This is a genomic window from Dickeya fangzhongdai, from assembly GCF_002812485.1.
Taxonomy (GTDB): domain Bacteria; phylum Pseudomonadota; class Gammaproteobacteria; order Enterobacterales; family Enterobacteriaceae; genus Dickeya; species Dickeya fangzhongdai.
Genome location: NZ_CP025003.1, coordinates 977,645 through 1,035,315, shown reverse-complemented (window position 1 = coordinate 1,035,315; position 57,671 = coordinate 977,645). Strand labels below are relative to the sequence as shown.

Genomic DNA, 57,671 nt, shown 5'->3' with positions numbered 1-57,671 from the left:
TCGCCGGCAGCAACATCAGTTGGGCCGACGATGCCGCCCCCGGTCAACAGGATGGCGTCACCCTCGGCCTTGCCGCCCACAATGCGCCGCGCTACAGCGGCTCGGATGAACGCCGTTGGGATATGCTGCCGGTGATTCAGGCTCGTCAGGGCGCCTTCTTTTTCGACACCGCCAAAGGCGCGGGTTATGACCTGCAGTTCGGCCAGTTCTATCTTGAACACACGCTGGGTTATTCCATCGGTCGCACCGACAAGAAATCCTCTTTCCGCTCCGGCTCCGACAAACTGCGCGGCATGGGCGACATTGACGGCGTGTTGAACACCGCCGTGGCGCTGGGCTGGCAATTTACCGACCAGTTGTCGGTGGAAGCGAAGGCGATTCTGCCGCTGACCGACAGCCAGGGCGTGCAATACCAGACATCGCTGACCAGCATTCTGTTCCAGGACAAATCGGACACGCTGGGCGCTCAGGGCACGTTGCTGTTCGGCGACGCCCGCTATAACAACCTGTTTTACGGCGTCAACCAGCAGCAGAGCCAGAACTCCGGCTATCGCGTCTATCAAGCTGGAAGCGGTCTGTACGGTCAGTCCGTCTCGCTGTTCTGGACCCATCAGTTTGATCCGCACTGGGCCGCCACGCTCAGCGGCAGCTATACCCGCCTGAACGATAAAGCTTCGAACAGCCCCATCGTGTTTCGCGCCGATCAGGGCGAGGGGACGTTTGCCGTCACCTATACGTTCTAATCCAGTTCCTGTCGTCGCCGGTATCCGTGCGTGCAACGCTCCGGCGGCGATAGGCTATTGTGTTCTCTTCTTCTCACCGCCTTCGCACCTCCGCTTACCCGAAATGGCCGCCGCCGATGACCGGCGCGCAGAAACCGACGACACTCTTCCCCAGACATTGACACTCACGCCAGGTTTAATAATTTATCGATTGATTTCTTAATGCATATATAAATAATTGTAACAATGGTCAGGGACATTAATTAAAAAATAATGAAAAAGCTAAAAAAGCTAAACGGAACGACAACAAGATAAGAAAAGCCGGCCGGAAAATTGAAAACCGAAAACCCACTGAAATAGAATGTCGCCGCTGTATCTGAGCGCGATTCAGACGGCACCTCCCTATTACATAAAAATGGTATTAACATCATGAAAACAATACTCATCACCGGAGCAACAGGCTTCCTGGGCGGTGCTGTGATGGAAAAAGCGCTACAGGACGAGCGAATTGAAAATTTGTTTATGTTGGTCAGAGCCGAAAATAAACAGGACGGACTTAAACGAATCCTAAATAACTTGCGTAAATTTGATATTTCGGAATCATCATTATCTCGGTTGACGGAAGACAATATTATTGTCGGCGACTTGGCTGAACCTGAATCTTTTCTTCAACATCCGGCGCTGGACGGCGTCACCCATGTTATCAACAGCGCGGCAATCGCCTCATTTGGCAACAATCCGCTGATCTGGAAAGTGAACGTGGAAGGCACGCTGGCCTTTGCCAGACGTATGAGCCAGGTTAAATCGCTGCAAAAATTCATTCAGATCGGCACCGCGATGTCCTGCGTACCGGATCAGGACGAAGTGGTGGAGGAATCCGACCTGCTGGATACGGAAAAATCGCACATCGTCGAATACACCCTATCCAAAGCCACCATCGAAAACCTGATGCGTGAGCACTGCCCGGCCATGCCGCTGCTGATTGTGCGCCCGTCGATCATCGTCGGCCATTCCCGTCTGGGCTGTAAGCCGTCCAGCAGCATCTACTGGGTGTTTGAGATGGCGATGAAGCTGCAGAGATTCATGTGCTCGCTTGACGATAAAATCGATGTTATCCCGGTGGACTTCTGCGCCGAAGCTATCCTGATGCTGCTGCACGCCGAGCAGGCGGTCGACGATATCTACCATATTTCCGCCGGCGAAGCCTCCAGCGTGAGTTTCAGCGAAGTGGACCTAGCGATGGCGCAGGCGGCGTCGCGCCCGCCGATGGGTGAGGCCTACCGTCAGGTGAGTTACCACGACCTGATTAAACTGCGCAGCAGCTTCAGCGAGCTGTACGGCCCCTGCAACGAACGCCTGATGCTGCGCGCCATGCGTCTGTACGGCTCGTTCGCCCAGTTGAATGTCAAGTTCAGCAACCGCAAGCTGTTGCAACTGGGTATGAAAACTCCGCCGCGCTTTACCGAATATGTAGGCAAGTGCGTTGAAACCACTCGTCAATTCAGCGTACCTGAACTGATGACGGTGGATTTTAAATAACATCGTTCACCATTTTGCCCCGTTATCACTACCGTAGATAGCACCACCGAAGATAGCGGGGCAAACAAACATGATGTCGAACCCTATCCTTACGTTTTACTGCCCATCACCGGTTTTATTGTCGGTTAATAAAGAAATGCCCTCCCGATAATAATTGGCACTGCGCCGATTCATCATATAAAAACATCGTTAATATAAAAAACAAATCAGCGTAACGAACGATGTTAACCAAAAAAGTTTCAATTATTTAATTTTAAAATAGATAACACGCTGCTTATAAAGCAGTTATTAAAAAAATCCGCAAAACAGAAATAACGTTTCAATGCATTCTCTTTTTAGAAAAAAATAAAAAAATGCCCCGCAATTTGCAGGGCGTCAATCGATATTATCAGGCGGCGTTATTTCATGCATCGCCGATAGGCTGGCGTGAGCCGGGGCAAACCAGCTGCCGGCTCTTGATATGGTACATCTCCAGATTGGGCCGCAGGAAAAACGCCATTTCCCACGGGTTCTTATTGATGAACGCGTGGCGGACATCTTCAAACAGCGGCGTTGCCGGGTCGATCAGGTAAGCATCGCCTTCAATCAGGGTGTAGTTCCATTCGATGGAACGTTCAAAGGTGTAGTGCGAACGCTCATCCATGGCGAAAAAACAGTGCGGGTTACGTTTGAGCAGTTTGGATTTAAACGTTTCCGGGAAGGTAATCAGGAAAATATCGTCTTCCACCGAGGAGAGGAACGCCAGCACCGTGGTGTGCGGCTGCTCTTCCGCCATCGTCACTAATACGCCGACCTTATTGGTAAAGTCTTTGCGTTCGGTATCCGGCAGCGCGGCCATCGGGGTAAACGGCACCGGTCGTTCCGGCCGGAGATCGGTCGGGAACACATAGCCCGGCTCGCGAACATCCACCACCGGCGTAAAACCATGCAATAGCTGGCACTCGCGCGGCGCCAGAATCACCCAGTCGTCATCCACGCCGACCACCCGCCCCTTGTATGAGGCGCGGTACACCGAAATATTGGCGTCAAACTCATCGACGCCGGTGCGATTGTCGAGATGCACCGTCGCCAGATCCCCCACCGCCAGATCATGCCCTTTGGGGAAAAACACCCGCAGGCTGTTGTCGGCGCGTGGATAAACACCACAGATATGAATTACCACATTTCCTTGTTGGTAACAGGCCAGCACCCCCAGCACCTGTTTGCCAAGATACGTCGTCAGACTCATGTTGCAGCACCTTGTTTATTATTCTCGTTACCGGATACGTCAGGCTGTGTGTAAAACCGCCACTGGCGTCGGCCGGCCGGATTTCGCCCGTCCGCCGCGCCTGCCGTTTCCACCCTATGCGAGTGGAAGATTGACTGTCAAGGCGTTTGCGGCCGTTGTCTCCGCATCGATAGATATGTGAATTTAACTCACATATTCGTGATTTTTTCGTCAGAGATATTCACCCATCACACAGGTATGCTCGCCTCAGAAAAACCAATCCACACAGCGAGGTCACCAGTGAGTTATATCCTGATTCTTCTTCTCGGCCTGTTCGCCGGCAGCGTCAGCGGCATCGTCGGCACCGGCGGCTCCATCATTCTGCTGCCCGCACTGGCGTGGGCGTTCGGCCCGCAGGCGGCGGTACCGATCATGGCGATCGCCGCCACCATGAGCAACATTTCCAAAGTTATCCTGTGGCGCAATGCCATCAACCTGCGAGCGCTGGGCTGCTACTGTCTGCCCGGCATCCCGGCGTCGATAATCGGCGCCAGCCTGCTGTGGGCAATGCCGGTGCGCCTATCCAGCCTGTGCATCGGTCTGTTTTTCCTGCTGCTGATCCCACTGCGCCATCTGGCCCGGCAACGCGCCTTCAGCCTGAACGATAGCCAGTTGGCGGTGGCGGGCGGCGTGGTCGGCTTCCTCACCGGCGTGGTGTTTTCCACCGGTCCGCTGACGTTGCCGCTGTTTGCCGGTTACGGCCTGTTGAAAGGCGCATTGCTGGCGACCGAATCAGCCGCGTCGCTGGTGATATACCTGACCAAAGCCTCCACCTTCGGCGTGGTCGGCGCGCTGCCGCTGTCGGTGTTGTGGGCCGGGCTGATGGTCGGGCTGACGCAGGTTGCCGGAGTGTACATCGGCAAGCGTTTCGTACTGCGCCTGTCCGACACCCTGTTCAACCGGCTGGTGGACGGCATGATGCTGATCGCCGGTCTGTCGCTGCTGTGGGAAACGCTGCCTGCGCACTAACGCGACGACGATGGTAATAACGGCAATGACAGAAAATAATCAAGGTATTCGCGGTACTCATCGCCCAGCGGCGGCAATGCCTGAAGATCAAAGAAACGCACATCCCGCGATTCGGTTTTATCCACCACGATATCGCCCTGCCAGCTATGAGAAACATACAGGGCGGTAATCACATAGATTTGATCCTGATTAGGCAAAGTAAAAAAGTGATCGGGACCGGAGAACACCTTCAGAAAATCAAGCGCGTGCAGTTGCAGCCCGGTTTCTTCACGCACTTCCCGAATTGCCGCCTCTTCCAGCGACTCGCCCAGTTCCAGCAGACCGCCGGGCAATCCCCAGACGCCCTCCAGCCGATGCTGCAGCAACACCTGTCGGCGCGCATTAAGCATAATCACGTTAGACCCGGCCAGCAGCAGCGGGCGATGCCCGATCAACTGACGCATTTCCTGCACATAATTCATAGTTACCGCCTCCTTAATTCAGTCATTTCGCCCCACGGTAACGCTGATGCATGACAGTTATGTGAGCCAGACCTCAGCGTGGTCAGGCATCAGTGCCAGTCAGACACCGTCCGGTTTCGCCGTTTCTTCCAGCAGCCAGTGCTCAAAACGGTAATGCAGCCGGGTTTTCGCCAGCCCGGCCGGCGTCAGCAAATAGTAGGTACGCTCGGCGATGCGCAGATCCGGCAAGGGCGCCGCCAGCCGGCCTAGCGCCACATCGCGCGCCAGTAGCGGCAGCGGCCCCGGCCCGACGCCCAACCCGTCAATCAACGCGGCATACGTGACGTAGAAGTGATCAAAACGCAGCCAGTTGAGCGTGCCGGGATCGACCATCCCGCCCAGATCGAACAACTGCGGCCAGAAGCCAGGGCGGGTTTCGGTGTCGAGCAGCGTGTGGTTCGCCACCGCCGCCAGAGTGGCTATCGGCTGATGGGCCAGCAGCGACGGCGCGGCCAGCAAGGTGTAATGCTCCTGCATGAACGGCAGCGCACTAAAACGATCGCTGTTGAACACGCCAAGACGAATCACCAGATCAAAGCCACTGGTCATCGCCAGTTGCTGGGTGGTCGCGGTGTGAATCTGAATCAGCGTGCCGGGATTGGCCTGATAAAACGCCGGCAACCGCGGCGCCAGCCAGCGCATGGTGAAGGTGGCGGGCGCGCTGATGCGCAGCACCTGAGTGGCTTCGCCCCGCCCGTAACGGCGGGCAGCTTCGTCCATCACCGCCAGCACGTCGTTCATCTCCTTGGCGAACGCCTGCGCATGCAGCGTCGGCACCATGCACTGACCGGCGCGCACAAACAGCGTCTGTCCCAGCCAGCTTTCCAGAATACGAATCTGGCGGCTGATGGCGCCGTGGGTGACATTCAGTTCTTCGGCGGCGGCGGTATAACTGCCCGCCCGGCAGGCGGCCAGAAAAGCCCGCAACGCCGGCAGAGGAGGAAGTCGGTGCATGGTTCATCGTCTCCGTGGGTCGCTCACAGCACGACTGTATCACAGGGCGGCAGCGCCGCAGTTGCCCGATATAACACATATCCGATTGGCATAAGGGCCAACTGGTCTGTCCCGAAGCGGACTTGTATGATGGCAAATAAATAACAGGCTATCTATCTGGAATGCTATGACAATCAGGCGCTATCCACACCTGGCCCACTGGGGCGCATTCACCGCGGTCGTCGAAGACGGCCGGCTTATCCGCTGCGAGCCGTTTGCGGGCGATCCGGATCCGTCGCCGATGCTCGACTCCATCGTGCCGCTGGTTTATTCCGACAAGCGTATCCGCAAACCGGCGGTGCGCCGTTCCTGGCTGGAGAAACACGAAAACAGCGACCGCACGCTGCGCGGCAAGGAACCGTTCGTCGAGGTGGAGTGGGATCACGCGCTGGATCTGGTGGCGGAAGAAAACCGCCGCGTGCGCGACCGCTACGGCGCCGACGGCCTGTTCGCCGGCTCGTACGGCTGGTCGTCCGCCGGGCGTTTTCATCATGCCCGCTCGCAGGTGCGGCGTTTCTATTTCTCCGGCGGCGGCGCGGTGGACCAGACCGGCAACTACAGCTGGGGCGCGGCGCAATTCTTCCTGCCGTATGTGATCGGCACCTTCCATCCGCTGACCGGCAAAGTCACCGAGTGGCGCAGCGTGGCGGATCACTGCGAACTGTTCCTCGCTTTCGGCGGGCTGGCGCTGAAAAATGCGCAAGTGGCCTCCGGCGGCGCCGGGCATCACACGCTGAAACCGGCGCTGGAAAAACTGGTGGCGCGCGGCATCCCGGTGATCAACATCAGCCCGATGCGCGACGACTGCCCGGCGTTCGTCAACGCCGAGTGGATCCCGATTCGCCCCAATACCGACGTGGCGCTGATGCTGGCGCTGGGCTACCAGATCCAGCGGCTGGGCGCGGAGGATCACGATTTTCTCGATCGCCACTGCGTCGGTTACCCGCAGTTGCGCGACTACCTAAACGGCCGTACCGACGGCATCGCCAAGACCCCGGCCTGGGCCAGCGCCATCACCGGCATCCCGGCGGCGCGCATCGAAAAGCTGGCTCAGCAACTGATCGGCGTGCGCAGCTTTATTACCTGTTCCTATTCGGTGCAACGCGCACATCGCGGCGAGCAACCCTACTGGATGATGATCGCCCTTGCGTCGATGCTCGGCCAGGTCGGGCTGCCGGGCGGTGGTTTTTCCTTCGGCCACGGATCGATGAACAGCGTCGGCAATGAACGCATGACGTCGCCCGCCCCCGCTTCGCCGTCGGTCCCCAATCCCGGTCAGTCGATACCGGTGGCGCGCATCGCCGACATGCTGCTGCACCCCGGCGAACCGTACACCTTCTGCGGCGAAAACCGCACCTATCCCGATATCCACCTGATTCACTGGGCGGGCGGCAACCCGTTCCACCATCACCAGCAGCTCAACCGGCTGGTGGAGGGCTGGCGGCGGCCGGATACCGTCATCGTGCAGGACATCGTCTGGACCGCGGCGGCGCAGATGGCGGATATCGTGCTGCCCGCCACCACATCGCTGGAAAGAAACGATGTGGGCGGCTCTTCGCGTGACCGGTTTGTGTTCGCCATGCATCAGGCGGTCGCGCCGCAGCATCAGGCTCGTAACGACTACGATATCTTCAGTGAACTGGCCCAGCGCCTGGGTTACGGCGACGCATTCACCCACGGCGGCCGTACCGAGCGGCAGTGGCTGGAATCGATGTACCTCGCCTGCCGGGAGCGTCAGGGGGCGGCGGGCGAGCCGTGGCCCGATTTTGACCGTTTCTGGCAACAGGGATATGTCGACGTTCCGATGGACGACCAGCCGTTCGTGTTTTTCGAAGAATTCCGCCGCGACCCGGCGCGTCATCCGCTGAACACGCCCAGCGGCAGGATCGAGCTATTCAGCAGCACTATCGCCGACTATCGCTACCCGGATTTCGCTCCCCATCCGCAATGGCAACCGCCGGTGGAATGGCTGGGCGCGACGGAGACGCAGCGCTGGCCGCTGCATTTTATCTCCATCCAGCCGGCCGATCGGCTGCACAGCCAACTCGGCTGCACGCCGCAGGTGGCCGCCAACAAAACCGCCGGTCACGAAACGCTGTACATGCATTCGCAAGACGCGACCGCGCGCGGCATCCGCCACGGCGACCGGGTGGAAGTACGCAACGAGCGCGGGCGCATTTACGCCGGGGTGGACGTGACTGACGGCGTCACGCCGGGCGTGGTGGTCATGGCGACCGGCGCCTGGTTTGATCCGGGCTTCGGGCAGGCGCAATGGCACCCGGTGGAGCAATCCGGCAACGCCAACGTGCTGACCCGCGACATGGGCACCTCGCCGCTGACGCAGGGCCCCAACGCCATGAGCTGTCTGGTGGACGTGCTCGCCCTCTGACTTCTCCGCGCCTGACGGGCGAAAAAAAACGCCCCCGGCGGTCGGCCGGGGGCGTCGTTCACATCAGCAACGTAGGCTGTTATCAATGCTTATGGTGAGATTTAATGCTTATCATGAGCCTTGTCGGCGCCGTGATGAGTATGATGTTCGTGGCGGGACAGCCAGTCCAGATAGCCCATCACAAAAGCGGACAGCACGAAAGTCAGGTGGATGATCACATACCACATCAGTTTGTTGTCCGGTACGTTCTTGGCATCCATAAACACCCGCAGCAGGTGGATGGATGAAATCGCCACGATCGATGCCGCCACTTTATTTTTCAGCGAGCTGGCGTCCATTTTGCCCAGCCAGTTCAGCTTCTCCTTGTGCTCGGCGATATCCAGCGCCGACACAAAGTTTTCATAGCCGGAAAACATCACCATCACCAGCAACCCACCCACCAGCGTCATGTCCACCAGCGACAGCAAGGTCAAAATCAGGTCAGATTCGGCAATAGTAAAAATGTTCGGCAATACATGCCAGATCTCTTCAAAGAACTTGATGGCCAACGCCAGTAATCCCAGCGACAGCCCCAGATAAACCGGAGCCAACAGCCACCGTGCAGCGTACATCGTATTTTCCAGAAAACGTTCCATAGCGCCCATCAGGTACAGGTTTGAGAGAAATGCATAATAGCGAAAAACCGCATCGGGGTGTTATTCAATTGTTTATCAATATAGTGTGTTGATTTTTAAAAAAATTAACTCAGTTTCACCGAATTATGCCGTCAATAGCCCGAGTGCGACCCCGCCGCATCAGAAATCGACAAATATGATCCCGATCGCGCCGATCTTCACGCCGCTGCCACCTTCGGCCCGGAGATGACCATCCGACAAAGGAGCGGCGTTCACCGCCGCGCTAGGCTGTGTCCAGCAGGACACCCTATCAACACGACGATGACAACGGACGGCACACATGAATAAACCTCTGCAGATATGGCGTACCCCGCTACTGGCGCTGGCACTCGTGCTGCCGCTGACGGCGACGGGCGCGGTGAAACTGACGCTCGACGGCATGAACAGCACGCTGGATAACGGGCTGCTGAAAGTCCGCTTTGGCGCGGACGGCAGCGCCAAAGAAGTGTGGAAAGGCGGCACCAACCTGATTTCCCGTCTCTCCGGCGCGGCGCGCGATCCGGATAAAAACCGCAGCTTTTACCTCGACTACTACTCCGGCGGCGTCAACGAATTCGTGCCGGAACGGCTGGAGGTCATCAAACAGACGCCGGATCAGGTGCACCTGGCCTACATCGACGACCAGAACGGCAAACTGCGGCTGGAATATCACCTGATCATGACCAGCGGCGTCAGCGGCCTTTACAGCTATGTGGTGGCCGCCAACACCGGCTCAGCGCCGGTGACGGTCAGCGAGCTGCGTAACGTTTACCGTTTTGACGCCACCCGGCTGAACGCGCTGTTCAACAGCATCCAGCGCGGTACGCCGTTGCTGTACGATGAACTGGAACAGTTGCCGAAGGTGCAGGATGAAACCTGGCGACTGCCGGACGGCAGCGTCTACTCTAAATACGATTTCGCCGGTTATCAGCGTGAAAGCCGCTACTGGGGCGTGATGGGCAACGGTTACGGCGCCTGGATGGTGCCCGCCAGCGGCGAATATTACTCGGGCGACGCGCTGAAGCAGGAACTGCTGGTGCATCAGGACGCGATTATCCTGAACTATCTTACCGGCTCGCATTTCGGCACCCCGGATATGGTGGCGCAGCCGGGTTTTGCAAAACTCTACGGTCCGTGGTTGCTGTACATCAATCAGGGTAGCGATCGGGAACTGGTGGCGGACGTCAGCCGCCGGGCCGAACATGAACGCGCCAGTTGGCCTTACCGCTGGCTGGACGATGCCCGCTATCCGCGCCAGCGCACTACCGTCAGCGGTCGCCTGCGCACCGATGCGCCTCACGCCACGGTGGTGCTGAGCAGCAGCACGGAAAACTTCGACATTCAGACCACCGGTTACCTGTTCACCGCCCGTACCAATCGGGACGGCCGTTTCAGCCTGCGCAATGTGCCGCCGGGCGAATACCGTCTGTCGGCCTACGCCGATGGCGGCACGCAAATCGGCCTGCTGGCGCAGCAGACCGTGAAGGTGGAAGGCAAGAAAACCCGGCTCGGTCAAATTGACGCCGCGCGTCCCGCGCCGCTGGCGTGGGCTATCGGTCAGGCCGACCGCCGGGCCGACGAGTTCCGCTTCGGCGATCGCCCGCGCCTTTATCGCTGGCAAACCGAGGTGCCGGCCAACCTGACCTTCGAGATCGGCAAAAGCCGTGAACGCAAGGACTGGTACTACGCCCAGACCCAGCCCGGCAGTTGGCACATTCTGTTCAACACCCGCGCGCCCGAGCAGCCTTACACCCTGAATATCGCCATCGCCGCCGCCAGCAACAGCGGAATGACTACGCCGGCCAGTTCGCCGCAGCTGGCGGTGAAACTCAACGGTCAGTTGCTGACGACGCTGAAGTACGACAACGACAAGGCCATTTATAGGGGCGCGATGCAAAGCGGCCGCTACCATGAAGCGCACATACCGCTGCCCGCGGGCGCGCTGCAGCCGGGCGGCAACCGCATCACGCTGGAGCTGCTGGGCGGCATGGTAATGTACGACGCCATCACGCTGACGGAAACGCCACAATAATCGCCCAACGATAATCACGCCTCGTTCCGCGCCGGCATCAGGTCGGCGCGGAATTTCCCGTTGTTCTTTATGCCGATATACCGAATGCCGCTATTCATACCAAGAGCGGAGTGCCGAATCGGGCTGGTCGGGTTATGCGGTGGTCATCAAGGGGGAGAAATAGCCAGCGCCATTGTCGGGCGGCAGTTGGATAAAGCCGGTTACAACCCACTACAGCCAGCGAGGTGACCGGAAGTACGATTGATTTGGCTGGAGGCTAACGGCCTCAGAAACGCCAACGCTGCGTCAAAGCGCAGCGTCGTCGGCGTGTGTCATCGATAATGACGCTCCCTTATTTTCTCACCTCTCTGCTAAGCGTCCGTTCTGGGTTCCCTGGTGTCGGATAGATGGCAGTCTGCGTCAGCGACGTCAGAAACAACCAATTAGTTTGTTAACTATATCTTATGTTTATAGTAAATTATCTGTATCACTCAGATTAATTAATTTTTCTAAACGTTATAGCAATAAAAACAGTCAAGTCAACAGATTAATGGACATTTTATGATCTTTAGTGTCTATTTTTAATGGCGCCATTACAACAACCACCAATTAATTGAATAAGTTCACACTATCCTGCCCGTTTTTTCCGTCCTAAATGCCCGCTACGCGCCGTGGTTGCCGATTTTTTTCTTTTCGGCGGGATAGGTGAACGTAAGGCTTTATCGTAAGATGAACCTGTCTGAGAACTGACCTGAGAAGGGATGACCATGAAAACAACGAATGCTCAGCGCAAAACTAATATCATTAAGAATATTGAATATCTGATGCGTACCCGAGGCGAAACCAAAGCCTCTTTTTCTAACCGTACCGGGGTAACGCGTACCACTATCTACAAAATTCTTGAAGGTAGGGTAAACAAGGTTCAGCAATCCACCATCAATCGCATTTCCGATTTCTTCGGCGTGTCCTGTGAGGAAATCGAAGATTACGATCTGGAAAAGGTCGAGCGCCTGAACAATACCGTTTCTTTTGAAGGCAACAAAAACCCGGCGGCGATTCCCATCATTCCGCAGTCGCAACTGTTGTTGGCACGGCAGCACAAGATTGGTCAGTTATCGGTTCAGTATCCGTTGACCTATTTCTTCGGAGAAGAAGCCAACATGGTGGCGGTACAGATCGAGTCGCCGATTGGCGACGCCTTCTCCCCCGGCGCGCTGCTCATCATCCGACGGCCGCCTGCGCTGGTGCCGAATACGCCGATACTCTGTCACTCTCCTGCTACGGGATTTTTTGTCGACATCCCGGATTCGCCGGACATGGCGGACAGAAAACGCCCCGAGGACTCAGTCCTGCTGGGATATATCATAGAGGAAAGGATATAAATGGATGCAAACAGGAAATTCAAGCTGCTGGGGTTCAACCACAGCGGCGAATTATCAGCTAATATCATGGTGTTATCGACCGGCAAGATGATCCACATGGATCTCAAGGAACTGGTCGACAGTGAAATCTCCGATGATCTGAGCCGGCACGAACTCAACGCTCTGTACAAAAAACTCTATTCCGGCAAAGACATCACTACCGCCTACGACATCAGCGACAGAAACGAACGATCCTGGCTGGCGTACCTCATCATTACCGCCGCGCTTTGCGTCATCTATATTTTTTCCACCGTCAGCGGCGTCAAACCGATCTTCATTCCGGCGCTGAATCTGGTGGTACCGCCTGCCGTTTTCGTCTACCCGCTGACCTTTATTCTGGTGGATATCCTGAATGAATTTTATGGGCTGCGGCTGGCGCGCCGCACCATCCTCATCGCATTTTTCTTCCATCTGGCGTTTGTGCTCGGGCTGTGGGTCACCAGCCTGATCCCCGGCCTGCCGGAATGGGAATACGGCAAGACCTACAGCGGCATTGTGGAAAGCATGATGGCGGTGCTGGTGGCCTCATCGCTGGCCTACCTGATCTCCGAAAACATCAACGCCTGGGTGCTGCACAAAATCAAGATCCTGACCAAGTCCCGCTACCTGTTTATACGCGTGATCACCAGCACGGTCACCGCCTCCGCCGTCGACAGTGTGATTTTCTGCACCATCGCGTTTTATAATGTGCTGAGTTTTGACGTGATCCGCACCATGATCCTGTCGCAATTTCTGATCAAAGTGGTCTATGCGGTGTTGGGCGTCGGCCCTATTTACGGTACCCGCAGGCTGTTCAGAAAATACATTCATGCCGTACCCGTACCAGCAAGGAACTGAGCGATATGCATATTACAGAAAACGATAGCATTACCCATCTGGGGGTGCGCTCCAGCTACCCGGACAAATACGACCCGGCGCTGCTGGAAGCGCTGCCGCGCGCTCGTGGGCGCGATCTGGTCGGTCTGACCGGGCCGGACCTGCCGTTTGACGGCTACGATCTGTGGACCGCCTTCGAGCTGTCGTGGCTCAATCACAAGGGAAAGCCGCTGGTGGGCATCGCCGAATTCATCATCCCGGCCAGTTCGGAAAACCTGATCGAATCCAAATCGTTCAAGCTGTACCTTAACAGCTTCAACCAGACCCGCTTTCGCGACATCGGCGAAGTGCATGCCACCTTGATCAAGGATCTGTCCGCCGCCGCCAACGGCGACGTCAAGGTCACTCTGTATCCGGGCCTGACCGGCTATCCGGCGCAGATCGATACCCTGCCCGGCATCAACATTGACGAGCTGGATATCGAAGTGAACGATTACGGCTTCAACCCGGATTATCTGCAGCACGCGGTGCGCGACAACGCGCCTCTGGTTGCGGAAACCCTGTGCTCCAACCTGTTGAAATCCAACTGTCTGGTCACCTACCAGCCGGACTGGGGCAGCGTGGTGATCAAGTACGAAGGCCGGCAAATCGACCGGGAAGCGCTGCTGCGTTACCTGATCTCGTTCCGCCAGCACAACGAATTCCACGAACAGTGCGTCGAGCGTATCTTCAATGACCTCAAACGCTACTGCCGGCCGGAAAAACTGACCGTGTTCGCCCGCTATACCCGCCGCGGCGGCCTGGACATCAACCCGTTCCGCAGCGATTTCGAAACCGAAGCCGCTACCGGCCGCCTGGTGCGCCAATAGTCCCTTTCGCCTCCCCGTCGGGGAGGCGCTAGCGGTTTTCCGCTTCCCCTTGCAGCAGTTGCTGTTTCAGCCAGGCGATAAACGCCGAAATGCGCGCCGGCACATGCCGACGCTGCTGGTAGACCGCGTAAATGTCCGCTTCCGGCATGATGTAGTCCGGCAACAGCGCCACTAATTCACCACTGGCCAGCCAGGGGCGCACATCCCACAGCGAACGCAGGATAATGCCGTGCCCGTCCAGCGCGTAGCGCATGATCACCTCGCCGTCGTTGGCGGAAAGATTGCCGAAAGCGCGATGGGTAAACTCGCGGCCATCGCGGTAGAAACGCCATAGGCCGTAATCACTCTCATACTGACGCAACACCAGACAGTTGTGCCCGGCCAGATCCGCCACCGTCTGCGGCGTACCGTAGCGCGTCAAATACGCCGGCGCTGCGCACAGCATGCGCGGATTTTCCATCAACCGATGCGCCACCAGCCGCGAGTCCGGCGGCGCGCCGAAGCGAATATCGATATCCACGCCGGCGTCCAGCATGTTGAGCGGTTGACTGGTGAGCTGTAGCTGCACTTCCAGCTCGCCGTGCTGGCGGGCGAAAGCGGAAATCAGCGGCGCGATATGGCGACGGCCGAAACCGAACGACGCGTTGACGGTCAACCGCCCGCGCAGCGTGAGCTGGTTGCGGCGTACCTGACTTTCCAGTTCCTCGATTTCATGCAGAATCGGCAACGCGCCGTCGGCGTACAACTGCCCCTCCGGCGTCAAATCCAGCCGCCGGGTGGTACGCCTGATCAACTGAACTCCCAGCCGTTGCTCCAACTGCGTCAAGCGTTTGCTGACGGCCGGCAGCGACAGCCCGCTCTCGCGCGCCACCGCCGTCAGGCTGCCGAGCGCGGCGATGCGGCTGAAGAACAGCAAATCGTCGATTGCACTCATTCATTCTTCTCTTTTATTCAACAATGCCTTTACCGGAAGCGAAATTGTTTACATCGAACAGAGTAAATACACTCTCTGTTACCCAAGTGCAATCGATCAGAAAAACCGTTCAGGAGTTGCCATGTCTCAACCGCGTTACCGCATTGCCGTCATCCCCGGCGACGGCATCGGCAAAGAAGTGATGCCGGAAGGGGTACGGGTGATCGCCCGCGCCGCCGAACTGTTTGATATCCAGCTGGAGTGGGAATGGTTTGATTTCGCCAGCGCCGATTACTACCGCCAGCACGGCAAGATGATGCCGGATAACTGGTTCTCACTGCTGAAGGGCTTCGACGCGATTTACTTCGGCGCGGTCGGCTGGCCGGACGTCGTGCCGGATCACGTGTCGCTGTGGCAATCGCTGCTGCTGTTCCGCCGTGAATTCGACCAATACGTCAACCTGCGCCCCTGCCGCCTGATGCCGGGAGTGAAAGCGCCGCTGGCCGGGCGTCAACCCGGTGATATCGACTTCTACATCGTGCGCGAAAACACCGAAGGCGAGTATTCCAGCGTGGGCGGCGCCATGTTCGCCGGCACCGAGCGCGAAGTGGTGATTCAGGAAACGGTGATGACCCGCGTCGGCGTCGATCGCATCCTTAAGTTCGCCTACGAGCTGGCGATGAAACGCCCGAAAAAGCATCTGACCTCAGCCACCAAATCCAACGGCATCGCCATCACCATGCCGTACTGGGACAGCCGCGTCGCCGAAATGGGCACGCGCTATCCGGAGGTAAAGGTGGACAAATATCACATCGATATTCTTACCGCCAACTTCGTGCTGCACCCGGACTGGTTTGACGTGGTAGTCGCCAGCAACCTGTTCGGCGATATTCTGTCCGACCTCGGCCCGGCCTGTACCGGTACCATCGGCATCGCGCCGTCGGCCAACATCAATCCGGATCGCACCTTCCCCAGTCTGTTTGAACCGGTACACGGCTCAGCGCCGGATATCGCCGGCAAAGGCATCGCCAACCCGATCGGCCAAATCTGGTGCGGGGCGATGATGCTGGAGCACCTCGGCCATGACGACGCCGGCGCGGCGGTGCTCAGCGCCATTGAACGCGTGCTGGAACAGGGGCCGGAAAAGGCGCCGCTGACGCGGGATCTCGGCGGCAGCGGCAATACGACCGCGCTGGGTGAGGCGATAGCGCAGGCGCTGAGTCGTTAAGGCTATGATTTGTAAATACTATGATTCGTTCGGGCTATGATTCGCTAAAACGATGAGTCGTTACACACGTGAGTTGAAATAAAACCGACGAAGCAAAAAACGAGGACATGAAAAAGGCCGCTGTCATAGCGGCCTTCTTATTAATTTTGATCTGCTCAGGGCAATTAATGCATGGCACCCGGCGGGATGTCTTTGTAAGCATTGATGTAAGCGACCAGAAGTTTTTTCAGGAATTTACGCACGTTGATCACCTTGGTTAATGAATGATTTGTGAACTTTCTGGTAAAAGATTGTACGTTTTGTTGAATTCGGACGCAACACTTTTGTGATTCAAATCACAAAAAATTCAGAATAGCGTTTTGCTTTTCCAATCCAGCCGGATAACACGCCCCGTTCAACTGGCTGAATTAACATCATGTCCTTGCAACCAAAAACACCTCAATGGCCGGGGTTGGATTATTCTTTGATATATAAAATTATTTCCCGGCTAAGACAAAAGCGGCCATACTAGCGATGTCGCGTAATTCAGCGTGGCACTGGCGCGGGAGCGACCCGGCCTTTCACTGACGACGTAAAAACCTGCCCTATGGAAACCTGGAAACTCAACCTTTTCTCCGCCTGGCTGGGATGTTTTTTTACCGGCATGGCCATGAGCCAGATACTGCCGTTCCTGCCGCTCTACATCGAACATCTGGGCGTGAGCGATCACACCGCGCTCAATCTCTGGTCCGGGCTGGTATTCAGCTCCTCGTTTCTGATTTCGGCGATTGTCGCGCCGCTGTGGGGCAGCCTGGCCGACCGCAAAGGCCGTAAGTTGATGCTGCTGCGCGCCGCGCTCGGCATGTCGCTGGTCATGGGGCTGCAGGGCATGGCCACCAACGTCTGGCAACTGTTTATTCTGCGCGCGCTGATGGGGCTGACCTCCGGCTACATTCCCAACGCTATGGCGCTGATTGCCTCGCAAGTGCCGCGCAGCCGCAGCGGCTGGGCGCTCGGTACGCTGTCCACCGGGCAGGTGGCGGGGGTGCTGATCGGTCCGCTGCTCGGCGGCTTCATGGCCGATACCATCGGTCTGCGCATGGTGTTTTTCGTCACCTCCGCCATGCTGTTTATCTGCTTTCTCATTACGTTGTTCGCCATCCGTGAAAACGCCATTACCGTCAGCAAAAAAGCGCAGCTCAGCGGCCGGGCGGTGTTCGCCTCGCTGCCTTATCCGCTGCTGATTGTCAGCCTGTGCTTCACCACCATGATGATCCAGATGGCGAACGGTTCCATCAGTCCGATACTGACGCTGTTTATCCGCGACCTCTCTCCCGACATCGAAAACATCGCGTTTATCAGCGGCGTCATCGCCGCCGTGCCCGGCGTCTCTGCGCTGTTGTCCGCGCCGCGCCTCGGACGCCTCGGCGATCGCATCGGCTCTCAGAGAGTGCTGATCGTGGCGCTGTTTCTGTGTGCGCTGCTGTTCTTCCTGATGTCGGCGGTGCAAAGTTCGGTCCAGCTCGGCATCCTGCGCTTCGCGCTGGGTTTCGCCGACGGCGCGCTGATGCCGGCGGTGCAGGCGCTGCTGGTGAAATACAGTAGCCAGCAGGTGACCGGGCGTATTTTTGGTTATAACCAATCCTGCATGTATCTCGGCAACGTGGTCGGGCCGCTGCTCGGCTCCACCGTTTCCGCCACACTGGGTTACCGCTGGGTGTTCCTGGTCACCGCGCTGCTGGTGCTGATTAACGGCATCCAGTTGATGGTGAGCTTTGCCCGCATGCCGAAGAAAGGCTGACATCATCACGGAAGCCGGTATCCGGCTTCCGGTTGTCACCCCGCATCTTGGATTGTTCATCCTGCCTTCATGTTTCTGTCATCCTCGTCGCCAAAGATAGCGCCTGTGCAAACGTATGCACTCCTGACAAAAGGCGCTCACTATGTTTGGCAAAAGAACAATGTTTAGTAAAAGAACCATGTTTGGCAAAAACACGTTTAGCCAAAAACCGTTTGGCAACACCACTCTGACAGCAAAATCGCACAGCAAGAAAACCCTTTCCCGCCTGCTGCTCGCCGCCGGTCTGGCGTGCAGCATGGCGTCGCAGGCCGCCGATCTGGTGATCGCCGGGCGCGATGACGTTTACGGCAAGGCGCTCGACAGCACGCTGGCCCGTTTTCAGCAACAACATCCCGGCAAGCAGATCGAACTGCTGAAGCTGCCTTACGCCAACCTGTATGAAAAACTGGTGATTTCCCTGCGGGAAAACGCCTCGGCCTACGACTTGATGTTGATGGACGACAGCTGGAGCCCGGAATTCGCCGGTAACGGCTGGATCCAGCCGCTGCCGGACAGCCTGCAAAGCAGCGACTTCATTCCGGCGGTGCTGAACGTTTCGCGCGTGCCGGAAAACGGCGGTCCGGTCTATAGCCTGCCGGTGGTCGGCAACGTGGCGATGTTCGCCTACCGTCAGGACCTGTTCGACAAGCACCAGCTCAAGGCGCCCGCCAGTTGGGATGCGGTGCTGAGCGATGCCAAAACCCTGCAACAGCAGGAACCAGGCGTCTCCGGCGTGGTGTTCCGCGGCATGAAGGGCAACCCGATTGTTTCCGGCTTTATGCCGATGCTGTGGGCCTACGGCGGCAACGTGATCACTAACGGCAAAGCGTCGCTGGATTCTCCGCAGGCGTTGCAGGCACTCAACACCCTCAAGGCGCTGAAGGCATTCGCCCCCACCGGGGTAGAGGTGTACAACGCCGCCGACGTGCGTCAGGCGATGGAACAGGGTAAAGCGGCAATGGCGATCGAAGTGTGGCCGGCCTGGGCGTCCACGCTGGACGACGCCGCCAAATCCAAAGTGGTCGGCAACATGACGCTACAACCGGCGCCGGGGCAGAACGCCGGTCCGTCGCCGATGCTCGGCATCTGGCAGATGGCAGTCGCCAAAAACAGCCAGCACAGCGAACTGGCGCAGCAATTCCTGAGCTACCTGACCAGCGCCGAAAACCAGAAAGCGCTGGCGCTGGAACTGGGTCTGCCGCCGACGCGCCGCAGCGTGTATCAGGATGCGCAGGTAGTGCAGAAGTACCGCTGGTACCCGGCGCAACTGGCCGCGCTGGAAGCCGGCAAAGCGCGTCCGCGCATCCGCAACTGGCAGGAAGTGGAAAGCATTCTCGGCGACTACCTGCAACTGGCGCTGATGGATCAGATGCCGGCGCAGGTAGCGTTGCAGCAGGCCAATCAGAAGATCGCGCAGGTACTGAAGTAACCAGTATTACATTAGAACCTTCCCAATAGGCGTCATTGACGCAGCCAGTTTGGACACGGGAAGCGCGCAGAACCCGGAGCGTACACGCAGTACGTGAGGCGTTCGAGCACTGCCCGGGTTCAAAATGGCAAGTAAAATAGCCCTATTGGGATAGGTTCTTAACCGCTGTCGGGCGGGCCACGGCCCGCTCATTCAAGGACATCCCATGCATTTTGACTCCCGCTGGCAACGCTGGCTGCTGCTGATGCCCGCCGCCGCGCTGCTGTTGCTGCTGACGCTCTATCCCATCGGCCAGATGCTGCTTTACTCCTTCAGCAAGGTGGATTACGCCGCCGCCAGCCGCAGTTGGGTCGGGCTGGAAAACTACCGTCAGTTGTTCGCCGACTGGTTCTTCACCACCAGCCTGAAAAACACCCTGCTGTTCTCGTTCGGCAGTTCGCTGTTACAGGTGCTGCTGGGGCTGGCGCTGGCGTTGTTGCTGTATCGCCATTTTCCCGGCCGCCAGTGGGTGCTGAGCCTGCTCATCTACCCGATGATGATCTCCACGCTGGTGTGCTCGGCTATCTGGCGCGTCTGGTTTCATTACGATTTCGGCCTGCTCAACAACTGCCTGACCGCGCTGGGCCTAATGCCGCAGCCGTGGCTGTCCAGCCCGCATCTGGCGTTGTGGTCGTTGATGCTGGTGGATATCTGGCAGTGGACGCCGATGGCCTGCCTAATCATCCTTGCCGGGTTGCAGGCGATTCCCAAGGACGTGCTGGAAGCCGCGCAAAGCGACGGCGCCAACGGCTGGAAACGGCTGTGGTACGTCACGCTGCCGCTGATCCGCCAGCCGGTCATGCTGGCGCTGCTGCTGCGTTCCATCGACACCTTCAAGCTGTTCGACAAAGTGTACGCCCTGACCGGCGGCGGCCCCGGTTACGCCACCGAAACCCTGTCGCTCTATATCTATCAGCAGGGCTTCAAGTTCTTCAATCTGGGACTCGCCAGCGCCGGCGCGGTGATCATGCTGCTGTTCGCCGCGGCAATGAGTCTGGTCTACGCCTGGCAACTGATGCGCGGAGGGAAAACCGCATGAGACTCCCCTACTGGCTGATGGCGCTGCGTGCGCTGGCGCTGACCGTCGCGCTGCTGTTTTTTACCCTGCCGATCCTGTGGATGGTGGCGGCGGCGTTTAAGTCCACCGCTGAATTCTCAAGCCTGAGCAGCCCGTTCTGGCCGCAACAGTGGACACTCACTCACCTGAAAAGCCTGCTGAATAACGGCGTCGGCGAGCGGCTGTTTAATACCTTGTGGGTGGCCGCCGGCGCTACCGCGTTATCGCTGCTAACCGGGTTTCTGGCCGCCTACACGCTGGCGCGCCACCGCTTTCCGGCACGGCTCGACAGCCTGTTCCTGCTGCTGGTGCTGCTGATCAAGATGATGCCGCCGATGGTGGTGGCGATCCCGCTCTATTCGCTGCTCAAATCGCTGCACCTGCTCAACAGCCTGACCGGGCTGATGCTGGCTTATCAGGTTTACACCTTGCCGTTCTGCATCTGGATGCTGCTCAGTTTTATCCGCGACGTACCGCTGTCGCTGGAAGAGGCCGCGGCGATGGACGGCGCCGGGCTATGGCGGCGGCTGCGCTACATCGTGCTGCCGGTGTGCGCCCCCGGTCTGGTCGCCACGGCGATCTTCACCCTGATCATGGCGTGGAACGAATTTCTGTTCGCTCTGCTGTACCTGCAAACCCCACAGCAGTTCACGCTGCCGCTGTTTATCGCCAACTTCATGACCGAAAACCAGATCTACTGGGGAGAACTGATGAGCATCGGGCTGCTGTCTTCGCTGCCGGTACTGCTGGTGGCGGGCTTTGTTCAACGTTATTTGCTGCGCGGCTTTGCCGTCAGCCAGAAATAGGACTCGCAGATGAGTGAATTACGGTTACATCAGGTCGCCAAGCGTTACGGTCGCCAGCCGGTGCTGCACGGCATCGATCTGCATATCCGGCAGGGAGAACTGGTGGTGTTCGTCGGCCCGTCCGGCTGTGGTAAATCCACCCTGCTGCGTACCATCGCCGGGCTGGAACAGCAGGACAGCGGCCAGATCCTGCTGGGTGACGAGGACATTTCGCGCCAGCCGCCGGGCCAGCGGGAAATGGCGATGGTGTTTCAGTCCTACGCGCTCTACCCGCACATGACCGTGGCGGAAAACATGGGTTTCGCGCTGAAAATGGCCGGCGAACGGCGTCAGGCGATTGAAGAGAAAGTGGCGCAGGTGGCGGAGATGCTGCAACTGACGCCGTTGCTGCACCGTAAACCCGGCGCGCTCTCCGGCGGCCAGCGTCAGCGGGTGGCGATTGGCCGCGCTATCGTGCGTAAACCGCGCCTGTTTCTGTTTGACGAACCGCTGTCCAATCTGGACGCCAAACTCCGCACTCACACCCGGGTGCAACTGAAAGCGTTGCATCAGCAACTGGCCGCCACCATGATTTACGTCACCCACGACCAGGTGGAAGCGATGACGCTGGCCGACCGCATCGTGGTGCTGCATGAGGGCCGCATTGCCCAGGTGGGGACGCCGGAGGAGCTGTACCACCAGCCCGCCACTACCTTCGTCGCCGGGTTTATCGGTACGCCGGAAATGAACTTTTTCCCGTTGCCGCCAAGTCAAATGCCGTCGCACGATCAAATACCGTCGTCTGATCAAATGCTGTCGCCGTGGCTGCAACGGCTGGCGCGTGATGAACGCGCCGCCACCCTCGGCATTCGCCCGGACGCCTTTGAAGTCACCGAAGGCATCCCGACCTTTAAGGTCGATTTGGTGGAAAATCTGGGCGCGCAGTATCACCTGCACGGCCACTTCATCCACGAACCCTGTCTGACGCTGGTGGTGGAAGGCCGCCACCCGGCGCGCATCGGCCAGGAGCTGGCGTTGCAGGTTGCGCCGGAACGTTGTCACTGGTTTGACGCGGCCGGTCAGCGTTTGCCGCAGCCCCCGCTTCCCGTCGGGCAGGAGAGCCAGCATGGAGCTTGAGATTCTCGGCAGCGGCGAAGCCTATGACAGCCAACGGGTCAACGCCGCGATACGGGTCAGCGAAGACGGATTCCAGTTGCTGGTGGATTGCGGCCCGACCGTACCGCAGGCGCTGTGGCAGCGCCAAACCGCGCCGGACGACATTCACGCCATCTACATTACCCATGCTCATCCCGACCACGCGCTCGGCCTAACCACCTGGCTTAACTGGTGTGAATCCTGCGGGCGTACCGCGCCGCTGACGATTATCGCGCCGCGTCAGCAACTGCCGCAGTTGCAGCGTCTGGCGGATTTCGCCTTCTGGCCCGCCGGCCGGCCGCTGTTTACCCTGAGCTGGCAGAACGGCGAAGACCTGAGCGAACTGGGGCCGTGGCGCTGCCAGACCGCGCCGACCCGCCACTCGGTGCCCAACCGCTCCCTGTGGCTCGACGGCGAACAGGGGTCGCTGTTTTACAGCGGCGACGGTCAGTTGACGCCCGCGGGCGCCGCGTTACTGGCACGCTCGGATCTGGCGCTGGTGGAGTGTTTTTCGCCGCAGGCGGCGGACAATGCCTACCACGGCAACTGGCCGCAGGTGCAGACGCTGGCGCGTAAGCCGGGCGCGCCGTTGGGTCTGTACCACGTGCAGCAGTCGCAAAAAGCGGCGCTGCAACAGGTTATCGCCGCCTCGCCCGGCGTGTTTTTGCCGGAGCAGGGCGACCGTGCGCAATGCCGCAACGGGCGCTGGCACGTCATCAGGGGAGCAGAGCATGAATAAGAAACGCATCACCTCGATTGATGTCGCCCGCTGCGCCGGCGTTTCGCCATCGGCGGTATCACGCACCTATTCCGCCCCGGGCAAGGTCAGCCAGGCGACCCGCTCACGGGTGCTGGCGGCGGCGAATGAACTGGGCTATCGCCCCAATGCGCTGGCGCGGGCGCTGGTCAACTCTGGACGGCATGGCTCCGGCATCGTGGCGGTGGTGATGGGCGAATTCGACAACCCGTTCCAGCCCTGGCTGTTCGGCCTGCTGACGCAGGCGTTGCAACAACACGGACTGGTGCCGATGCTGGTCAGCGTCACCGAACAGTGCGACATCCGCGCCCGGCTGCAGCAGGCGCAGTCGTGGCAGGTGGAAGCGGCGATCATCTCCGCCGGCAGCCTGTCGCGGGAAGCCACCGGACGCTGTCTGGAACTGTCGCTGCCGATGGTGCTGATGGGCCGGGAGGACCAGCGTGAAACCGTCACCGCGGTACTGTCCGATAACCGGCTGGCGGGCGAGCTGGCGGCGGACCACTTGATCTCGCTGGGGTTGACCCGGCTGGCTTATATCGGCGGCCGTCAGGACGGGCAGGCGTCGCTGGAGCGGCTGGCGGGTTTTCGCCAGCGGTTGGCCCATCACGGCTTGCCGGAGCCTGTCGTGACGGATAACCCGGATTACGCCTACCACAGCGGCTATCACGCCATGTGTCGGTTGCGGCAACAGCATCCGCTGGTCGAAGGCGTGTTCTGCGCCTGCGATGCGCTGGCCTTCGGCGCCCTTGACGCCCTGCGCCTGACCGACGGCCCGGCGTGCAAGGTAGTGGGTTGCGACGATACCCCGCAGGCAGCCTGGGAAGGATACCGCCTGACCACCGTCCGCCAGCCGGTGGAGCTGTTGGTGGAGCAGGTCATGCGCCACCTGCAACGGGTGCTGAGCGGCGAAGCGCAGAAAGGAGAAACCGTCCGCATTACACCGACGCTGATCGTGCGTTAACCGTATGTAGCCAAATCACGGGTGTTACTTCCCCAGGTTATTAGGCTGAGTCAGGATAGAGAAATGATGCATAAACCGGCCGTCGCTCTGGCCCGCACGGCCAGCAGGCTGTTATCGGGCGATTGTTGTCGCCCGATCGCTGTTTTCCTTTTCCATAAGCCGTTATCCACGCGGCATCGGATCACGCGACACCGGATCACGCAACGTTGGATCACGCAACATCGGATGATGCCGTTCCATAAAATCCAGAAAGCGGCGCACCATCGGAATGCCGGCGCTGCGTTTAAGATAACTCACCGCAAACGTGCGGGTGATCGGCGTCGCCACCGGACGAATCACGATATCGTAGCCCTTCAGGCTGCTCGCCACCGAGGTGCACAGAAACACCACCCCGCCGTGATGCATCACCAGATCCATAATGATGTCGAGATTGCTGCATTCCCGAAAGCAGGTATCTTCCAGCCCGGCGCGGCTGAACGCCGTCGACACCGCCGCATGCTCGCCGGTGCCTTTCTGCGGCACGATCGGCCGCTCCTGCGCCAGTTGATGGAGCGTCAGGCTCGGTTGAGCCGCCAGCGGATGGTCGGTCGCCATCACCGCCACCAGATTGTCATCCAGAAAAATGGTATGGCTGAACAACGGGTCCTGCAGATAGTCGTCAAACGGCGTAGAGAGCGACACGTGGATCTCGGCGTTTCTCACCTTTTCCAGCAGGTCGCTGCTGACGCCGTCGATAAAAGACAGCTCGATATTCGGGTGCTGTTTCTGAAACAGCGTGAAGACATCGTAATATTTCAGCCGGTTGAAAATCGGAATCACCCCCACCATTAGGGCACCGTCCTGACTATCTTCGTACGACTGCACAAATTGTTCGACGTCATAATATTCCCGGATCAGCGGTTTGATTTTGTCATCAAACGCTTCGCCGAATGGCGTCAGCGCGAATTGCCGGGTGGTGCGATTAATCAGTTTCCTTTCCAGTTCCTGTTCCAGCCGGGATATTTCCTGGGAAAGAAACGCCTGTGAGATATTGAGTGATTTGGCTGCGCGGGTAAAACTCCCTTTGCGCACCAGCTCATGGTAATAAAGTGCTCGCTTTATACTTATCATGATTATATTTATTTATAACCTTAACGAATATTAATTATATTAAATTACGAAAATACTAATGTGAGATTAAGCACATTTGCATTAATCCCAGACGTGATAGCCTGCATCCTGATTTTTTCCTTCCTGTATTGATAAGACAAGCATCAGTTACATAATAATCCTAAGGAATATTCCATGCGTACCCTCCCGCTAAAAATGATATTGTTGTCCGCTGTTACCATTACCGGAGCCGCGCAGGTGACAAGCGCCATGGCCGCAGACAACATTCATGAATTAACCCTGACGCCCCGTCAGCCAGTGGTTAAACTGATTTCCGACGTGGTTTACTCCCAGGTGCCGATGCGCGGTTATGCCAATGTGGCCTTGAAAATGGACATCCTGCAGCCGGAAGCGAAATCACCACAGCCCGCCGTACTGTTCATCACCGGTGGCGGCTTCATCAACGCCAATAAAGACAGCTACATCCAGCAGCGGCTGAAGCTGGCGGAAGCCGGCTACGTGGTCGCCAGTATGGAGTACCGCGTGGCGCCGACCGTGCTGTTCCCGGCGCCGCTGGAAGACGTCAAATCCGCCATTCGCTATCTGCGCGCCAACGCGAATAAATTCGGCATCGATGCCTCGCACGTGGCGGTATTCGGCGCTTCCGCCGGCGGCTATCTGGCGGCGTTTGCCGGCACCACCAACGGCAACAAGCAGTTTGACCGCGGCGAACACCTCGACCAGAGCAGCCAGGTACAGGCGGTGATCGATTTCTACGGCCTGTCGGACCTGACCCGCGTCGGCGAAGGTTTCCCGGACGAGGTGGTGCAGAAACACGCCTCGCCGTCCTCCACCGAAGCTATCTGGGTCAACGGCACCTCGGTGTTCAATGAGGGCGGTCCGATTACCCGCTTCCCGGAGAAAACCGCCGCCGCCAACCCCATCACCTACATCGGCCAGCATACCCCGCCGTTTTTGATCATGCACGGCAGCGCCGATACGCTGGTTTCACCGCGTCAGACCGAAATCCTGCACCGGGCGCTGATAGCCCACGGCATCGACAGCACCTACTACGTGGTGAAAGGCGCCGAGCATGGCGGCGTTTACTGGCTGCAGCCAGAGATCATGCAGAAAGTGATCCAGTTCCTGGATAGTCATTTGAAACCATAATGGCTGATGGTCATGGCTGCTAACAGACAGCCGAGCACAGTTTTTAACGCTGGAAAAAACCTTCGTATTGTATTTAAAGAATTTGCCAGCCATCTGAAACGCCTCGCTGGAGGCGTTTTTATTTTTTGCACTTTTATGTTTCGGCAAAAATAATTTGCCGAAAATGTTAATTCTTGCGCCAAATCATTTTTATTTATTCCCACCAAAATAGACTTTCCTTGCGCAAGTCAAAAAAGACATTTCAATAACAACGTGAAACAATAAAATAACAGCAAGAATAAAAAATAAGACAATAATAACATCACCACGCCAGTTATCGTATTTTGCAATTATTTTTATCCGGATATACAAAAAATTAAATGTGAAGCGTGCCACATATCCCGCCAGGTACGCATGTTCCAATTATTCGCACCAACATGTTTTATTTCCCGACACATGGGCTTTGTCGTTATTTATCGCGCTCACTGAATACAGATGAGTAAGAAAATAAAAAATTGATTTATTGCTGAGCAGATATCGGTTGCGCCAGACCAGATGTCTACCTCTGAAAGGTTATTTTATGGAAAATTACACCCGACGCCGTTTTATTGCCATCATGGGCAGCGCGCTGGCTGTTTCCGGCAGCGGTTTGCCGGCGGTCGCGCAGGAAACGGTAACGCCCACCGGCCCGCGTCCCGTCAAATACGGCATACTGCATAACGAGCTACGCTGTATCGGCTGCAAAGCCTGCATGACCGCCTGCCGTAAAACCAATCAGGTGCCGGAGGGCGTCACCCGGCTGGACATTCTGCAAACCGTCGATATCCCCGCCACCGACAGCAGTAAACCGATCAAACAGTTCTTCCGCCAGTCCTGCCAGCACTGCGATAACCCGCCCTGCGTATCGGTCTGCCCGACCGGCGCGTCGTTCAAGGACGCGCTGACCGGCATTGTCGATGTCAACGACAAGCGTTGCGTCGGCTGCCGCTACTGTATCGCCGCCTGCCCGTACCACGTGCGTTTCATCAATCCACAGACCCACACCGCGGATAAGTGCAACTTCTGCCGGGAAACCAATCTGGCGGCAGGCAAAAGACCGGCCTGCGTCGAGATCTGCCCGACCAAAGCGCTGGTGTTCGGCGATCTCAACGATCCGGATAGCGAGATCTCGAAAATGATCAAAAACAATCCGATCTACCGCAGCAAAGTCTATCTGGGCACCGGCCCCAACCTCTACCGCATCCCCGGTAAATACGGAGAGAGCGACCATGCATGACGCTTTTCACTTTCACTCGCTGGTGTGGGACTGGCCGATTGCGGTGTACCTGCTGCTGGTGGGGATCTCATCCGGAATGATGACGCTCACCCTGCTGTTTCGCCGCTATGTGCCGCAGGAATACCATCACGCCAATCCGCTGGTCGTCGCCACCGCTATCGTGGCGCCGCTGTCGGTCATGCTGGGATTGCTGATTCTGATTTTCCATCTGGCCCGGCCGCTGACCTTCTGGTATCTGCTGCTGTTCTACAACCCGACTTCCATCATGTCGCTGGGTGTCATGCTGTTTCAGGTGTATTTGCTGGTGATGCTGCTGTGGCTGTTCGCGCTGTATCGCCAGCCATTGCTGGGCGGGTGCGAAAACCGCCTGTCCGCTGGCCTGCATCAGAAGTTCGCCAGCCTGCTGAACGTCCTCGTGCGCCGTATCCGCCTGCTGGAAAATCTGCTGCTGGCGCTGGCGCTGCTGCTGGGCTGTTATACCGGCTTTCTGCTCTCGGCGCTGAAGTCGTTCCCACTGCTGAACAACCCGCTGCTGCCGGTGCTGTTTCTGGTATCCGGCGTGACCTCCGGCATCGCCGTGATGCTGTTGGTGGCGTCATCGTCGCGTTGGCGCGACGCCTGCCCGCAAACGCTGCACTTTTTGCACCAGTTGGAAAAACCGGTGGCGATCATCGAACTGTGTTTGCTGTTCGCCTTTTTCATCGGCCTGCTGCTGGGCGGCGGACAGAAAACCGTAGCGGCGCAGGCGGCGTTGAGCGGCTTCTGGGGCGCGGTGTTCTGGCTGGGGATTCTGGGAGCCGGCATTCTCGCTCCGATGGCGGCCGGCGCCGTGCCGGCATGGCGTCACGCCGGCGGCCGACTGACGCTGACCACGGCCACACTAAGCCTGCTCGGCGTATTTTTACTGCGACTGTTCGTGCTGTACGCCGGACAGATGACGGTAGCCTGATCATGGCCGGCTCACGCGCGCTGTTCTGGCTGGCGTCGGTGGCGTTCTTCATGCAATCGCTGGATACCACCATGCTGTATATCGCCATTCCGGCGATAGCGCGCACGCTGCACCAACCGGTACTGCGCATGGAGCCGGTCGTGATGGCTTACCTCATCGCCGTGGTGGCGTTCACCCCGCTCAACAGCTGGCTGAGCCAGCGGCTGGGAGAACGGCGCACCTGCCAGCTGGCGCTGCTGACGTTCATCGCCGGCGCGCTGTTGTGCAGCCAGGCCACATCGGCCGCCGCACTGGCGCTCTGCCGCTGCCTGCAAGGCGCCGGCGGGGCGTTGCTGCTGCCGGTGCTCCGCACTCAGGCGCTACGCGCCACTACGCCCGAGCAAAAACTGCCTTTTCTTAACCGCATGACGCTGCTCGGCCTGCTTGGCACCCTGACCGGTCCGCTGGCGGGCAGCCTGCTGACTGATGCCTTCGGTTGGCGCGCTATTTTCCTCGCGCCGATCCCGCTGTCGCTGTTGTGCCTGTGGCTGACCGGATACGCCATTCCGGATGGCGTCACGCCGTCGTCGCGCCGTATTCCGCTACGTAGCCTGCTGCTGCTGACCGCCGCGCTGTCGCTGTTCACATTACTGCTGGTCGCCGCCCCCAAAAATCTGCTGCCGCTGCCGGCGTTGACGCTGATTGCGCTGGCGGGCTGCGGCTGCGGCTGGCTGTATCTGCGCGGCGATCGCCATGCGCGCGAAGCGCTGCTGCCCGCCTCGCTGTTCGGCATTCGCACCTTCTATGTCGGCGTGTGGGGCGGCGTGCTGACCCGGCTGCTGCTGGCGTCGATACCGGTGCTGATTTCGCTGGTGACCCAGACCACGCTGGGTCTGACGCCGGCGACCGCCGGGATCATCATGCTGCTGTTTTCCGCCGGCGCCCTGCTCGCCAAGCTGCTGTTTGAACCGCTGGTGCGCCGTGCTGGTTATCGCCAGTTGCTGATCGCCGCCACGCTGCTGGCGGCGATCGCGGTGCTGGCGCTCGGCGCCGCCATCCAGCAGCGGTCGCTGCCGTGCATCGGCGCGCTGTCCGGCCTGCTCGGCGTACTGACGGCGCTGCTGCACTCGGCGGAAAGCACGCTCGCCTGCTGCCATCTGGAAAACGACGCCTGCAACAGCGGCAACAACATCCTGCTGCTGAGCCAACTGCTGGCGGTGATGCTGAGCATGGCGCTGACCTTTCCGGCGCTGCGGGCGCTATCGCGCCTGTCGCCGTGGCTGCACATCAGCCCGTTCAGCCTGCTGTTCGCGCTGCTTGGGGTCGGGCTGGCGCTGAGCTGCCTGCTGTTTCGCCATCTCGGCCATGAGGACGGAAACGTATTGCTGTCGCCCTCTTCCTGAGCGGGCGGCCCGGTTTTTTCATTAATCAACATGTCGTTAATCAACAGAGTGAAATCACGTATGAAGAGAAGTTCAATCACATTACTCATCAGCCTGCTTTGCGCCGCCAGTACCACCGCCGTGGCGGAAAGCGGTCAATTTAAAGCCGGCTCTTACTCCTCAACCAAGCAGGGCATCGGCGGCGACGTGACCGTCACCCTGGACGTGGACGCGAGCGGTACGGTCAACAAAGCCAGCATCGACGCCCCGTCGGAAACGCCGGAAGTGGGCGGCGAGGCGGCCAAAGAGCTGGCGAAAACCATGACCGAGAAAAAGACCATCAATGTCGATGGCGTTTCCGGCGCCACCATGACCAGCGGCGCCGTGCACGACGCCGCGCAGGAGGCGTACGAAAAAGCCCGCCAGCACTGATTCATGACGGCCGGGCGCTGCCCGGTTTGCCATGTGTTATTTCGTGAGAACGATATTTGTGAAAGCAATATTTGTGAGAACAATAAAAGGAAAACAAGATGGCTCAATACCGAAGAACAATCCTTGCCGCCCTGTGCCTGTCGATGCTGGGGATGGCCTCCGCCAATGCGGAGCAGGCAGCGCCGCAACCCGCCGCCAACGCGGAACCGGCCAAACCGGCGGCGATCCCCAAAAGCGCTGACGTGGTGATCATCGGCGCGGGAGCGGCCGGCACCGCCGCCACCATGGCGGCGGCAGAGAAAGGCGCCAGCGTAGTGTTGCTGGAAAAACAGGGCGTGGTCGGCGGCACCGGCAACTTTGCCGAGGGCATTTTCGCCGCCAACAGCGCCATGCAGAAACGTCAGGGCATCGTGGTGACGCCGGACATGGCGTTCAAAACCATCATGGAATACAGCCACTGGATGGCGAACCCGTTTGTGGTGCGCGCCTTCGTCAACCGCTCCGCCGACACCATCGAGTGGGTCAAATCCAAAGGCATCAAGTTTGAATACATCGGCCCCGGCGGGCCGGGCGGGATGTTGACCTGGCACGTGATCGACGGCCCCGGCCACGGTCGCCACCTGATCAAAACCTTCCATGAACAGTTCAAAACCATGCCGGTCACCACGCTGGTGAAAACCGCCGGTAAAGATCTGGTGATGAAGGACGGCAAAGTCGCCGGGGTGATCGCCGAAGGCAGCGACGGCAAACCATTCCAGATCGACGCCAAAGCGGTAATCATCGCCACCGGCGGCTACGCCAACAACAAAGAGATGCTGCAGAAATACGTGGCGGTGCCGGACACCATCATGGTGGGCAACATCGGCAAAGACGGCGACGGCATCAAAATGGCGTGGAAAGCCGGGGCCAAAGAAGAAGGGATGGGCGTAGTACAGTCCTACCGTCCTGGCCTGCCGGACTATGCGCCCAACTCCCAATTGCTGGCCGCCGCCCGTCAGCCTTATCTGTGGGTGGATAAACACGGCCGCCGTTTCACCGACGAATCCATCGTCATTATCTGGCCGCACGCCGGCAACGCGCTGGCCAAAGCCGGCGGGGTGATGTATTCGGTGTTTGATGAAGACGCCCGCAAGCACTTCGTCAACGACGGCATCGACGTGCCGATCGGCGAATGGGTGATCGCCAACACCAAACTGGTGAAATTCGATGACGAGTTCACCAAAGAGAGCCAGAAAAACCGGGGCTTTGTGTTCAAGGCCGCAACGCTGGACGAGCTGGCGAAACAGATGGGCGTCGACGCCAGCGTGTTGAAACATACCGTTGACGAAAACAACCGCTTCGCCGCACAGAAACGGGACGAGGTGTTCAACAAGAACATGGATTACCTGCGCCCGATGAAGACCGGTCCGTTCTACGCGGTGAAAATGCTGCCGGCCGCGCTCGGCACGCTGGGCGGCGTGAAGATCAACGAGAAGATGGAAGCGATATCGCCGGCAGGCAATGCGGTGCCGGGACTGTACGTCACCGGTAACGATGCGGCGGGTATGTACGGCGACACCTACGACCTGCTGCTGGGCGGCGGCACCTTTGGCTTTGCGCTCAACTCAGGTCGCATGGCGGCAGAAAACGCTCTCGATTACCTCCACTTCACCAAAAAGTAATGCCTTTCGTCCCCCACGGCGTGGGGGACTTTCACACTTTCCGAAAGGTGAGATTGAAGCGAACCTCATCCGACATTCCCGTCGGCAACGGGCCGTTCCTGAGCGGTAAAATGGCATGGTAATGCAGCCGCGAAGGACCGCCCCACACCACCACATCGCCATGCATCAGCGCCAGCCGCTGACACGGATCGCCGCGTTTTTCCCCGCCAAACAGAAACACCGCGCTTAACCCCAGCGAGACGGAGACGATCGGCTGGCGCAGGTCCTGTTCGTCCCTGTCCTGATGCAGCGACAGTTTAGCGCCCACCGTGTACCGGTTGATCAGGCAGGCATCCGGCGCAAAATCGTGATACCCGGCGGCGCTGGCCGCCGCCTGCGACAGTTGCCAAAAACAGGCCGGCATAGCGGGCCACGGCCGGCCGGTCAGCGGATCCTGAGCGCTGTAGCGATACCCCCGCTCGTCGCTCACCCAGCCCAGCGGCCCGCAGTTACTCATCGCCACCGACATGGTATGCCCGCCCGGCGTCACCATGTGACGAAACGGCGACTGCTTCGTCACCTGTTCCAGCGCGGCCAGCAATGCTCCGGCCTGTTGCCAGGCGAAGCCGCGCAGCAGCATCGCGCCGGGCGCCAGCGTTTCATTCCGGCGCTCCGGCGGCTCATCGGCAAACAGTTCGAAATTCATGCAGACCTCTGTCTAAATAACCAGTATTATTTAGTGTACGCGGTCCATGAACAAGTTGCCCGCCTTGTTTTAGGCGACACGATAATTTCCCGGAATAGAACAAAACATATTGCTGAAAAACCTTTTTATTTACAGGCAATAGGTTTTTACGGCGTCAAAAACTGTGCTGAGGTGAGCGACTTCGCCGGGTGAGCCGCATGGACGCGGCGAAAGCTCGTGCCGTGTTGGGAACACGTCACGGGCGGTCCGAACAGCGAAGTCGAGCGCCGAAGGTACCGCGCAGCGGCACAGTTTAGCCATCAGCCAGTGGTCAAGGAGAGGTGGCGTTGAACCTCTCCTTGTCGGGCGTGCGATAATGTTGCAAAGGAACAGCGGACGTTATCACGCACGAAACTTTCCACTGTTCTGGCACAAATTCGTCTGTGACAAAACAACACGGCTGTTTGTCAACAGCCTCAAAAATAAGGATGCCACCGGATGACGCCATCGCCGCTCCCGTTCGACGAACCCCAGGCTCTCGCCCATCTTGCCGCCATTGACGCGCACTGGGCGCGGCTGATCGACGGCGTCGGGCATATTCGTTTTGAAAGCCGCCCGGCGCGGGAACCTTACGACGCGCTGATTCGGGCGGTCGCCAGCCAGCAACTCAGCAACCGCGCCGCCGCGGCCATCATCGGTAAATTGCAGTTGCGCTTCGAGGTCGGTGAAGGCGGCTTTCCCTCCGCCGGGCAACTGACGGCATGCGAACCGGAGGTCTTGCGCCAGTGCGGCTTTTCCGCCCGCAAAATCGACACGGTCAAAGGGATTGCCCAAGGGGTACTGAGCGGGCTGGTGCCAGGGCGGGCGGAGGCGGAACATCTGGATGACGAAACCTTGATCGAGCGGCTTTGCACGCTGAAAGGCATCGGCCGCTGGACGGTGGAAATGCTGCTGATCTCCACGCTGGAGCGGATGGACATCATGCCGGTGGACGATCTCGGCATCAAACAGGGGTTTCGTTATCTGTACCGCCTGTCGCAGGACCCGACGCGCAAAGCGATGCTGGAGATGAGCGAACCCTGCCGCCCTTACCGCACGCTGGCCGCCTGGTATCTGTGGCGTATTCCCCATATGCCGGATTACGCCGAATACCGGGCGTCGCTGCGTCAGTAACGCAAACGGCCAATGCCAGGAGAGAGACGACGCCGCCTCTCTCCTTTGCCGTGCGGCTAGCGCCCTTGTACCGCGGTCGCCAACAGCCGCTCGCGCAGCAGATCGTACAGCCAGTTGTAGGCCATGGTATACGGCAGGAAGAACAGGAAGAAACCAATCTCCACCATCAGCGCCTGCCACAGGGTGATATCCAGCATCCACGCCGCCAGCGGCAAGCCAATAAGGATAAAGCCGCCTTCGAAACCCAGCGCGTGCCCCATACGCACCCACAGGCCGCGTCTGATTCGGCTGACCGGCCATAGGCGATCAAACAGGCTGTTGTACGCCACGTTCCAGACCATCGCCACGCTGGACAGCATTATCGACAGCGCGCCAACCTGCAGGATCGAGCGCCCGAGTACCCAGGCGCCGATCGGGGCGCAAATCAGTAACGCCATCACCTCGAAACCGACGGCATGCGCCATCCGCTCACGGAGTGTTTTGTGTTCATGGCGCGCGCTGCGCTGGACTTGCTGTTGCATGTTTTTCTCCTTCGGCCTGCATGACTGCGATTGCGGGTTGCCATTCTCATCGAAATAACCAATAGTGTTAAATTAGTTTCCATCTAAAAAAGCGATAGAGTCGGCGATGCGTTATTCTCCTGAATCCCTGCTGGCGTTTATGGCCACCGTGAATACCGGTTCTTTTTCCGCGGCGGCCCGTCATCTGCAAAAAAGCCAGTCCACCGTCAGTACCGCGGTGGCGAATCTGGAGGCGGATCTGGGCCTGACGCTGTTCGACAGGCGCGGTCATCAGCCGGTGCTGACCGATGAAGGGCGCAAGGTACTCAGCCACGTCAAAGCGATTTTGTCCGCCAGCGAAGCGCTGGACGAACTGGCGATCCGGCTGGCGGACAAGGTGGAGCCGCGGCTGACCTTTGTGCTGTCGGACACCTGGCAGTGCCGCCACTACTACCCGGTATTGCAGCGTTTCGCCGAGCGTTTTCCTGATGTGGAGTTCGAGTGCCTGATTGCGGAAGACGAGGACGTCGTGGACCTGCTGCAGTCGCAGCGCGCCCATGTCGGCGTGTTGCAGGCGCAGGCGCATTACCCCATCGACATTGCGGTATCCCGGCTACAGGTGACAACCGAAATGGCGATCTACGCGGCCCACAGCCACCCGTTGGCGCAGCACGCGCCGGTGACGCAGGAACAGCTCGCCACGGCGCGTCAGTTGTGCCTTCACACCTACAGCCAGCGGGAGCGGCCGCAGTCCGAAGGCGCTACCTGGTCGACGCCGTCGTACCTGATGCTGCTGGAAATGGCGGAACAGGGGTTTGGCTGGAGTATCCTGCCGCGCTGGCTGGTGAACGAGTACGCGCGCAACCGGCTGGTGGAACTGGCGCTGCCCGGCTGGCCGCGGAAAATTGAGGTGGACATCGCCTGGTCGCGCCCTTTTCCACCCGGCCCGGCCGGCCTGTGGCTGATCGATACCCTGCTGGAACAGCGTGAATGAATATCTGCTCGTAAGGCCTGATGCCCTATTCAATTGGGTAATCAATAAACCTTATTTATTTAATGGATATTGCGTTATCGCACGCCGCACTTAATTAATTTAAATAAATGACTTAATATGGCGCGCCCAGCGGTCATTTTTGCCGGCAACCTCGTCACGTTTCGGTCTGAGATATATTTTCAACGAAAACATGACAGAGATAAAAATAATGTGACTTGTTGGCGTGGTACTCCCTGTCATAAAGCCATAGTATGTGAGGCGGTATCCCTCAAGGGGCGCGGTACTGGCGCAAGTTAAGGAATATCACCCGACGTTTATTGCTTTTGTCGTCGTGCCCGAGGCGATTGACACAACAATAAGACCGGCACAAAAGCCCTAGACGGAAAATAAGACCCGATGAATCACTCAATTATGCGGCTGCAAGTGAGAAGAATATGTCGAATAAACCGTTCTATTACCAAGATCCGTTTCCATTAGCGAAGGATAAAACCGAATATCGCTTAATCAGCAGCGATTTTGTTTCCGTTAGCCAGTTTGAAGGCCAGGATATTCTCAAAGTCGACCCGCAGGGGCTGACGCTGTTGGCCCAGCAGGCATTCCACGATGCCTCTTTCCTGCTGCGCCCTTCCCACCAGCAACAGGTCGCCGATATCCTGCTCGACCCGGAAGCCAGCGAAAACGACCGTTATGTCGCCCTGCAATTCCTGCGTAACTCCGAAATCGCCGCCAAAGGCATCCTGCCTACCTGTCAGGACACCGGCACCGCCATTATCGTCGGCAAGAAAGGCCAGCGCGTATGGACCGGCGGCAACGACGCCGAAGCGCTGTCGCGCGGGGTGTACAACACCTTTATCGAAGACAACCTGCGTTACTCCCAGAACGCGGCGCTGGACATGTACCAAGAGGTCAACACCGGCACCAACCTGCCGGCGCAGATCGACCTCTACAGCACCGAAGGCGATGAGTACAAATTCCTGTTCGTCACCAAAGGCGGCGGTTCCGCCAACAAGACCTATCTGTATCAGGAAACCAAAGCGCTGCTCTCGCCGGGCAAGCTGACAAACTACCTGGTGGAAAAAATGCGTACGCTGGGTACCGCGGCCTGCCCGCCGTACCACATTGCCTTCGTCATCGGCGGCACGTCGGCGGAAACCAACCTGAAAACCGTCAAACTGGCCTCCACCCGCTACTATGACGAACTGCCGACCGAAGGCAACGAGCACGGTCAGGCGTTCCGCGATGTGGCGCTGGAACAGGAACTGCTGGAAGAAGCCCGTAATCTGGGGCTCGGCGCCCAGTTCGGCGGCAAATACTTCGCCCACGATGTGCGCGTGATTCGCCTGCCGCGTCATGGCGCCTCCTGCCCGGTCGGCATGGGCGTGTCCTGCTCGGCGGACCGCAACATCAAAGCCAAGATCAACCGTCAGGGTATCTGGCTGGAGCAGTTGGAAACCAACCCCGGCAAATACATTCCGGACCACCTGCGTCAGGCCGGCGAAGGCGAAGTGGTGCGCATCGACCTGAATCGTCCGATGGCCGACATTCTCAAGACGCTGTCGCAGTACCCGGTGTCCACCCGCCTGTCGCTCAACGGCACCATCATCGTGGCGCGCGACATTGCGCACGCCAAGCTGAAAGAGCTGCTGGACAACGGCGGCGAACTGCCGCAATACGTGAAAGATCACCCGATCTATTACGCCGGGCCAGCCAAAACGCCGGAAGGCTATGCCTCCGGTTCGCTCGGCCCCACCACCGCCGGCCGCATGGACTCCTACGTTGATCTGCTGCAATCCCACGGCGGCAGCATGATCATGCTGGCCAAGGGCAACCGCAGCCAGCAGGTGACCGACGCCTGTAATAAACACGGCGGTTTCTACCTCGGCAGCATCGGCGGCCCGGCGGCGATTCTGGCGCAAAACAGCATCAAGAGCCTGGAGTGCGTGGAATACCCGGAACTGGGTATGGAAGCTATCTGGAAAATCGAAGTGGAAGACTTCCCGGCCTTCATTCTGGTGGATGACAAAGGCAACGACTTCTTCCAGGTGATCCAGTCGCAGAAATGCACCCGCTGCGGTTGATTATCCGTTAGCTTGTCCTTCAAACCCCGGCGCATGCCGGGGTTTGTTATTTTATTCCCAACCGTTTTGCCATTCGGTGCAGGTTGCCGCTATCCACCGCCAGTTCGCGGGCGCAGGACGACCAGTTGCCCTGATGTCGCGCCAGCGTGTCGCTAATCACCTGCCGCTGATAATGCTCCGTCGCGTCCCGCAGGCTGATGCCGCGCCACGGCGGCACGGTATCGACGGCGGCCGGGCGAGGCCCGTCAGGCAAAACGCCGTCCAGATTCAAATGTTCCGGGCGCAATGTCAGATCGCCGGTCGCCCCACCGGCCCGCGCCACAATGGTCGCCCGGTAGATCACATGTTCCAGCTCGCGCACATTCCCCGGCCACGGATAACACGTCAGCAAATGGGTCGCTTCCGGCGACAACGCCAGACGCTGCAACCCCAGCCGGGCCCGGCTGCGCTCGCAGAAAAACCCGGCCAGCAAGGCAATATCCTGACCGCGCGCCCGCAGCGGCGGCACCGACAGCGGAAACACGCTCAGGCGATGGAATAGATCGGCGCGAAAAGCGCCTTCCTGCACCGACTGTTTTAAATCCCGGTTGGTGGCCGCCAGCACGCGCACATCCACTTTCAGGCTACTGTCGTCGCCTACGCGCTGCAAATCGCCGTACTGCAATACCCGCAGCAGCTTGGCCTGTAACGTCAGCGACAACTCGCCAATTTCATCCAGAAACAGCGTACCGTTGTCCGCCAGTTCGAACTTACCGGTACGATGATGGATCGCGCCGGTAAACGCCCCTTTCACGTGACCAAACAGCTCGCTTTCCGCCACCGACTCCGGCAGCGCGGCACAGTTCAGATACACCAGCGGACGGTCCGCACGCCGCGACCCCTGATGGATGGCCCGCGCCACCAGCTCCTTGCCGACCCCGGTTTCCCCCATGATCAGCACGTTAAGATCGCTGTCGGCCACGATAGCCACTTCTTTTTTCAACTGCTGCATGGGCGCAGACAATCCCACCATCTCGTCAGCATTCGCCTCCGTCATGGGAGCGGCGTCTGGCAGCGGCGCCAGCGTTTGCCGTTCCAGTTGCTCCATCAGCAACGCATTGCTCAAGGCAACGGCCGCCATCGCGCCAATCAGCCGCAGTTCTTCATCGCTGAAATGATCGAACTGGTGGGGATCCATACCATCAATGGTCAGCACGCCGATCAACGTGTGGTGAGCAAACAGCGGCAGACCAACGCAGGCATGGACCTTCAACGCTTCCTGGCCGGGAATCAGGCCATCGTAAGGATCCGGAAGCTGGCTGTCCGCCGGGAAACGCACCACGTCGCCCGCCCGGGCTATCGCCTCCAGCCGGGGATGCTCGGATAACCGGAAACGTCGCCCCAGCACGTCCGGCGCCAGTCCATCGGTCGCCAGCGGACGCAACAGCTGGCTTTCATAACGCAGCAACGCTGCCGCATCGCAGCATAACAGCTGGCGCAAGCCGTTGAGCAGGCGCTGAAAACGGTCCCGGGTTGAAAGCCCTTGTTGCAGTTCAATGGCAATGTGCGCAAAGGAATCTATCGATAGCGGCATGGTGTGTCTTTTTCACAAATAAGTGTCAAAAAGACATTACTCAGTCATTGTCATAATGACAATGTTTATTTTTAAAGTACTTAAAAATCAAATAAATAAAATCTGGCACGGCTCGTGCAATCACATCGTATCCACCTTAAATACGCTAATGGAGTGTTACGATGTCTATTCATGTTAAGAATAATATTCACTGGGTCGGGCAACGGGATTGGGAAGTGCGCGACTTCCACGGAACCGAATACAAAACGCTGAAAGGCAGCAGCTATAACAGCTACCTGATCCGGGAAGAAAAAACGGTGCTGATCGACACCGTTGACCACAAGTTCAGCCGTGATTTCGTCCAGAACCTGATGGCGGAGATCGATCTGGCGCAGATCGACTACATCGTCATCAACCATGCCGAAGAAGATCACGCCGGGGCGCTGAGCGAACTGATGTCCCACATCCCCGATACGCCGATCTACTGCACCCATAACGCCATCGACTCCATTACCGGCCATCACCATCACCCGGAATGGCATTTCCACACCGTCAAAACCGGCGATTCGCTGGATATCGGCAATGGCAAGCAGCTGGTATTCATCGAAACCCCGATGCTGCACTGGCCGGACAGCATGATGACCTACCTGAGCGGCGACGCAGTCCTGTTCAGCAATGACGCTTTCGGCCAGCATTACTGCGATGAGCATCTGTTCAACGATGAGGTCGATCAGGGTGAACTGTTTGAACAATGCCAGCGTTATTTCGCCAATATCCTGACGCCGTTCAGCCGTCTGGTCACCGCCAAGATCAACGAAGTGCTGGGGTTTAACCTGCCGCTGTCGATGATCGCCACCTCCCACGGTGTGGTGTGGCGCGACGACCCGGCGCAGATTATTCATCACTATTTGCGGTGGGCCGACAGCTATCAGGAAGATCGCATCACGCTGTTCTACGACACCATGTCCAACAACACCCGCATGATGGCTGACGCCATCGCGCAAGGCATCCACGATGTCGATCCGGGTGTCGCCGTAAAAATCTACAATGTGGCCCGCCACGATAAAAACGAAATTCTGACGCAGGTCTTCCGCTCCAAAGGCGTGCTGGTCGGTTCTTCCACCATGAATAACGTAATGATGCCAAAAGTAGCCGCCATGCTGGAGGAAATCACCGGTCTGCGTTTCCAGAATAAGAAAGCCTCCGCCTTTGGCAGTTACGGCTGGAACGGCGGCGCGGTTGACCGTATCCAGACCCGGCTGATGGATGCCGGCTTTGAGACCACGCTGTCGCTGAAAACCAAGTGGCGTCCGGACGGGTCTGCGCTGGCAATCTGCCGGGAACATGGCCGTGAAATTGCCCGGCAGTGGGCCTTGCATCCGTTAACCGTATCGCCCGCCGCCGCTATCGAAGCCCCCCAAACGGCTGAGATGGCGGAAACACCGGCGCTCATGGCGGCGGCATCGACCTGCGCCTGCAACGGCACGTCAGCAGCGCAAGATAGCAACCGGATGCAGTGCAGCGTATGCCAGTGGATTTACGACCCCGCCATCGGCGAACCCATGCAGGACGTCACGCCGGGCACGCCCTGGTCTGATGTGCCCGACAGCTTCCTGTGCCCCGAATGCGGCTTAGGCAAAGACGTGTTTAATCCTATCCATATTTAATCCTATCCATTAATAAGGAACGGCCATGTCTGACGAAATCATTGTTATCGGGGCGGGTTTCGCCGCCCGGCAGCTGATTAAAAACCTGCGTAAGCAGGATGCCCAACGCCCGATTCGCCTGATCACCGCCGACAGCGGCGACGAGTACAACAAGCCGGAACTGAGCCATGTGCTCAGTCAGCATCGCCGCGCCGACGATCTGACGCGCATGAGCGCGGCGCAATTTGCCGAAGAACAGCGGATTACGCTGTTGGCGCACACCCCCGTCACCGGCATTGATGCCGGACGGAGGCAGGTCATGTGCGATACCCGGCGCTACGATTACCACACGCTGGTGCTGGCGACGGGCGCCAGCGCCGTGATACCGCCGATTCCCGGCCATCAGTGGATGCTGACGCTCAACAGTCAGCAGGAGTATCGCCGGGCGGAAGCGCGCCTGACGCAGGCAACCCGCATTCTGATACTGGGAGCGGGTTTGATCGGCAGCGAACTGGCGATGGATATGGCGCTGGCCGGTAAGCAGATCACCCTGGTGGATCGGGCATCGCACCTTCTTTCTGCGTTGCTGCCCGTCGAAATCAGCGCCCGGCTGCAAGCCGCCTTGCTGCAACAAGGCGTGGAACTGATGCTCAATACCGGACTTCAGCAACTGGAAAAAACCGACGCTGGCCTGAAAGTCACGTTGATGTCCGGGCGCACGCTGGAAGTCGACGAAGTGATCTCCGCCATCGGATTGCGCGCCAATACCTCGCTGGCCGCTGCCGCCGGACTGGCGGTTAATCGCGGCATCGTGACCGACAGCCAGCTGCGTAGCTCTGATCCGCATATTTACGCGCTGGGAGACTGCGCTGAAATCAACGGCAAGCTGCTGCCCTTTTTACAACCGATTCAGTTGACCGCCAGTATCGCAGCCAACAGCATTATCGCAGCCAGCACCGGTAATAGCGCGGTCAAGCATGTGCCGGAAGGGAACGGTTCCCTCACCCTGCCCGCGATGCTGATTAAAGTGAAAACCCCGTTGTTTCCATTACAGCTGGCTGGCGAAACGCAGAACCCGGAACTGGTCTGGCACCTCGTCGCGGATCATGGCGGGATGGTGGCAAAAGGTGTGGTGGGAGAGCAGTTGCGGGGGTTCGTCGTGGGGGGCGATCGCATGAAAGAAGCCTTTCCGCTGTTACGGCAATTGTCATCATGAGCCGCATCATGTCGATAGCAACGGCACCATGCAGGCAGCAGCGTTATTTCATGTATTTATAATACATATTTCTGGTCACACCATTGCGTGATTAATAGAATGTCCCCCAAACAATTCGAGTTGCAGAAAGGCGGCGACTGGGTGAGTGGCAAATCGGCTTACGCCGGTTTGAACGCCGCCAACGCATCTGCAACGTGAAGTATGACGGATATAGCGGGATACGCGGACGCACGAGGTCTTTATGCAAGAACTGATTTGCTATAAACACATGCCGGTATGGAACAGCAGCACGCTGCCAGCGGCATTCCAGGAAAAACACAACACCAAAGAAGGCACCTGGGCAAAGCTACATATTTTAAAAGGCGAGCTGACTTTCGACCTGCTGACAGAACAGGGCGACACCAAAGAACGCTTCCACTTCTCGCCACAACAGCAGCCGCCCTACATTGAACCGCAGTGCTGGCATCGCATCGTCTCGTTTTCAGACGATCTGGAATGCCAGTTGGGGTTTTACTGCACGGCAGAAGACTATTACCACAAAAAATATGAGCTGACGCGCACCCACTCGGAAGTGATCAACGCTGTGCGTCATGTGCAGCCGGGAAAAGCGCTGGATCTGGGCTGTGGCGGCGGGCGCAACGCGCTCTACCTGAACCTGAAAGGGTTTGACGTCACCGCCTGCGACAAGAACGTCATGAGCATTGATAAGCTCAATAGCATCATCGCTGATGAGCCGCTCAGCCGGATTGAGGCGTTCGTCCACGACATCAATCAGGCCGATATTCGTCACCAGTACGATTTCATCCTGTCGACAGTGGTGTTCATGTTTCTGGAACGAGCGCGCATCCCGGCGATTATCAGCAATATGCAGGAGCACACCGTCGCCGGGGGCTATAACCTGATCGTCGCCGCCATGTCCACCGACGACTTCCCCTGCCCGATGCCGTTCTCGTTCACCTTCGGGCACAACGAGTTGCACGACTATTACCGTGACTGGGAAATCGTGAAATACAACGAGGATGTGGGAGAACTGCACAAAACCGACGCCAACGGTAACCGCATCAAACTGCGCTTTGCCACACTGCTGGCGCGGAAACCAGCCTGAACCTGACGCCTGAAAAAAATCAGGGCCGGAAAACCGGCCCTGCAGGAAGAAGAGTCGACGGCGCGCCGTCTGATAATCAGCTGGCTTTACGCTCAGCCGCCTGACGGTAGGCCACCAAATCCTCAATGGTCAGTACCGGCATATCGTGCTGTTTCGCAAATGCGATCACTTCCGGCGCGCGGGCCATAGAGCCATCGTCATTGGTCAGTTCGCACAGCACGCCGAACGGTTTGAACCCAGCCAGACGCATCAAATCCACAGTGGCTTCGGTATGACCGCCGCGCGCCAGCACGCCGCCCGGCTGCGCGCGCAGCGGGAACACATGACCGGGACGGTTCAGGTCGCTCGGGCGAGCATCATCGGCAGTCGCCGCGCGAACCGTGGTCAGACGGTCAGCGGCGGATACGCCGGTGGTAACGCCTTCGGCGGCTTCAATCGTGACGGTGAACGCAGTCTGATAATGGCTGGAGTTGTGTTCCACCATCATCGGCAGCTCCAGCTTTTGACGGCGTTCTTCGGTGAGGCACAGGCACACGATGCCGCTGCCGTGACGAATGGTCAGCGCCATCTGTTCAACGGTCATGGTTTCGGCCGGGAAAATCATGTCACCTTCGTTTTCCCTGTCTTCATCGTCCAACACCATCACGCCACGGCCGTGACGCAACGCATCCAGCGCACGTTCAACACGTTCAGCGGGAGTACCAAATTCGGAAAGTAAAGTCTGATTCATGGTAAAAAAACCTCATTATTAATATGGATTACCAGAATCAGGGCGAACTTGAGGAGTCGTTTTTGCACTGAAAAACAGCGGCAAAAACGCAAAAATAACGCGTGCAGGCGCAAACCTGTCAGAAACCGTTACTCTCTCCCATCCGGACTATTACCGTCGGCCCCGGAATTACACCGGATCTGCTGACCTCAAACGATATCGTCTGAGCGCTCGCGGGCTTCCAGCCGGCCTGATGGCGCAAACTGGTTTACCGCCGGTGGGGAATTACGCCCCGCCCTGAGAATAAGCAGGATTACTATAGCGCTAACTGGAGGGACGGGCAATCTCTAACCCCGCTTATGGATCGCAAAATTCATCGTATGAAAATCACTTTTTGTTTATACAACGCTAGTCTGGCATTACACTTGGGTTATATTCGCCATTCGTCAAACAGTTCAGGAAAGCGTCATGATTGACCCGAAAAAGTTAGAGCAGATTGCCCGTCAGGTGCAGGAATCCATGCCGAAAGGCATCCGGGAATTTGGCGAGGATGTAGAGAAGAAAATCCGTCAGATTCTGCAATCACAGCTGGGCAAGCTGGATTTGGTCAGCCGCGAAGAGTTTGACGTGCAAACCCAGGTATTGCTGCGAACCCGCGAGAAACTGGCACTGCTGGAACAGCGTCTGAGCGCGCTGGAAGCAAAAGCCGCCGGCAACGAACCGACGCAACAGTCGCCAGCCGATCCGCAATAATTCCCGCCGGCGCGACGCCAGACAGGGCTTGCCGCCCTGTCTGCTTTCAGTCAGCCGTCACCGCCTCGCGCCTGGCCGGCAGCATCAGCCATAGCGCCGCCAGCATCCCCAACGCATACAACGACTTCCAGCCGAGCGTCAGCAACAGCGCCGCGCACAGGACGCTGCCGATGATCGCCATTACGCGGGAACGCCCGCGCAACAGACGCCAGCCCGCCAGCATGCACAGCAGATAAATCAAAATGAAAATGCCGTTGGCGTAAACAATCAGTTCGGACAGCGGCAGGTTCAGCCAGTAAATGATCAGACAGCAGATCAAACAGCAAGCCACCACCAGCGACAACGCATTCACCGGCGTACGCGATGCCGATAGCTGGGCCAGACGGCTTTCTTCAGGCGCCTGTGACCACACCAGCCGGGCAAAACCCTGAGTATAGATATTCACACTGGCGAAACAGGCGAGATAACCCACGATGCAGGCCAGCCACAAGGCATGATCGCCGAACAAACGCACCACAATACTGGGCAAAGATGCGGTAGCCGCCTGATGAGGGCCATAAGCCCCGAAATGCAGCACCGCGACAGTACATCCCCAGTAAACGGCGCCCGCCAGCAGCATGCCGATCAGCAACGCTCGAGGAAAATCCCGTTCGGGCGATTTGAACTCCGTCGCCAGATGGGCAAAGGCTTCCAGCCCGACGAAGCACCAGAACATCACCGCCAGCGCATCCAGCATCTTCGCTCCATTAATGTCCGCCAGCGCAGGCCACGAAATCTGGGACGGCGTAATCCGACCCTGCCACCAGATCGCCGCCACCAGCAAGACCACCAGCAGCGCAATCAGCGTCTGTACCGTGGCGCTGGAGCCGGCACTACGCATTCCCAGCAGCCAAATCACGGCCAGCGTCAGCAATTGCACCAGCAGCAAACCGCCGGCATTGAGGCCAAAGGCCGCCTGCCAGAAACCGGCCGCGATTTGCATCGCCGCAGGCAAACCGACCGGGATGACGGACAAGAACAACCAACCGGTGACCCTGGCTAGTCGCGGGCCAAACGCCAGCCGAACAAAGTGCGCCGCGCCGCCGGCATTCGGAAAGTGCCGGCCAAGCGACGCAAAAGCGATGGCAATCGGAAACACCAGCGCAATCAGCAGCGGCCAGGCCCACAGGCTATCGCCCCGCGCCTGCTCCGCCACCAGTGCGGGTACGGCAAACACGCCGGTCCCCAGCAACGAGGTCGACAACAACCCGATGCCCTGAACCAGCCCCAATTCCTGTTTTAACGTATTACTGCCGCCCACTGTCTGCACCTTGTCGCCGGCCGGCGCGCATCTCGCCCTGCGCCGACACACTGAACGTGAACGCCGCCAGGACGCTCACGATGAAAGTAAAAAGCCCCCGCGGACGGAGGCTTCTGAAAAGTATAAGAATTAACAACACATTCGCCGTTATTCGCCCTGAACGTTATTCGCCATTAGCCTTGAGTACCGCACGAATACGAGCTTTATAGGCTTCCACTTTCTGCGGCGTCACCAGACGACGCTCATCGTCCAGCACCACGCCGCCCACGTCATCAGCGATACGCTGAGCCGACTGCAGCATCAGCTTGAAATTCTGGCTGGCGTCGCCGTAAGACGGCACCATCATGAAAATCGACACGCCCGGCGTAGTGAACTCGGACATCGCTTCTACGTTGAAAGAACCGGGTTTGACCATGTTGGCCAGGCTGAACAGCACCGGGCCGCTGCCTGCAGGGTTGACGTGACGATGGAAAATGTTCATTTCGCCGAACTGGAAACCGGACTGCAATACGCTTTGCAACAACAATTCGCCGCCGATCACGCCGCCCTGATGAGCCGCCACATGCAGCACCAGCACGGCCTCCTGCTGCGATTCATGTTGTGCGGTCGCAGGCGCTTCAGGCGCCGCCGGCTCGGGTTGCCGGTCATACGTTTCCGGCGTGGTTTCGTCGACAATGCGCGCAGCCGATTCGGATACCGGCTGCGGTTGCTGATACTGGGGAGCGGACTGAGGCTCGGCGCGCGGCGCCGCAGGCTGAACGGGTTGACGCAACGGCGCTTGCGGCTCGACGTCATCCAGCAATGGATCATAGGCCGCCGGTTCCTGCCCGAAGGACGGCGCTGAACGCTCGCCCGAAGGCGCATAGTTGCCGGACGAAGGATTCTGCTGGCCGCGGGAATGCGTTACCCGCACCTCGCCGACCCCTTCGTCAAGCTCTTCCAGCGGGGCGTCATCACGCTTTGGCTTCAGGCGTTTTACCGGACGATCGCGGAAAAGGGACGAGCGTTCCTTACGGCTTGTCCAAAGACCGTGCAGTAACAGTGCTATAATTGCGATCGCGCCAACAACAATCAAGATCAGACGCAGGTCCTGCATCATTGCTATCCCAGTTATTCCAATACGTTGCCACTACGGCAAATACACATACCTCTAACTGTATTTGCCTGTGTACCCAAGTGCAAGTCTGGGCGCTAGTTTATGATAATAAAGATCGACAGCGGGCATTTTTTTGCCGTTTTTTCATGCAAATCGCAACTAGCCAGCTGAAAATCATCCCGATATGATGCCGTAACCTGCATATCATAGGGTGAGAACAGCACCATGTCTTATACGCAACACCTTGATCCCAAACACAGCGGCCTGCATTACTTTCTGAAAGGCTGGCAACTTCTCTCACTGCCCGGCATCCGCCGTTTTGTCATTCTTCCCATGCTGGTTAATATCCTGCTGATGGGCGGCGCCTTCTGGTGGTTGTTCCGCCAACTCGGCACCTGGATACCGCAATTGATGACCCATGTGCCGGATTGGCTGCAGTGGCTGAGCTACCTGCTCTGGCCGCTGGTGACCCTCTCCGTGCTGCTGGTGTTCAGCTATTTCTTCAGCACTATCACCAACCTGATTGCCGCGCCGTTCAACGGCCTGCTGGCGGAACAACTGGAAGCACGGCTGACCGGTCAGCCGCTGCCGGCCAGCGGCATCCTCGATATCGCCAAAGACGTTCCCCGCATCATGCGGCGCGAAATTCAAAAACTGGCCTATTATTTACCGCGGGTGCTGGTGTTGCTGTTGCTGTATTTCGTGCCCGGCATCGGCCAGACGGTGGTGCCGGTGGTGTGGTTCCTGTTTGGCGCCTGGATGCTGGCGATTCAGTATTGCGATTACCCGTTCGACAACCACAAAGTCGGTTTTTCAGCCATGCGCCAGGCGCTGCGGCAGAACAAGCTGACCAATCTGCAGTTTGGCGCGCTGGTCAGCCTGTGCACCATGGTGCCCTTGTTGAATTTGTTGATCATGCCGGTAGCCGTCTGCGGCGCTACGGCCTTGTGGGTGGATCGTTACCGTCATCTTTCCGCTACGCTGCATCGGTCCTGATCAAGACGGCGACAGTAACCTGTTCTATAACTGGATATTGATGAAAATATATTTCTTCAGAACATATCGATATAGCGATTCTTTACTTCACTGGCTGTCCCGAACGAGTATTCTCTCTAAGGTTCGCAAAAATTTCATACAGTTATTAAGGACGGGCTATGAGTAAGATCTACGAAGACAATTCTTTCACTATCGGCCATACGCCGCTGGTTCGTCTGAATCGCATCGGCAATGGGCGTATTCTGGCTAAGGTGGAGTCACGTAACCCGAGCTTCAGCGTAAAATGCCGCATCGGCGCCAACCTGATTTGGGATGCCGAAAAGCGTGGCGTGCTGAAACCCGGCATCGAACTCGTAGAACCGACCAGCGGTAATACCGGTATTGCACTGGCGTATGTGGCGGCGGCGCGTGGTTATAAACTGACGCTGACCATGCCGGAAACCATGAGTATCGAACGTCGCAAGCTGCTCAAGGCGCTGGGCGCCAATCTGGTGCTGACCGAAGGCGCCAAAGGCATGAAAGGCGCGATTGCCAAAGCCGAAGAAATCGTGGCCAGCGACCCGCAACGCTACCTGCTGCTGCAGCAGTTCAGTAACCCGGCCAACCCGGAAATTCACGAAAAAACCACCGGCCCGGAAATCTGGGAAGACACCGACGGCGAAGTCGACGTCTTTATTGCCGGCGTGGGCACCGGCGGCACGCTGACCGGCGTTAGCCGTTACCTCAAGAACACCAAGGGTAAAGCCATCATCTCTGTTGCCGTTGAGCCAACCGACTCTCCGGTCATCACCCAGGCACTGGCCGGCGAAGAAATCAAACCCGGCCCGCACAAGATCCAGGGGATCGGCGCCGGTTTCATTCCCGCCAACCTGGATCTGAAGCTGGTCGATCGCGTTGAGCGCGTCACCAACGAAGACGCTATCCACACCGCGCGTCGTCTGATGGAAGAAGAAGGCATTCTGGCGGGTATCTCTTCGGGCGCAGCGGTAGCGGCCGCTCTGAACCTGCTGAAGGAGGAGGAATTCGCCAACAAAACCATCGTGGTGATCCTGCCCTCTTCCGGCGAACGTTACCTCAGTACGGCGTTGTTTGCCGATCTGTTCACCGAACAGGAACTGCAGCAGTAAGTTTCTCCTAGTCGAATAAGTTTCCCCTGGCCGAAAATGTGATTTAAAAGTTAAAAAAGCACCCTGCGGGGTGCTTTTTTGTGGCCGAGTTCAAACTTTCTGTTACTTACACATTGCTTTTCACGGTCAGGTTTAGTATTTAACCGAACAATTATTTTGATGCGTGAAATTAATATCCGTCGAGGCCCCCACATACGGATATCATTCCAGCGACATGGAGCAGCACGGCCGGACGCTTCATCAATCGCAGGATCAACAACACGGGGCCATGTCGACGTTAACCAGGGGTAAGCGCACACCGTTTTCCTCAACCGCATCCCGGCCTGTCCTGAACCATTCAGGGCAACCAAACAGGCTAAAGTTCAGTACATACACTAAACTTTAGTTCCACAACATGAACCTAATCCAACAAGTTGGGGAAAACAGAATGTTCCAGCAAGAAGTAACGATTACCGCGCCAAATGGCCTGCACACTCGTCCCGCCGCACAGTTCGTGAAAGAAGCCAAAGGATTCACCTCTGAAATCACCGTTACCTCCAACGGCAAAAGCGCCAGCGCCAAGAGCCTGTTCAAACTGCAGACCCTCGGTCTGACCCAAGGTACCGTGGTCACCATTTCCGCCGAAGGTGAAGACGAGCAGCAAGCCGTTGAACATCTGGTTAAACTGATGGCTGAGCTTGAGTAAACGGCCCGCTCTCTTTAGTGAACATCAGAATCAAGTAAGGTAGGGTTATGATTTCAGGCATATTAGTATCACCGGGAATTGCTTTTGGTAAGGCGCTGCTACTGAAAGATGACGAGATTGTCGTCAACCGGAAAAAAATCTCTGCAGACCAGGTCGATCAGGAAATCGAACTCTTCCTGACGGGTCGCGCCAAAGCCTCAAAACAGCTGGAAGCGATCAAGCAAAAAGCGGCTGAAACGCTGGGGCCAGAGAAAGAAGCCATCTTCGAAGGGCATATCATGCTGCTGGAAGATGAGGAGTTCGAGCAGGAAATCATCTCCCTGATTAAAGACGACCACGCGTCCGCGGACGCGGCGGCGTTTTCCGTCATCGAGACCCAGGCGAAAGCGCTGGAAGAGCTGGATGACGAATACCTGAAAGAGCGCGCCGCAGACATGCGCGACATCGGCAAGCGCCTGCTGAAAAACATTCTGGGCCTGCACATCGTCGACCTGGGCGACATCCAGGACGAAGTGATTCTGATTGCCAAGGATCTGACCCCGTCCGAAACCGCGCAGTTGAACCTGAACAAGGTGCTGGGTTTCATTACCGATATCGGCGGACGTACGTCCCATACCTCGATCATGGCGCGCTCGCTGGAGCTGCCGGCCATCGTGGGCACCACCGACGCCACCCAGAAAATCAAGAACGGCGATTTCATCATTCTGGACGGGGTAAACAACAAGATTTACCAGAATCCTGATCAGGCCACCATTGACCAGCTCAAGGCCGTTCAGGAACAGTACAACACCGAGAAATACGAACTCGCCAAACTGAAAGATCTGCCGGCCATCTCGCTGGACGGTCATCAGGTGGAAGTGTGCGCCAACATCGGCACCGTGCGCGACGTCGCCGGCGCTGAGCGTAACGGCGCGGAAGGCGTGGGCCTGTATCGCACCGAATTCCTGTTCATGGACCGCGATGCCCTGCCGACCGAAGAAGAGCAGTTCCAGGCTTACAAAGCCGTCGCGGAAGCGATGGGCGCTCAGGCGGTGATCGTGCGTACGATGGACATCGGCGGCGACAAAGACCTGCCGTACATGGATCTGCCGAAGGAAGAGAACCCGTTCCTTGGCTGGCGCGCGATTCGTATCTGCCTTGATCGCAAGGAAATTCTGCATTCGCAGCTGCGCGCTATTCTGCGTGCGTCCGCGTTTGGCAAACTGCGCATCATGTTCCCGATGATCATTTCGGTGGAAGAAGTGCGTACGCTGAAAGCCGAACTGGAGATGCTCAAAGGCCAGTTGCGGGCGGAAGGCAAGGTGTTCGACGAAACAATCGAAGTCGGCGTGATGGTGGAAACCCCGGCCGCGGCGGCCATCGCCCACCATCTGGCGAAGGAAGTCGACTTCTTTAGTATTGGGACAAATGACTTAACCCAGTATACTCTGGCTGTAGATCGCGGGAATGAGCTGATTTCTCATCTCTATAACCCGATGTCTCCGGCCGTGTTGACCCTGATCAAGCAGGTGATCGACGCGTCGCATGCCGAAGGCAAGTGGACAGGCATGTGCGGTGAACTCGCGGGCGACGAACGTGCTACACTACTGCTGCTGGGGATGGGTCTGGATGAATTCAGCATGAGTGCCATCTCGATTCCTCGCATCAAGAAAATTATTCGCAATGCCAACTACGAAGATGCGAAAGCGCTGGCGGAGCAGGCATTAGCCCAGCCGACAGCTGAAGAGTTAAGCAGTCTGGTAAGCCGGTTCATTAAAGAAAAGACGCTTTGCTGATACCGCTGTGCTGACCCAATATTAATGCTTAGGAGAAAATCATGGGTTTGTTCGATAAACTGAAATCTCTGGTTTCTGATGACAAAAAAGAAACCGGCAGCATCGAAATCATTGCCCCGTTATCCGGTGAAATCGTCAACATCGAAGACGTGCCTGATGTGGTATTCGCAGAGAAAATCGTCGGCGATGGCATCGCTATCAAACCTAGCGGTAACAAAATGGTCGCGCCGGTGGACGGCACCATTGGTAAAATCTTCGAAACCAACCATGCTTTTTCCATCGAATCAGACAATGGCATCGAGCTCTTCGTTCACTTCGGTATTGATACCGTTGAACTGAAAGGCGAAGGCTTTAAACGTATCGCGGAAGAAGGGCAGCGCGTCAAAAAAGGCGACGTGGTGATCGAGTTTGATCTGCCGTTGCTGGAAGAGAAAGCCAAGTCTACCCTGACCCCGGTCGTGATCTCCAATATGGACGAGATCAAAGAGCTGACCAAACTGAGCGGTACCGTTGTCGTTGGGGAAACCCCGGTTATTCGCATCAAGAAGTAAGCGACTTTCCGTCATGAAAAACGGCACCTTCGGGTGCCGTTTTTGTTTCTTCGCGCCACGTAATCATCATCAGCCCTGATCAAGCCGCCGGCGACCACGCGAGACTGTCTCCAGCAAATCCATTCCAACAAGGCTATTGCCAGCGAGGGATGCAAATACGGATCTGCAACCCGCCCTGCTCCCGGTTCTCCGCTTCGATGCGGCCGCCGTGCGCCACTACCGCCTTGCGGGCGATGGCCAGCCCCAACCCGTACCCTTTGCCCGACTGCGGCGAATCGATGCGCATGAAAGGATCGAAAATACTGGAGAGTTTGCTTTCTTCCACGCCCGGCCCGCGGTCCGCTACGCCGACGCACCACTCTTTCTCATCCCGTGACAGCGTGACCAGCACCTGCTGACCGCGCGAAGAGAAACGCAGCGCATTGCGAATGATGTTATCCAGCGCATGCCGCATCAGCTCCGCCGAGCCTTTGACGGTGTAATCATCGTAATCGCTAATATTGAGTGCAATGTCCACGCCCGGCACCTGCGCTTCATAACGCGCATCGTTGACCACCGCATTCACCAGCCCGAGCAGGTCGAAATACTCTTCGGTGTTGACCGCGTTGTTTTCCGCGCGGGACAGCGTCAGCACTTCGCCGATCATCTTGTCCATCCGTTCCGCTTCACGCTCGATGCGCTGCAAGGCGTTTTCCACGTTGTCAGGGTTCTGACGCGCCAGCCCGATCGCCAGTTGCAGCCGAGCCAGCGGCGATCGCAATTCGTGGGAGACGTCGTGCAGCAGTTGCTCGCGCGCACCTACCAATACCGACAGGCGACCAACCATAGCGTCAAAGTCGCGCGCCACATCGCCGATCTCATCATGGCGGCGGCGCATCGACGGATAAAGCCGTACCGACAGGTCGCCCTGCGCGACACGCTCGAAGCTGGCCCGCAACCGGCCCAGCGGACGCGCCAGGTTCCACGCCAGCATACCGCTGAACAGCAACCCGCCCAGCGCGCCAATCCAGATCATCGGCGGCGGCAAATGCAGGAAAAACGGCATCGGCGCCGGACCGTTCTCCGGCATCAAATCCTGCCGCCAGCGAGCGGTATTGAAACTCACCCGGTAGCGCTGCCCGTCAGGGCCTTCCACTACCTGTAACGACGCGGCGTCCGGCCGTTCCGGCATTCCGCCCGGCCCAGGTATTGGCCCCGGTCCGAACCCCGGCCCCGGGCGTCCGGGCGGTTCGCCCAGCATCCCCATTTCCGGCGGCGGTTCGGCGCCTATCCCGGCCACGTCCTCGTTGTCGCCGATAATCGAGACATTGATGTAACCACGTTCGCTCTTCGGCCAGTCGGCCAGCGTGCGCCCTAGTTCAGCCATGCCGCCCTGACGCAACGCCTGCGTCGCCAGCGCCATTTGCAACGACATGGTGTGTCTTCCCAGACGAACTTCCGGCGGCTCGTTACGCCCGCCGTAAAACGAGAAGCCTACCCACAGCAGCTGTGAAATGACGAAAAACGTCAGCCACAAACCGAGCAGGATCTTCCAGAACAGCCTTCCATGCATGATTAACGGATCCGGTATCCGACGCTGCGCACCGTCTCGATGGTCAGGTTACACCCATCCAGCGCCGCCAGCTTTTGACGAATATTGCTAATATGTACATCCACGCTGCGGTCATAGGCCTCCCGGCGGCGTCCCAGGCATTTCTCCGACAGCTCATCCTTGGTCACCACCCGCTCGGACGAGCGCATCAGCAGCTCCAGCAGGTTGAATTCCGAAGCGGTAAGATCAAACGCCTTGCCGCGCCACTCGCTGCTGCGGGTAGAAGGGCAGATCGCCAGCTCGCCGTAGTTCACCGTCCCGGTGTCCTCGCTTTTTTCCGCCTTGTCTTCATAACGGCGCAGCACCGCACGCAGACGCGCCACCAGCTCGCGCGGATAGCAGGGCTTCGGCACATAATCATCCGCGCCCATTTCCAGCCCGATCACGCGATCGATGTTATCGCCCTTGGCCGTCAACATAATGATGGGAATCGAGCGGTTGCGACGTACTTGCCGCAGTACGTCAATTCCGCTCATATCCGGCAGCATGATGTCCAAAATCATCGCGGTATACTGATCGGACATGGCGCCGTCCACTCCTTCCTTGCCGGTCATCACCTGTGAAGTGCTGAACCCTTCCGCCGTGAGGTATTCACACAGCATGTGCCCCAGTTCAGCGTCATCGTCTACCAGTAAAATTTTCATACTTTCATTCCCATGCATTGTTACCGCTCCTATTGTCAGGGCTGGTTGCAATCTGCGCAGCACCATTTACGGAATCCTTACCTTTCACTGTTCGAAACATAACGCATTCGAAGCGGGATGACGGGTAAATTATACGCAGCCCGTGTTCCCTGATTCAGGGATACGTCGCGTATTTTGTCCCGGTTCTTCGTTTCGGCGTTTTACTTAGCCAAGGATGCTTTTGTTTTGATGAGATTCCGACCCAGCTCCAGCCGTTTCTGGTGGCTTTTGGCCGGCCTTGCCGCCATTACCCTGTTCGTCGTCTTTCGCCTGTCCCGGCCGGCCCCCCCGCCGAATTATATTACGGCCACGGTGGATGTCCGCGATCTGCAACAGACTGTGCTGGCCGACGGTACCGTCAACGCGCGTAAACTGGTTAGCGTCGGCGCGCAGGTTTCCGGGCAAATCAAAGCGTTGCATGTATCGCTGGGCGACAAGGTGAAACAGGGGCAGTTGCTGGCCGAAATCGACGATTTAACCCAGCAGAACGCGCTGCGGGACAGCAAGGCGGCACTGGATAACATTCAGGCGCAACGCGCCTCCAGGCAGGCCACGCTGCGTAATAACCAGCTCAGTTGGCAACGCCAGCAAAATCTGATGCAAAAAGGCGTCGGCGTGCGGGCGGATTACGACAGCGCCAAAGCCACGCTGGAAGCCACGCAGGCCGATATCGACGCGCTGGACGCCCAGATTGTACGGGCGAAAATCGCCGTCAACACCGCGCAGGTCAATCTGGGTTACACCAAGATCGTCTCGCCGATGAACGGCACCGTGGTGGCGCTGCCGGTGGAACAAGGACAAACCGTCAACGCGGTGCAGAGCGCGCCGACTATCGCCAAGGTCGCCAACCTCGACACCATGACGATCGAAGCCAAAATCTCGGAAGCGGACGTTATCAACGTCAGGACCGGCATGCCGGTGTGGTTCACTATTCTCGGCAACCCGAACAAGCGCTATCAGGCGGTGCTGCGCGCCATCGAACCGGCGCCGGAATCCATCAGCAGCGAAAGCAGCAGCACCAGTGGCAGCGGCACCACCAGCAACAGCGCCAGCAGCAGTTCCTCCAGCTCCGCCATCTACTACAACGGCCTGTTCGATGTCGACAACCCGGACGAAACCCTGCGTATTTCTATGACCGCGCAGGTCTATATTCTGTTGTCCGAAGCGAAACACGCCATCGTGGCACCGGTCAGCGCGCTGATTAACCGTCAGGGAAAACTGTTTGTTCAGGTGACCCAGCCGCAAGGCCGGCCGGCGCTGCGCGAAGTGACCACCGGCATCAGCGACAACGCCTATATCCAGCTGATTTCCGGCGTGCTGCCCGGCGAGGAAGTGGTGATCAGCCAGCAGACGGCAAGCGACGGCAGCAGCGCGTCGTCCCCGCCACCGCCGCCGATGGGATTTTAAGCCATGAGCGCGCCTCTGTTAGCGCTGCGCCAGGTCCACCGCAGTTTTATCAACGGTGAACAACGCGTCGATGTGCTGAAAAACATCAACCTGACGATTCATGCCGGTGAAATGGTGGCGATTGTCGGCGCGTCCGGCTCCGGCAAGTCCACGCTGATGAATATCCTCGGCTGCCTGGATAAACCGACTCAGGGGGATTATCAGGTAGCCGGCGTCTCCACCCTGACCCTGAATGACGACCAGCTTGCCGCGTTGCGCCGCGAGCACTTCGGGTTCATCTTCCAGCGTTATCATCTGCTTAATGACCTGAACGTGGGCGATAACGTGGAAATGCCGGCGGTGTATGCCGGTCAGGCTCGCCACGAACGCCGCCAGCGCGCCGCCGCCCTGCTGACGAGGCTGGGTCTCGCCGGTCGCCTGCAGGACTCGCCCAACCAGCTGTCGGGCGGACAACAACAGCGCGTCAGCATCGCCCGCGCGTTGATTAACGGCGGTCAGGTGATTCTGGCGGACGAACCTACCGGCGCGCTCGACAGCGCCAGCGGCGAGGAAGTGCTGTCGATTCTTCATGAGTTGCATCAGCAAGGGCACACCATCGTGCTGGTCACCCACGATATGCGCATCGCCCAAATGGCCGGCCGCATCATCGAGATTCACGACGGTGAAATCGTGGCCGACCGCAACACGGCCGACGACATGACGCCGGCAACGCCGACGCCCCCGGCGCCGCTACCGGCCAAAACGCTGACCAGCGGGTACGACCGGCTGCAGAATGCCTTCAGGATGGCGCTGCGCGCCATGAACGCCCAGCGGATGCGTACCTTCCTGACCATGCTGGGGATTATTATCGGCATCGCCTCGGTGGTGTCGGTGGTAGCGCTCGGCAAAGGCTCGCAGCAACAGGTGCTGGAACACATCAACGCTATGGGCACCAGCACGCTGGAGATCTTTCCCGGTAAGGATTTCGGCGACATGCGCTCCGCCGCCATTCAGACGCTGCGCGTCAACGACCTGCGCCCGCTGGAACAGCAACCCTACATCCACAGCGTCACCCCCACCGTCTCGACATCGGTGACGCTGCGTTACGCCAATAAAGCGGTATCGGTCAGCGTCAGCGGCGTGGGCGAGCAGTTCTTCACCGTGCGCGGCTATGTCCTGTCGGAAGGCGACGGGTTCTCGCCGCTTAGCGTTGAACGTCTGACGCAGGAGGCGGTCATCGATCAGAACACCCGCAATAAGCTGTTCCCCAACGGCGAGAACCCGCTGGGACAGGTGATTTTTCTCGGCACCCTGCCTTGTCGCATCATCGGCGTCGCCACCCGCAAACAGTCCGGCTTCGGCAGCGATGAAAACCTGAATATCTGGGTGCCCTATACCACCGTGATGCGCCGCATGGTCGGTCAGTCATACCTGCGCAGCATTACCGTGCGGGTTAAAGACAATATCGACCTGAGCGTAGCGCAACAGGGCATCACCCAGATTCTGACGCGCCAGCACGGCAACAAGGATTTCTTCGTCATGAACACCGACAGCATCCGTCAAACCATCCGGCAGACCACCGCCACCATGACGCTGCTGGTGTCCGCCATCGCGCTGATTTCGTTGATTGTGGGCGGCATCGGCGTTATGAACATCATGCTGGTGTCGGTGACCGAACGCACGCGGGAGATCGGCGTCCGCATGGCGGTCGGCGCGCGCACCGGCGACATCATGCAGCAATTTTTGATTGAGGCGGTGTTGGTGTGTCTGTGCGGCGGAGTATTGGGCGTGATGCTGTCGCTGCTGGCCGGCGCGATCGCCAGCCATGTCAGCGGCGTGACATTCCTTTATTCCGCCGCCTCGATGGTGGCGGCGTTTCTCT

The 57,671-nt window shown here is 58.2% G+C and carries 51 protein-coding genes and 1 riboswitch (2 of these 52 running past the window's edge); of the genes, 36 read left to right on the top strand and 15 right to left on the bottom strand.

Annotated features, from left to right (window positions below; genetic code table 11):
• Together CVE23_RS04855 and CVE23_RS04850 are read left to right on the top strand one after the other, a co-directional pair.
• Nucleotides 1–743: the 3' portion of a MipA/OmpV family protein gene (locus tag CVE23_RS04855; RefSeq protein WP_038918003.1), read on the top strand. The gene continues 43 nt to the left of window position 1, outside the view; 743 of the gene's 786 nt are visible here — the last part of the coding sequence; its start codon lies off the left edge, out of view; its stop codon occupies nucleotides 741–743.
• Between the two features lie 408 nt (nucleotides 744–1,151).
• On the top strand, nucleotides 1,152–2,261 hold the full coding sequence (locus tag CVE23_RS04850; RefSeq protein WP_100849012.1) for an SDR family oxidoreductase: 1,110 nt from the start codon (nucleotides 1,152–1,154) through the stop codon (nucleotides 2,259–2,261).
• A 403-nt stretch (nucleotides 2,262–2,664) separates the two neighbouring features.
• Here CVE23_RS04850 and CVE23_RS04845 read toward each other — a convergent pair whose 3' ends face one another.
• Complete coding sequence (locus tag CVE23_RS04845) at nucleotides 2,665–3,489, bottom strand: hypothetical protein (protein WP_038918000.1); 825 nt, start codon at nucleotides 3,487–3,489, stop codon at nucleotides 2,665–2,667.
• A 279-nt stretch (nucleotides 3,490–3,768) separates the two neighbouring features.
• Here CVE23_RS04845 and CVE23_RS04840 point away from each other — a divergent pair, with 279 nt between their 5' ends.
• Entirely contained in the window at nucleotides 3,769–4,497 is a 729-nt protein-coding gene (locus CVE23_RS04840) for a sulfite exporter TauE/SafE family protein (protein ID WP_100849011.1), read from the top strand.
• Here the strand turns inward: CVE23_RS04840 and CVE23_RS04835 are convergent.
• Both CVE23_RS04835 and CVE23_RS04830 read right to left on the bottom strand, forming a co-directional pair.
• Nucleotides 4,494–4,958: an NUDIX domain-containing protein gene (locus tag CVE23_RS04835; RefSeq protein ID WP_038917997.1), complete on the bottom strand. Its 465-nt coding sequence runs from the start codon at nucleotides 4,956–4,958 to the stop codon at nucleotides 4,494–4,496. The two genes, CVE23_RS04840 and CVE23_RS04835, sit on opposite strands and share 4 nt — an antisense overlap.
• A 99-nt stretch (nucleotides 4,959–5,057) precedes the next feature.
• Nucleotides 5,058–5,951, bottom strand: a complete 894-nt coding sequence (locus CVE23_RS04830) for a LysR substrate-binding domain-containing protein (protein WP_100849010.1) — start codon at nucleotides 5,949–5,951, stop codon at nucleotides 5,058–5,060.
• 166 nt (nucleotides 5,952–6,117) lie between these two features.
• Between CVE23_RS04830 and CVE23_RS04825 the strand changes: the two genes are divergently transcribed.
• Nucleotides 6,118–8,379, top strand: coding sequence for a molybdopterin-dependent oxidoreductase (locus tag CVE23_RS04825; protein ID WP_100849009.1), 2,262 nt, complete (start codon nucleotides 6,118–6,120; stop codon nucleotides 8,377–8,379).
• A gap of 101 nt (nucleotides 8,380–8,480) precedes the next feature.
• On the opposite strand, the gene CVE23_RS04820 is transcribed toward CVE23_RS04825, so the two are convergent.
• Entirely contained in the window at nucleotides 8,481–9,014 is a 534-nt protein-coding gene (locus tag CVE23_RS04820; protein ID WP_100849008.1) for a TIGR00645 family protein, read from the bottom strand.
• Between the two features lie 319 nt (nucleotides 9,015–9,333).
• Here CVE23_RS04820 and CVE23_RS04815 point away from each other — a divergent pair, with 319 nt between their 5' ends.
• From CVE23_RS04815 to queF, 4 genes are all read left to right on the top strand, one after another.
• Entirely contained in the window at nucleotides 9,334–11,064 is a 1,731-nt protein-coding gene (locus tag CVE23_RS04815) for a polysaccharide lyase family protein (RefSeq protein ID WP_100849007.1), read from the top strand.
• Between the two features lie 746 nt (nucleotides 11,065–11,810).
• Entirely contained in the window at nucleotides 11,811–12,425 is a 615-nt protein-coding gene (locus CVE23_RS04810) for a helix-turn-helix domain-containing protein (protein WP_038917994.1), read from the top strand.
• Nucleotides 12,426–13,301 (top strand): queuosine precursor transporter, encoded by an 876-nt coding sequence (locus tag CVE23_RS04805; RefSeq protein ID WP_038917993.1) that lies wholly within the window; start codon nucleotides 12,426–12,428, stop codon nucleotides 13,299–13,301.
• Nucleotides 13,302–13,306: 5 nt separating this feature from the next.
• Nucleotides 13,307–14,149, top strand: a complete 843-nt coding sequence (gene queF / locus CVE23_RS04800; protein ID WP_038917992.1) for an NADPH-dependent 7-cyano-7-deazaguanine reductase QueF — start codon at nucleotides 13,307–13,309, stop codon at nucleotides 14,147–14,149.
• A gap of 28 nt (nucleotides 14,150–14,177) precedes the next feature.
• Here the strand turns inward: queF and CVE23_RS04795 are convergent, their stop codons facing one another.
• The gene (locus tag CVE23_RS04795) at nucleotides 14,178–15,083 is read right to left on the bottom strand and encodes a LysR family transcriptional regulator (RefSeq protein WP_100849006.1); all 906 of its coding nucleotides are present in this window, start codon (nucleotides 15,081–15,083) and stop codon (nucleotides 14,178–14,180) included.
• 121 nt (nucleotides 15,084–15,204) lie between these two features.
• Between CVE23_RS04795 and CVE23_RS04790 the strand changes: the two genes are divergently transcribed.
• Complete coding sequence (locus tag CVE23_RS04790) at nucleotides 15,205–16,290, top strand: tartrate dehydrogenase (protein ID WP_049853642.1); 1,086 nt, start codon at nucleotides 15,205–15,207, stop codon at nucleotides 16,288–16,290.
• Between the two features lie 164 nt (nucleotides 16,291–16,454).
• Here the strand turns inward: CVE23_RS04790 and azuC are convergent, their stop codons facing one another.
• Nucleotides 16,455–16,532, bottom strand: a complete 78-nt coding sequence (gene azuC / locus CVE23_RS23240) for a stress response protein AzuC (protein ID WP_224063015.1) — start codon at nucleotides 16,530–16,532, stop codon at nucleotides 16,455–16,457.
• A 344-nt stretch (nucleotides 16,533–16,876) separates the two neighbouring features.
• On the opposite strand from azuC, the gene CVE23_RS04785 reads away from it, so the two are divergent.
• The 7 genes from CVE23_RS04785 to CVE23_RS04750 all read left to right on the top strand — a co-directional run bounded on the left by CVE23_RS04785 (nucleotide 16,877) and on the right by CVE23_RS04750 (nucleotide 24,292).
• The gene (locus CVE23_RS04785) at nucleotides 16,877–18,070 is read left to right on the top strand and encodes a multidrug efflux MFS transporter (protein ID WP_038917987.1); all 1,194 of its coding nucleotides are present in this window, start codon (nucleotides 16,877–16,879) and stop codon (nucleotides 18,068–18,070) included.
• A gap of 178 nt (nucleotides 18,071–18,248) precedes the next feature.
• Nucleotides 18,249–19,538: an ABC transporter substrate-binding protein gene (locus CVE23_RS04780; RefSeq protein WP_049853641.1), complete on the top strand. Its 1,290-nt coding sequence runs from the start codon at nucleotides 18,249–18,251 to the stop codon at nucleotides 19,536–19,538.
• 205 nt (nucleotides 19,539–19,743) lie between these two features.
• Entirely contained in the window at nucleotides 19,744–20,616 is an 873-nt protein-coding gene (locus CVE23_RS04770) for a carbohydrate ABC transporter permease (RefSeq protein WP_038917986.1), read from the top strand.
• Nucleotides 20,613–21,440, top strand: a complete 828-nt coding sequence (locus tag CVE23_RS04765; RefSeq protein WP_049842632.1) for a carbohydrate ABC transporter permease — start codon at nucleotides 20,613–20,615, stop codon at nucleotides 21,438–21,440. The genes CVE23_RS04770 and CVE23_RS04765 overlap by 4 nt, the downstream gene beginning before the upstream one ends.
• Nucleotides 21,441–21,449: 9 nt before the next feature.
• Entirely contained in the window at nucleotides 21,450–22,556 is a 1,107-nt protein-coding gene (locus CVE23_RS04760; RefSeq protein ID WP_038917985.1) for an ABC transporter ATP-binding protein, read from the top strand.
• On the top strand, nucleotides 22,546–23,313 hold the full coding sequence (locus CVE23_RS04755; RefSeq protein WP_100849005.1) for an MBL fold metallo-hydrolase: 768 nt from the start codon (nucleotides 22,546–22,548) through the stop codon (nucleotides 23,311–23,313). Before CVE23_RS04760 ends, CVE23_RS04755 begins: the two co-directional genes overlap by 11 nt.
• Nucleotides 23,306–24,292, top strand: coding sequence for a LacI family DNA-binding transcriptional regulator (locus CVE23_RS04750; RefSeq protein ID WP_100849004.1), 987 nt, complete (start codon nucleotides 23,306–23,308; stop codon nucleotides 24,290–24,292). Before CVE23_RS04755 ends, CVE23_RS04750 begins: the two co-directional genes overlap by 8 nt.
• A gap of 162 nt (nucleotides 24,293–24,454) precedes the next feature.
• On the opposite strand, the gene CVE23_RS04745 is transcribed toward CVE23_RS04750, so the two are convergent.
• Entirely contained in the window at nucleotides 24,455–25,402 is a 948-nt protein-coding gene (locus CVE23_RS04745) for a LysR family transcriptional regulator (protein WP_100849003.1), read from the bottom strand.
• Between the two features lie 174 nt (nucleotides 25,403–25,576).
• Between CVE23_RS04745 and CVE23_RS04740 the strand changes: the two genes are divergently transcribed.
• From CVE23_RS04740 to CVE23_RS04715, 6 genes are all read left to right on the top strand, one after another.
• Entirely contained in the window at nucleotides 25,577–26,551 is a 975-nt protein-coding gene (locus CVE23_RS04740; protein ID WP_049853637.1) for an alpha/beta hydrolase, read from the top strand.
• A 559-nt stretch (nucleotides 26,552–27,110) separates the two neighbouring features.
• The gene (locus CVE23_RS04735; protein WP_038661775.1) at nucleotides 27,111–27,806 is read left to right on the top strand and encodes a 4Fe-4S dicluster domain-containing protein; all 696 of its coding nucleotides are present in this window, start codon (nucleotides 27,111–27,113) and stop codon (nucleotides 27,804–27,806) included.
• Nucleotides 27,799–28,755: a cytochrome c nitrite reductase subunit NrfD gene (nrfD, locus tag CVE23_RS04730; RefSeq protein WP_038917980.1), complete on the top strand. Its 957-nt coding sequence runs from the start codon at nucleotides 27,799–27,801 to the stop codon at nucleotides 28,753–28,755. The genes CVE23_RS04735 and nrfD overlap by 8 nt, the downstream gene beginning before the upstream one ends.
• 2 nt (nucleotides 28,756–28,757) lie before the next feature.
• Nucleotides 28,758–30,137: an MFS transporter gene (locus CVE23_RS04725; protein ID WP_100849002.1), complete on the top strand. Its 1,380-nt coding sequence runs from the start codon at nucleotides 28,758–28,760 to the stop codon at nucleotides 30,135–30,137.
• 60 nt (nucleotides 30,138–30,197) lie between these two features.
• Nucleotides 30,198–30,548 (top strand): FMN-binding protein, encoded by a 351-nt coding sequence (locus tag CVE23_RS04720; protein ID WP_038917977.1) that lies wholly within the window; start codon nucleotides 30,198–30,200, stop codon nucleotides 30,546–30,548.
• 98 nt (nucleotides 30,549–30,646) lie between these two features.
• On the top strand, nucleotides 30,647–32,209 hold the full coding sequence (locus CVE23_RS04715) for an FAD-dependent oxidoreductase (RefSeq protein WP_100849001.1): 1,563 nt from the start codon (nucleotides 30,647–30,649) through the stop codon (nucleotides 32,207–32,209).
• 31 nt (nucleotides 32,210–32,240) lie between these two features.
• On the opposite strand, the gene alkB is transcribed toward CVE23_RS04715, so the two are convergent.
• On the bottom strand, nucleotides 32,241–32,894 hold the full coding sequence (gene alkB, locus CVE23_RS04710) for a DNA oxidative demethylase AlkB (RefSeq protein WP_100849000.1): 654 nt from the start codon (nucleotides 32,892–32,894) through the stop codon (nucleotides 32,241–32,243).
• Nucleotides 32,895–33,371: 477 nt separating this feature from the next.
• Between alkB and CVE23_RS04705 the strand changes: the two genes are divergently transcribed.
• Nucleotides 33,372–34,046, top strand: coding sequence for a DNA-3-methyladenine glycosylase family protein (locus CVE23_RS04705; RefSeq protein WP_049853632.1), 675 nt, complete (start codon nucleotides 33,372–33,374; stop codon nucleotides 34,044–34,046).
• Nucleotides 34,047–34,102: 56 nt separating this feature from the next.
• Here CVE23_RS04705 and CVE23_RS04700 read toward each other — a convergent pair whose 3' ends face one another.
• Nucleotides 34,103–34,567, bottom strand: coding sequence for a multidrug/biocide efflux PACE transporter (locus CVE23_RS04700; protein WP_100848999.1), 465 nt, complete (start codon nucleotides 34,565–34,567; stop codon nucleotides 34,103–34,105).
• Between the two features lie 106 nt (nucleotides 34,568–34,673).
• Between CVE23_RS04700 and CVE23_RS04695 the strand changes: the two genes are divergently transcribed.
• Together CVE23_RS04695 and fumA are read left to right on the top strand one after the other, a co-directional pair.
• Nucleotides 34,674–35,540: a LysR family transcriptional regulator gene (locus CVE23_RS04695; protein WP_100848998.1), complete on the top strand. Its 867-nt coding sequence runs from the start codon at nucleotides 34,674–34,676 to the stop codon at nucleotides 35,538–35,540.
• A 434-nt stretch (nucleotides 35,541–35,974) separates the two neighbouring features.
• Complete coding sequence (gene fumA, locus CVE23_RS04690; RefSeq protein WP_038661804.1) at nucleotides 35,975–37,618, top strand: class I fumarate hydratase FumA; 1,644 nt, start codon at nucleotides 35,975–35,977, stop codon at nucleotides 37,616–37,618.
• A 46-nt stretch (nucleotides 37,619–37,664) separates the two neighbouring features.
• Here the strand turns inward: fumA and norR are convergent, their stop codons facing one another.
• Nucleotides 37,665–39,191, bottom strand: coding sequence for a nitric oxide reductase transcriptional regulator NorR (gene norR / locus CVE23_RS04685; RefSeq protein ID WP_100848997.1), 1,527 nt, complete (start codon nucleotides 39,189–39,191; stop codon nucleotides 37,665–37,667).
• 161 nt (nucleotides 39,192–39,352) lie between these two features.
• Between norR and norV the strand changes: the two genes are divergently transcribed.
• The 3 genes from norV (at nucleotide 39,353) to tehB (ending at nucleotide 43,137) form a co-directional block, all read left to right on the top strand.
• Complete coding sequence (gene norV, locus CVE23_RS04680; RefSeq protein WP_100848996.1) at nucleotides 39,353–40,837, top strand: anaerobic nitric oxide reductase flavorubredoxin; 1,485 nt, start codon at nucleotides 39,353–39,355, stop codon at nucleotides 40,835–40,837.
• Nucleotides 40,838–40,862: 25 nt separating this feature from the next.
• Nucleotides 40,863–42,032, top strand: a complete 1,170-nt coding sequence (gene norW, locus CVE23_RS04675) for an NADH:flavorubredoxin reductase NorW (RefSeq protein WP_100848995.1) — start codon at nucleotides 40,863–40,865, stop codon at nucleotides 42,030–42,032.
• A gap of 241 nt (nucleotides 42,033–42,273) precedes the next feature.
• Complete coding sequence (tehB, locus tag CVE23_RS04670) at nucleotides 42,274–43,137, top strand: SAM-dependent methyltransferase TehB (RefSeq protein WP_038917966.1); 864 nt, start codon at nucleotides 42,274–42,276, stop codon at nucleotides 43,135–43,137.
• A gap of 76 nt (nucleotides 43,138–43,213) precedes the next feature.
• On the opposite strand, the gene ribB is transcribed toward tehB, so the two are convergent.
• Nucleotides 43,214–43,867: a 3,4-dihydroxy-2-butanone-4-phosphate synthase gene (ribB, locus tag CVE23_RS04665; RefSeq protein ID WP_038661818.1), complete on the bottom strand. Its 654-nt coding sequence runs from the start codon at nucleotides 43,865–43,867 to the stop codon at nucleotides 43,214–43,216.
• A 126-nt stretch (nucleotides 43,868–43,993) separates the two neighbouring features.
• A riboswitch (FMN riboswitch) is annotated at nucleotides 43,994–44,155 on the bottom strand.
• Between the two features lie 159 nt (nucleotides 44,156–44,314).
• Here ribB and ubiK point away from each other — a divergent pair.
• Nucleotides 44,315–44,599: a ubiquinone biosynthesis accessory factor UbiK gene (gene ubiK / locus CVE23_RS04660; RefSeq protein ID WP_038917964.1), complete on the top strand. Its 285-nt coding sequence runs from the start codon at nucleotides 44,315–44,317 to the stop codon at nucleotides 44,597–44,599.
• A 46-nt stretch (nucleotides 44,600–44,645) separates the two neighbouring features.
• Here the strand turns inward: ubiK and yjeH are convergent, their stop codons facing one another.
• Both yjeH and zipA read right to left on the bottom strand, forming a co-directional pair.
• Complete coding sequence (gene yjeH, locus CVE23_RS04655) at nucleotides 44,646–45,899, bottom strand: L-methionine/branched-chain amino acid transporter (protein WP_049842635.1); 1,254 nt, start codon at nucleotides 45,897–45,899, stop codon at nucleotides 44,646–44,648.
• Nucleotides 45,900–46,062: 163 nt separating this feature from the next.
• Entirely contained in the window at nucleotides 46,063–46,998 is a 936-nt protein-coding gene (gene zipA / locus CVE23_RS04650; RefSeq protein WP_100848994.1) for a cell division protein ZipA, read from the bottom strand.
• 222 nt (nucleotides 46,999–47,220) lie between these two features.
• Between zipA and cysZ the strand changes: the two genes are divergently transcribed.
• The 5 genes from cysZ (at nucleotide 47,221) to crr (ending at nucleotide 52,129) form a co-directional block, all read left to right on the top strand.
• Nucleotides 47,221–47,991 carry a sulfate transporter CysZ gene (gene cysZ / locus CVE23_RS04645; protein WP_100848993.1) on the top strand — a complete coding sequence of 257 codons (771 nt, stop codon included), beginning with the start codon at nucleotides 47,221–47,223 and terminating at the stop codon, nucleotides 47,989–47,991.
• Nucleotides 47,992–48,149: 158 nt separating this feature from the next.
• Nucleotides 48,150–49,118 carry a cysteine synthase A gene (gene cysK / locus CVE23_RS04640; protein WP_038917961.1) on the top strand — a complete coding sequence of 323 codons (969 nt, stop codon included), beginning with the start codon at nucleotides 48,150–48,152 and terminating at the stop codon, nucleotides 49,116–49,118.
• A 427-nt stretch (nucleotides 49,119–49,545) separates the two neighbouring features.
• Nucleotides 49,546–49,803: a phosphocarrier protein Hpr gene (ptsH, locus tag CVE23_RS04630; protein WP_013316619.1), complete on the top strand. Its 258-nt coding sequence runs from the start codon at nucleotides 49,546–49,548 to the stop codon at nucleotides 49,801–49,803.
• Between the two features lie 47 nt (nucleotides 49,804–49,850).
• Nucleotides 49,851–51,578, top strand: a complete 1,728-nt coding sequence (gene ptsI, locus CVE23_RS04625) for a phosphoenolpyruvate-protein phosphotransferase PtsI (protein ID WP_038661836.1) — start codon at nucleotides 49,851–49,853, stop codon at nucleotides 51,576–51,578.
• Nucleotides 51,579–51,619: 41 nt separating this feature from the next.
• On the top strand, nucleotides 51,620–52,129 hold the full coding sequence (gene crr, locus CVE23_RS04620; protein ID WP_022632320.1) for a PTS glucose transporter subunit IIA: 510 nt from the start codon (nucleotides 51,620–51,622) through the stop codon (nucleotides 52,127–52,129).
• 133 nt (nucleotides 52,130–52,262) lie between these two features.
• On the opposite strand, the gene CVE23_RS04615 is transcribed toward crr, so the two are convergent.
• Entirely contained in the window at nucleotides 52,263–53,681 is a 1,419-nt protein-coding gene (locus tag CVE23_RS04615) for an ATP-binding protein (protein ID WP_049853626.1), read from the bottom strand.
• Nucleotides 53,682–53,683: 2 nt separating this feature from the next.
• Nucleotides 53,684–54,364: a response regulator transcription factor gene (locus tag CVE23_RS04610; RefSeq protein ID WP_038661845.1), complete on the bottom strand. Its 681-nt coding sequence runs from the start codon at nucleotides 54,362–54,364 to the stop codon at nucleotides 53,684–53,686.
• A gap of 228 nt (nucleotides 54,365–54,592) precedes the next feature.
• Here CVE23_RS04610 and CVE23_RS04605 point away from each other — a divergent pair, with 228 nt between their 5' ends.
• Together CVE23_RS04605 and CVE23_RS04600 are read left to right on the top strand one after the other, a co-directional pair.
• Nucleotides 54,593–55,810: an efflux RND transporter periplasmic adaptor subunit gene (locus CVE23_RS04605; protein ID WP_100848991.1), complete on the top strand. Its 1,218-nt coding sequence runs from the start codon at nucleotides 54,593–54,595 to the stop codon at nucleotides 55,808–55,810.
• A 3-nt stretch (nucleotides 55,811–55,813) separates the two neighbouring features.
• Nucleotides 55,814–57,671, top strand: the 5' portion of a protein-coding gene (locus CVE23_RS04600) for a MacB family efflux pump subunit (RefSeq protein ID WP_100848990.1). Its footprint extends 89 nt past the window's final position; only the first 1,858 of its 1,947 coding nucleotides appear in the window; the start codon lies at nucleotides 55,814–55,816; its stop codon lies beyond the right edge, outside the window.

Bases quoted from the DNA above. Each gene is read 5' to 3' on its own strand.
- nrfD (WP_038917980.1), top strand. From the start codon at position 27,799: ATGCATGACGCTTTTCACTTTCACTCGCTGGTGTGGGACTGGCCGATT.
- zipA (WP_100848994.1), bottom strand. From the start codon at position 46,998: ATGATGCAGGACCTGCGTCTGATCTTGATTGTTGTTGGCGCGATCGCA.
- CVE23_RS04830 (WP_100849010.1), bottom strand. From the start codon at position 5,951: ATGCACCGACTTCCTCCTCTGCCGGCGTTGCGGGCTTTTCTGGCCGCC.
- CVE23_RS04780 (WP_049853641.1), top strand. From the start codon at position 18,249: ATGTTTGGCAAAAACACGTTTAGCCAAAAACCGTTTGGCAACACCACT.
- norW (WP_100848995.1), top strand. From the start codon at position 40,863: ATGTCTGACGAAATCATTGTTATCGGGGCGGGTTTCGCCGCCCGGCAG.
- ribB (WP_038661818.1), bottom strand. From the start codon at position 43,867: ATGAATCAGACTTTACTTTCCGAATTTGGTACTCCCGCTGAACGTGTT.
- CVE23_RS04720 (WP_038917977.1), top strand. From the start codon at position 30,198: ATGAAGAGAAGTTCAATCACATTACTCATCAGCCTGCTTTGCGCCGCC.
- ptsH (WP_013316619.1), top strand. From the start codon at position 49,546: ATGTTCCAGCAAGAAGTAACGATTACCGCGCCAAATGGCCTGCACACT.
- CVE23_RS04695 (WP_100848998.1), top strand. From the start codon at position 34,674: ATGCGTTATTCTCCTGAATCCCTGCTGGCGTTTATGGCCACCGTGAAT.
- CVE23_RS04705 (WP_049853632.1), top strand. From the start codon at position 33,372: ATGACGCCATCGCCGCTCCCGTTCGACGAACCCCAGGCTCTCGCCCAT.
- alkB (WP_100849000.1), bottom strand. From the start codon at position 32,894: ATGAATTTCGAACTGTTTGCCGATGAGCCGCCGGAGCGCCGGAATGAA.
- CVE23_RS04835 (WP_038917997.1), bottom strand. From the start codon at position 4,958: ATGAATTATGTGCAGGAAATGCGTCAGTTGATCGGGCATCGCCCGCTG.
- CVE23_RS04605 (WP_100848991.1), top strand. From the start codon at position 54,593: ATGAGATTCCGACCCAGCTCCAGCCGTTTCTGGTGGCTTTTGGCCGGC.
- CVE23_RS04795 (WP_100849006.1), bottom strand. From the start codon at position 15,083: ATGAGTGCAATCGACGATTTGCTGTTCTTCAGCCGCATCGCCGCGCTC.
- CVE23_RS04820 (WP_100849008.1), bottom strand. From the start codon at position 9,014: ATGGAACGTTTTCTGGAAAATACGATGTACGCTGCACGGTGGCTGTTG.
- CVE23_RS04750 (WP_100849004.1), top strand. From the start codon at position 23,306: ATGAATAAGAAACGCATCACCTCGATTGATGTCGCCCGCTGCGCCGGC.
- crr (WP_022632320.1), top strand. From the start codon at position 51,620: ATGGGTTTGTTCGATAAACTGAAATCTCTGGTTTCTGATGACAAAAAA.
- fumA (WP_038661804.1), top strand. From the start codon at position 35,975: ATGTCGAATAAACCGTTCTATTACCAAGATCCGTTTCCATTAGCGAAG.
- cysZ (WP_100848993.1), top strand. From the start codon at position 47,221: ATGTCTTATACGCAACACCTTGATCCCAAACACAGCGGCCTGCATTAC.
- CVE23_RS04790 (WP_049853642.1), top strand. From the start codon at position 15,205: ATGTCTCAACCGCGTTACCGCATTGCCGTCATCCCCGGCGACGGCATC.
- CVE23_RS04700 (WP_100848999.1), bottom strand. From the start codon at position 34,567: ATGCAACAGCAAGTCCAGCGCAGCGCGCGCCATGAACACAAAACACTC.
- CVE23_RS04755 (WP_100849005.1), top strand. From the start codon at position 22,546: ATGGAGCTTGAGATTCTCGGCAGCGGCGAAGCCTATGACAGCCAACGG.
- queF (WP_038917992.1), top strand. From the start codon at position 13,307: ATGCATATTACAGAAAACGATAGCATTACCCATCTGGGGGTGCGCTCC.
- CVE23_RS04765 (WP_049842632.1), top strand. From the start codon at position 20,613: ATGAGACTCCCCTACTGGCTGATGGCGCTGCGTGCGCTGGCGCTGACC.
- CVE23_RS04770 (WP_038917986.1), top strand. From the start codon at position 19,744: ATGCATTTTGACTCCCGCTGGCAACGCTGGCTGCTGCTGATGCCCGCC.
- CVE23_RS04610 (WP_038661845.1), bottom strand. From the start codon at position 54,364: ATGAAAATTTTACTGGTAGACGATGACGCTGAACTGGGGCACATGCTG.
- CVE23_RS04740 (WP_049853637.1), top strand. From the start codon at position 25,577: ATGCGTACCCTCCCGCTAAAAATGATATTGTTGTCCGCTGTTACCATT.
- tehB (WP_038917966.1), top strand. From the start codon at position 42,274: ATGCAAGAACTGATTTGCTATAAACACATGCCGGTATGGAACAGCAGC.
- CVE23_RS04615 (WP_049853626.1), bottom strand. From the start codon at position 53,681: ATGCATGGAAGGCTGTTCTGGAAGATCCTGCTCGGTTTGTGGCTGACG.
- CVE23_RS04760 (WP_038917985.1), top strand. From the start codon at position 21,450: ATGAGTGAATTACGGTTACATCAGGTCGCCAAGCGTTACGGTCGCCAG.
- CVE23_RS04825 (WP_100849009.1), top strand. From the start codon at position 6,118: ATGACAATCAGGCGCTATCCACACCTGGCCCACTGGGGCGCATTCACC.
- ptsI (WP_038661836.1), top strand. From the start codon at position 49,851: ATGATTTCAGGCATATTAGTATCACCGGGAATTGCTTTTGGTAAGGCG.
- norR (WP_100848997.1), bottom strand. From the start codon at position 39,191: ATGCCGCTATCGATAGATTCCTTTGCGCACATTGCCATTGAACTGCAA.
- ubiK (WP_038917964.1), top strand. From the start codon at position 44,315: ATGATTGACCCGAAAAAGTTAGAGCAGATTGCCCGTCAGGTGCAGGAA.
- CVE23_RS04805 (WP_038917993.1), top strand. From the start codon at position 12,426: ATGGATGCAAACAGGAAATTCAAGCTGCTGGGGTTCAACCACAGCGGC.
- CVE23_RS04785 (WP_038917987.1), top strand. From the start codon at position 16,877: ATGGAAACCTGGAAACTCAACCTTTTCTCCGCCTGGCTGGGATGTTTT.
- CVE23_RS04810 (WP_038917994.1), top strand. From the start codon at position 11,811: ATGAAAACAACGAATGCTCAGCGCAAAACTAATATCATTAAGAATATT.
- norV (WP_100848996.1), top strand. From the start codon at position 39,353: ATGTCTATTCATGTTAAGAATAATATTCACTGGGTCGGGCAACGGGAT.
- CVE23_RS04745 (WP_100849003.1), bottom strand. From the start codon at position 25,402: ATGATAAGTATAAAGCGAGCACTTTATTACCATGAGCTGGTGCGCAAA.
- CVE23_RS04850 (WP_100849012.1), top strand. From the start codon at position 1,152: ATGAAAACAATACTCATCACCGGAGCAACAGGCTTCCTGGGCGGTGCT.
- CVE23_RS04735 (WP_038661775.1), top strand. From the start codon at position 27,111: ATGGAAAATTACACCCGACGCCGTTTTATTGCCATCATGGGCAGCGCG.
- CVE23_RS04725 (WP_100849002.1), top strand. From the start codon at position 28,758: ATGGCCGGCTCACGCGCGCTGTTCTGGCTGGCGTCGGTGGCGTTCTTC.
- CVE23_RS04715 (WP_100849001.1), top strand. From the start codon at position 30,647: ATGGCTCAATACCGAAGAACAATCCTTGCCGCCCTGTGCCTGTCGATG.
- CVE23_RS04815 (WP_100849007.1), top strand. From the start codon at position 9,334: ATGAATAAACCTCTGCAGATATGGCGTACCCCGCTACTGGCGCTGGCA.
- CVE23_RS04845 (WP_038918000.1), bottom strand. From the start codon at position 3,489: ATGAGTCTGACGACGTATCTTGGCAAACAGGTGCTGGGGGTGCTGGCC.
- cysK (WP_038917961.1), top strand. From the start codon at position 48,150: ATGAGTAAGATCTACGAAGACAATTCTTTCACTATCGGCCATACGCCG.